Source organism: Pseudovibrio axinellae (genome assembly GCF_900110875.1).
GTDB lineage: Bacteria > Pseudomonadota > Alphaproteobacteria > Rhizobiales > Stappiaceae > Pseudovibrio > Pseudovibrio axinellae.
On the sequence record NZ_FOFM01000004.1, the window covers coordinates 285160 to 342830 of the forward strand.

Annotated in this window: 52 protein-coding genes (2 of these 52 only partly in view); 40 read left to right on the top strand and 12 right to left on the bottom strand. The window is 51.3% G+C overall.

Annotated features, from left to right (window positions below):
* The 22 genes from BMZ51_RS11695 to dnaE form a co-directional block, all read left to right on the top strand.
* Positions 1 to 543, top strand: partial view of a NuoB/complex I 20 kDa subunit family protein gene (locus BMZ51_RS11695; protein ID WP_068001038.1) — the 3' portion only. 42 nt of this gene lie to the left of the window's left edge; 543 of the gene's 585 nt are visible here — the last part of the coding sequence; the start codon falls outside the window, past its left edge; it ends in the stop codon at positions 541 to 543.
* A gap of 99 nt (positions 544 to 642) precedes the next feature.
* A complete protein-coding gene (locus BMZ51_RS11700; protein ID WP_068001040.1) occupies positions 643 to 1245 on the top strand; it encodes an NADH-quinone oxidoreductase subunit C in 603 nt (200 codons plus the stop codon).
* Between the two features lie 14 nt (positions 1246 to 1259).
* Positions 1260 to 2444 carry an NADH-quinone oxidoreductase subunit D gene (locus BMZ51_RS11705; protein ID WP_068001042.1) on the top strand — a complete coding sequence of 395 codons (1185 nt, stop codon included), beginning with the start codon at positions 1260 to 1262 and terminating at the stop codon, positions 2442 to 2444.
* On the top strand, positions 2444 to 3244 hold the full coding sequence (gene nuoE, locus BMZ51_RS11710) for an NADH-quinone oxidoreductase subunit NuoE (protein ID WP_068001045.1): 801 nt from the start codon (positions 2444 to 2446) through the stop codon (positions 3242 to 3244). The genes BMZ51_RS11705 and nuoE overlap by 1 nt, the downstream gene beginning before the upstream one ends.
* Before the next feature lie 3 nt (positions 3245 to 3247).
* Positions 3248 to 4549, top strand: a complete 1302-nt coding sequence (gene nuoF / locus BMZ51_RS11715; protein WP_068001047.1) for an NADH-quinone oxidoreductase subunit NuoF — start codon at positions 3248 to 3250, stop codon at positions 4547 to 4549.
* Positions 4550 to 4678: 129 nt separating this feature from the next.
* Positions 4679 to 6775 carry an NADH-quinone oxidoreductase subunit NuoG gene (gene nuoG, locus BMZ51_RS11720; protein WP_068001050.1) on the top strand — a complete coding sequence of 699 codons (2097 nt, stop codon included), beginning with the start codon at positions 4679 to 4681 and terminating at the stop codon, positions 6773 to 6775.
* A gap of 13 nt (positions 6776 to 6788) precedes the next feature.
* Complete coding sequence (gene nuoH, locus BMZ51_RS11725; protein ID WP_068001053.1) at positions 6789 to 7862, top strand: NADH-quinone oxidoreductase subunit NuoH; 1074 nt, start codon at positions 6789 to 6791, stop codon at positions 7860 to 7862.
* A complete protein-coding gene (locus BMZ51_RS11730) occupies positions 7859 to 8095 on the top strand; it encodes a hypothetical protein (RefSeq protein ID WP_068001056.1) in 237 nt (78 codons plus the stop codon). The genes nuoH and BMZ51_RS11730 overlap by 4 nt, the downstream gene beginning before the upstream one ends.
* Positions 8096 to 8217: 122 nt before the next feature.
* Positions 8218 to 8706 (top strand): NADH-quinone oxidoreductase subunit NuoI, encoded by a 489-nt coding sequence (nuoI, locus tag BMZ51_RS11735; RefSeq protein ID WP_068001058.1) that lies wholly within the window; start codon positions 8218 to 8220, stop codon positions 8704 to 8706.
* A 78-nt stretch (positions 8707 to 8784) separates the two neighbouring features.
* Entirely contained in the window at positions 8785 to 9399 is a 615-nt protein-coding gene (locus tag BMZ51_RS11740; RefSeq protein ID WP_068001061.1) for an NADH-quinone oxidoreductase subunit J, read from the top strand.
* Positions 9400 to 9511: 112 nt separating this feature from the next.
* The gene (nuoK, locus tag BMZ51_RS11745) at positions 9512 to 9820 is read left to right on the top strand and encodes an NADH-quinone oxidoreductase subunit NuoK (protein ID WP_057465603.1); all 309 of its coding nucleotides are present in this window, start codon (positions 9512 to 9514) and stop codon (positions 9818 to 9820) included.
* Positions 9821 to 9827: 7 nt separating this feature from the next.
* Positions 9828 to 11807, top strand: a complete 1980-nt coding sequence (gene nuoL, locus BMZ51_RS11750; RefSeq protein WP_068001063.1) for an NADH-quinone oxidoreductase subunit L — start codon at positions 9828 to 9830, stop codon at positions 11805 to 11807.
* Entirely contained in the window at positions 11807 to 13336 is a 1530-nt protein-coding gene (locus tag BMZ51_RS11755) for an NADH-quinone oxidoreductase subunit M (protein ID WP_068001066.1), read from the top strand. The genes nuoL and BMZ51_RS11755 overlap by 1 nt, the downstream gene beginning before the upstream one ends.
* 18 nt (positions 13337 to 13354) lie before the next feature.
* A complete protein-coding gene (locus BMZ51_RS11760) occupies positions 13355 to 14848 on the top strand; it encodes an NADH-quinone oxidoreductase subunit N (RefSeq protein WP_068001070.1) in 1494 nt (497 codons plus the stop codon).
* A 10-nt stretch (positions 14849 to 14858) separates the two neighbouring features.
* On the top strand, positions 14859 to 15629 hold the full coding sequence (locus BMZ51_RS11765) for a biotin--[acetyl-CoA-carboxylase] ligase (protein ID WP_068001073.1): 771 nt from the start codon (positions 14859 to 14861) through the stop codon (positions 15627 to 15629).
* A gap of 77 nt (positions 15630 to 15706) precedes the next feature.
* Positions 15707 to 17374 (top strand): ribonuclease J, encoded by a 1668-nt coding sequence (locus tag BMZ51_RS11770; protein WP_068001076.1) that lies wholly within the window; start codon positions 15707 to 15709, stop codon positions 17372 to 17374.
* Between the two features lie 142 nt (positions 17375 to 17516).
* Positions 17517 to 17921, top strand: a complete 405-nt coding sequence (gene mce / locus BMZ51_RS11775; protein ID WP_068001079.1) for a methylmalonyl-CoA epimerase — start codon at positions 17517 to 17519, stop codon at positions 17919 to 17921.
* A 142-nt stretch (positions 17922 to 18063) separates the two neighbouring features.
* A complete protein-coding gene (locus tag BMZ51_RS11780; RefSeq protein WP_068001083.1) occupies positions 18064 to 18342 on the top strand; it encodes a DUF1467 family protein in 279 nt (92 codons plus the stop codon).
* Between the two features lie 718 nt (positions 18343 to 19060).
* A complete protein-coding gene (gene proS / locus BMZ51_RS11785; RefSeq protein WP_068001085.1) occupies positions 19061 to 20386 on the top strand; it encodes a proline--tRNA ligase in 1326 nt (441 codons plus the stop codon).
* A 226-nt stretch (positions 20387 to 20612) separates the two neighbouring features.
* The gene (locus BMZ51_RS11790) at positions 20613 to 21836 is read left to right on the top strand and encodes a lipoprotein-releasing ABC transporter permease subunit (RefSeq protein WP_068001204.1); all 1224 of its coding nucleotides are present in this window, start codon (positions 20613 to 20615) and stop codon (positions 21834 to 21836) included.
* Positions 21833 to 22567 carry an ABC transporter ATP-binding protein gene (locus BMZ51_RS11795; RefSeq protein WP_068001089.1) on the top strand — a complete coding sequence of 245 codons (735 nt, stop codon included), beginning with the start codon at positions 21833 to 21835 and terminating at the stop codon, positions 22565 to 22567. The genes BMZ51_RS11790 and BMZ51_RS11795 overlap by 4 nt, the downstream gene beginning before the upstream one ends.
* 576 nt (positions 22568 to 23143) lie before the next feature.
* Positions 23144 to 26578 (top strand): DNA polymerase III subunit alpha, encoded by a 3435-nt coding sequence (dnaE, locus tag BMZ51_RS11800; protein WP_068001093.1) that lies wholly within the window; start codon positions 23144 to 23146, stop codon positions 26576 to 26578.
* 105 nt (positions 26579 to 26683) lie between these two features.
* Here the strand turns inward: dnaE and BMZ51_RS11805 are convergent, their stop codons facing one another.
* Positions 26684 to 27370: a hypothetical protein gene (locus tag BMZ51_RS11805; protein ID WP_068001096.1), complete on the bottom strand. Its 687-nt coding sequence runs from the start codon at positions 27368 to 27370 to the stop codon at positions 26684 to 26686.
* Positions 27371 to 27534: 164 nt separating this feature from the next.
* Between BMZ51_RS11805 and BMZ51_RS24620 the strand changes: the two genes are divergently transcribed.
* The 16 genes from BMZ51_RS24620 (at position 27535) to lpxB (ending at position 43489) form a co-directional block, all read left to right on the top strand.
* Positions 27535 to 27660, top strand: coding sequence for a hypothetical protein (locus BMZ51_RS24620; RefSeq protein WP_275078190.1), 126 nt, complete (start codon positions 27535 to 27537; stop codon positions 27658 to 27660).
* Between the two features lie 349 nt (positions 27661 to 28009).
* The gene (locus tag BMZ51_RS11810; protein ID WP_068001100.1) at positions 28010 to 28288 is read left to right on the top strand and encodes a hypothetical protein; all 279 of its coding nucleotides are present in this window, start codon (positions 28010 to 28012) and stop codon (positions 28286 to 28288) included.
* Positions 28289 to 28887: 599 nt separating this feature from the next.
* The gene (rpsB, locus tag BMZ51_RS11815) at positions 28888 to 29688 is read left to right on the top strand and encodes a 30S ribosomal protein S2 (RefSeq protein ID WP_068001208.1); all 801 of its coding nucleotides are present in this window, start codon (positions 28888 to 28890) and stop codon (positions 29686 to 29688) included.
* 168 nt (positions 29689 to 29856) lie between these two features.
* Entirely contained in the window at positions 29857 to 30780 is a 924-nt protein-coding gene (tsf, locus tag BMZ51_RS11820) for a translation elongation factor Ts (protein WP_068001102.1), read from the top strand.
* 65 nt (positions 30781 to 30845) lie between these two features.
* A complete protein-coding gene (gene pyrH / locus BMZ51_RS11825) occupies positions 30846 to 31565 on the top strand; it encodes a UMP kinase (protein ID WP_068001105.1) in 720 nt (239 codons plus the stop codon).
* 98 nt (positions 31566 to 31663) lie between these two features.
* Positions 31664 to 32221: a ribosome recycling factor gene (gene frr / locus BMZ51_RS11830; RefSeq protein WP_074882057.1), complete on the top strand. Its 558-nt coding sequence runs from the start codon at positions 31664 to 31666 to the stop codon at positions 32219 to 32221.
* A 23-nt stretch (positions 32222 to 32244) separates the two neighbouring features.
* Positions 32245 to 33018, top strand: coding sequence for an isoprenyl transferase (locus BMZ51_RS11835; RefSeq protein ID WP_068001108.1), 774 nt, complete (start codon positions 32245 to 32247; stop codon positions 33016 to 33018).
* On the top strand, positions 33018 to 33908 hold the full coding sequence (locus BMZ51_RS11840) for a phosphatidate cytidylyltransferase (protein ID WP_068001114.1): 891 nt from the start codon (positions 33018 to 33020) through the stop codon (positions 33906 to 33908). The genes BMZ51_RS11835 and BMZ51_RS11840 overlap by 1 nt, the downstream gene beginning before the upstream one ends.
* 55 nt (positions 33909 to 33963) lie before the next feature.
* Positions 33964 to 35136, top strand: coding sequence for a 1-deoxy-D-xylulose-5-phosphate reductoisomerase (gene dxr, locus BMZ51_RS11845; protein WP_068001117.1), 1173 nt, complete (start codon positions 33964 to 33966; stop codon positions 35134 to 35136).
* A gap of 37 nt (positions 35137 to 35173) precedes the next feature.
* Complete coding sequence (rseP, locus tag BMZ51_RS11850; RefSeq protein WP_068001120.1) at positions 35174 to 36310, top strand: RIP metalloprotease RseP; 1137 nt, start codon at positions 35174 to 35176, stop codon at positions 36308 to 36310.
* A gap of 200 nt (positions 36311 to 36510) precedes the next feature.
* Positions 36511 to 38868 carry an outer membrane protein assembly factor BamA gene (gene bamA, locus BMZ51_RS11855; protein WP_068001214.1) on the top strand — a complete coding sequence of 786 codons (2358 nt, stop codon included), beginning with the start codon at positions 36511 to 36513 and terminating at the stop codon, positions 38866 to 38868.
* 67 nt (positions 38869 to 38935) lie between these two features.
* Positions 38936 to 40009 carry a UDP-3-O-(3-hydroxymyristoyl)glucosamine N-acyltransferase gene (lpxD, locus tag BMZ51_RS11860; protein WP_068001123.1) on the top strand — a complete coding sequence of 358 codons (1074 nt, stop codon included), beginning with the start codon at positions 38936 to 38938 and terminating at the stop codon, positions 40007 to 40009.
* A gap of 107 nt (positions 40010 to 40116) precedes the next feature.
* Positions 40117 to 40593 carry a 3-hydroxyacyl-ACP dehydratase FabZ gene (fabZ, locus tag BMZ51_RS11865; protein WP_068001126.1) on the top strand — a complete coding sequence of 159 codons (477 nt, stop codon included), beginning with the start codon at positions 40117 to 40119 and terminating at the stop codon, positions 40591 to 40593.
* Positions 40594 to 40601: 8 nt separating this feature from the next.
* Positions 40602 to 41402: an acyl-ACP--UDP-N-acetylglucosamine O-acyltransferase gene (gene lpxA, locus BMZ51_RS11870; protein ID WP_068001129.1), complete on the top strand. Its 801-nt coding sequence runs from the start codon at positions 40602 to 40604 to the stop codon at positions 41400 to 41402.
* A 17-nt stretch (positions 41403 to 41419) separates the two neighbouring features.
* Positions 41420 to 42289, top strand: coding sequence for an LpxI family protein (locus tag BMZ51_RS11875; protein ID WP_068001132.1), 870 nt, complete (start codon positions 41420 to 41422; stop codon positions 42287 to 42289).
* A 3-nt stretch (positions 42290 to 42292) separates the two neighbouring features.
* Positions 42293 to 43489 carry a lipid-A-disaccharide synthase gene (lpxB, locus tag BMZ51_RS11880; protein ID WP_068001134.1) on the top strand — a complete coding sequence of 399 codons (1197 nt, stop codon included), beginning with the start codon at positions 42293 to 42295 and terminating at the stop codon, positions 43487 to 43489.
* 185 nt (positions 43490 to 43674) lie between these two features.
* Here lpxB and BMZ51_RS11885 read toward each other — a convergent pair whose 3' ends face one another.
* On the bottom strand, positions 43675 to 44127 hold the full coding sequence (locus tag BMZ51_RS11885) for a hypothetical protein (RefSeq protein WP_068001137.1): 453 nt from the start codon (positions 44125 to 44127) through the stop codon (positions 43675 to 43677).
* 275 nt (positions 44128 to 44402) lie between these two features.
* Here BMZ51_RS11885 and BMZ51_RS11890 point away from each other — a divergent pair, with 275 nt between their 5' ends.
* Positions 44403 to 44864, top strand: coding sequence for a GNAT family N-acetyltransferase (locus BMZ51_RS11890; protein WP_068001140.1), 462 nt, complete (start codon positions 44403 to 44405; stop codon positions 44862 to 44864).
* 33 nt (positions 44865 to 44897) lie between these two features.
* On the opposite strand, the gene BMZ51_RS11895 is transcribed toward BMZ51_RS11890, so the two are convergent.
* The 4 genes from BMZ51_RS11895 to gltX all read right to left on the bottom strand — a co-directional run bounded on the left by BMZ51_RS11895 (position 44898) and on the right by gltX (position 49194).
* On the bottom strand, positions 44898 to 45395 hold the full coding sequence (locus tag BMZ51_RS11895; protein WP_208979439.1) for a hypothetical protein: 498 nt from the start codon (positions 45393 to 45395) through the stop codon (positions 44898 to 44900).
* A gap of 213 nt (positions 45396 to 45608) precedes the next feature.
* Entirely contained in the window at positions 45609 to 46103 is a 495-nt protein-coding gene (locus tag BMZ51_RS11900; RefSeq protein WP_068001221.1) for a hypothetical protein, read from the bottom strand.
* Positions 46104 to 46244: 141 nt separating this feature from the next.
* Positions 46245 to 47537 carry a citrate synthase gene (gene gltA, locus BMZ51_RS11905; RefSeq protein ID WP_068001142.1) on the bottom strand — a complete coding sequence of 431 codons (1293 nt, stop codon included), beginning with the start codon at positions 47535 to 47537 and terminating at the stop codon, positions 46245 to 46247.
* A gap of 232 nt (positions 47538 to 47769) precedes the next feature.
* Positions 47770 to 49194: a glutamate--tRNA ligase gene (gltX, locus tag BMZ51_RS11910; protein WP_068001146.1), complete on the bottom strand. Its 1425-nt coding sequence runs from the start codon at positions 49192 to 49194 to the stop codon at positions 47770 to 47772.
* A gap of 126 nt (positions 49195 to 49320) precedes the next feature.
* Between gltX and BMZ51_RS11915 the strand changes: the two genes are divergently transcribed.
* Positions 49321 to 51897, top strand: coding sequence for a ComEC/Rec2 family competence protein (locus BMZ51_RS11915; RefSeq protein ID WP_068001149.1), 2577 nt, complete (start codon positions 49321 to 49323; stop codon positions 51895 to 51897).
* On the opposite strand, the gene lexA is transcribed toward BMZ51_RS11915, so the two are convergent.
* From lexA to BMZ51_RS11945, 6 genes are all read right to left on the bottom strand, one after another.
* Complete coding sequence (lexA, locus tag BMZ51_RS11920; protein WP_068001152.1) at positions 51793 to 52509, bottom strand: transcriptional repressor LexA; 717 nt, start codon at positions 52507 to 52509, stop codon at positions 51793 to 51795. The two genes, BMZ51_RS11915 and lexA, sit on opposite strands and share 105 nt — an antisense overlap.
* Positions 52510 to 52758: 249 nt before the next feature.
* Positions 52759 to 53973: a molybdopterin molybdotransferase MoeA gene (locus tag BMZ51_RS11925; protein ID WP_068001155.1), complete on the bottom strand. Its 1215-nt coding sequence runs from the start codon at positions 53971 to 53973 to the stop codon at positions 52759 to 52761.
* Positions 53970 to 54473 (bottom strand): cyclic pyranopterin monophosphate synthase MoaC, encoded by a 504-nt coding sequence (gene moaC, locus BMZ51_RS11930; protein WP_068001157.1) that lies wholly within the window; start codon positions 54471 to 54473, stop codon positions 53970 to 53972. The genes BMZ51_RS11925 and moaC overlap by 4 nt, the downstream gene beginning before the upstream one ends.
* 55 nt (positions 54474 to 54528) lie before the next feature.
* Entirely contained in the window at positions 54529 to 55320 is a 792-nt protein-coding gene (trpC, locus tag BMZ51_RS11935) for an indole-3-glycerol phosphate synthase TrpC (RefSeq protein WP_068001159.1), read from the bottom strand.
* A gap of 13 nt (positions 55321 to 55333) precedes the next feature.
* Positions 55334 to 56371: an anthranilate phosphoribosyltransferase gene (trpD, locus tag BMZ51_RS11940; RefSeq protein WP_068001162.1), complete on the bottom strand. Its 1038-nt coding sequence runs from the start codon at positions 56369 to 56371 to the stop codon at positions 55334 to 55336.
* 250 nt (positions 56372 to 56621) lie between these two features.
* Positions 56622 to 57671, bottom strand: partial view of a SurA N-terminal domain-containing protein gene (locus BMZ51_RS11945; RefSeq protein WP_068001164.1) — the 3' portion only. 834 nt of this gene lie beyond the right edge of the window; only the last 1050 of its 1884 coding nucleotides appear in the window; the start codon falls outside the window, past its right edge; the stop codon is at positions 56622 to 56624.

Consider the following 57671-nt stretch of genomic DNA (forward strand, 5'->3'; position numbering starts at 1 on the left):
GCGCCAAAGGGGGTCATTGATCCCAATACAGGTCGTCCTGTAGGCGAGAATGATCCATTTTTCATGAATGTGAACAATGAGCTTTCTGATAAGGGGTTTCTGGTTACGTCTAGTGAAAGCCTTATTCATTGGGCTCGTACCGGTTCGCTTATGTGGATGACATTCGGCCTTGCATGTTGCGCTGTTGAAATGATGCAGATGTCCATGCCGCGTTATGACGCTGAGCGCTTTGGTTTTGCGCCGCGTGGTTCCCCGCGTCAGTCTGATGTGATGATCGTTGCTGGCACCTTGACCAACAAGATGGCTCCTGCGCTTCGCAAGGTTTATGATCAGATGCCTGAGCCTCGCTATGTGATCTCAATGGGATCCTGTGCGAATGGCGGTGGCTATTATCACTATTCCTACTCTGTTGTGCGCGGGTGTGATCGGGTTGTGCCGGTTGACATTTATGTGCCGGGTTGCCCTCCAACTGCTGAAGCGCTGCTTTACGGTGTGCTGCTGCTGCAGAAGAAGATCCGCCGCACTGGTACGATTGAGAGATAATTTACAGGCCGTGTGCTTTCTGGCGCACGGCCTTTCCGACATTGCTGGCAGGGGTCACCCTGTCATGTTTGAGATGTCCAACCTATAGGAAACAAGGTAATGGACGAGACACTTAGCGAACTCGGCGAATTTATCGAGCTCACGCTTGGAGATAAAATTGAGGGCTGGTCGGTTGCTTTTGGCGATCTCACTCTTAATGTGTCCCATGAACAGATTATCAGTGTTTTACGTTTCCTGCGCGATGACGCGCGGTGCCGTTTTGTAGCGCTGGTTGATCTTTGCGGTGTAGACTATCCGGCTCGGGAAAAACGTTTCGACGTTGTGTACCACCTGCTGTCTCCCGTTCAGAACCTTCGTGTGCGCGTGAAGGTTCAGGCAGATGAAACCACTCCCGTTCCTTCTGTTATTCCCATCTTTAGGGGTGCTGAATGGTTTGAACGTGAAGCCTACGACATGTACGGCATCCTGTTCTCCGGCAACCCAGATCTGCGGCGCTTGCTTACCGATTACGGTTTTGACGGCTTCCCGCTTCGTAAGGACTTTCCTTTGACGGGCTATGTTGAGGTTCGCTACGACGACACTAAGAAGCGTGTTGTTTATGAGCCTGTTCAGCTCACTCAGGAATTCCGTAGTTTTGATTTCCTCTCTCCATGGGAAGGTGCTGATTATGCGCTCCCTGGTGATGAAAAAGCATCGAACTGAGGCACGGGTAGAGAATGGCTGAGGCTCAGGTACGAAATTTTAATATTAACTTTGGTCCGCAGCACCCTGCGGCGCACGGTGTGCTTCGTCTGGTTCTTGAACTGGACGGTGAGGTGGTTACACGCGTTGACCCGCACATCGGCTTGCTGCACCGGGGTACTGAAAAGCTGATCGAGCACAAGACCTATCTTCAGGCTGTGCCTTACTTTGATCGGTTGGACTATGTTGCACCAATGAACCAGGAGCATGCGTATGCTCTTGCTGTAGAGCGCTTGCTTGGTATTGAAGTGCCAAAGCGTGGCTCTCTCATTCGTGTGCTTTACTCCGAAATTGGTCGTCTGCTTTCACATTTGTTGAATGTCACAACGCAGGCTATGGACGTTGGTGCGTTGACGCCGCCGCTGTGGGGCTTTGAGCCACGTGAAGAGCTAATGGGCTTTTACGAACGCGGGTGTGGTGCACGAATGCACGCCGCTTACGTGCGTCCAGGCGGTGTGCATCAGGACCTGCCGCAAGCTTTGCTCGACGATATGTGGAACTGGTGTGATCCGTTCCTGAAGACACTCGATGACATCGAAGGTCTTTTGACCGACAACCGTATCTTTAAGCAGCGTAACGTTGATATTGGCGTTGTTGATCTTGATGAAGCCTGGGCAATGGGCTTTTCCGGTGTGATGGTTCGTGGTTCTGGCGCGAAGTGGGATCTGCGTAAATCGCAGCCGTACGAGTGCTATGATGAAATGGACTTCGAGATTGCAATCGGCAAAAACGGCGATTGTTATGACCGTTACCTGATCCGTATGTTTGAGATGCGCCAATCTGTGCGCATTATGAAGCAGTGTCTTGAGATGCTGGGTAAGGAAACAGGCCCTGTTTCTTCTGCCGATGGTAAGATTGTTCCTCCTAAGCGCAACGAGATGAAGCGCTCCATGGAAGCTTTGATCCACCACTTCAAGCTATACACCGAAGGCTATAAAGTCCCTGAGGGCGAGATTTATGCTGCCGTTGAAGCGCCTAAGGGCGAATTTGGCGTCTATCTCGTTTCCGATGGAACCAACAAGCCTTACCGCTGCAAGATCAAGGCTCCTGGCTTTGCGCATTTGCAGGCGTTGGATTACCTGTGCCGCGGCCATCTGTTGGCTGACGTTGCCGCTGTCATCGGTTCCATCGATATCGTATTTGGGGAGATTGACCGGTAATGTCAGTGCGTCGTCTTCATCACGAACAGCCAGAATCCTTTGAGTTCACACCAGAGAACCTGGCGTGGGCGAAAAAAGTTATTGAGCGCTACCCAGAGGGACGGCAGGCATCTGCTGTTGTTCCGGTTATGTGGCGTGCGCAGGAGCAGGTTGGTTGGGTGACCGAGCCAGCGATCCGTGTGATCTCTGAGTTGCTCGATATGCCTCGTATCCGCGTTTTGGAAGTGGCAACCTTTTACACCATGTTCCAGCTGCAGCCGGTCGGTAAGAAAGCCCACATTCAGGTGTGTGGCACGACCCCTTGCCAGCTGCGCGGCTCTGAAGAGCTTGTTAAGGTCTGTAAGAGCAAGATTTCTGAGACACCTCATACCCTTTCTGAGGATGGAAACTTCTCCTGGGAAGAGGTTGAGTGCCTTGGTGCTTGCGTGAACGCGCCGATGGTGCAGATCTTCAAAGATTTCTATGAGGATCTGGACGTTGAGAAGTTTGAAAAGCTTCTTGATGACATTGCAGGCGGCAAGCCTGTTCTGCCAGGCCCACAAGGCGTTGATCGTATCTTTGCAGCTCCAGAAGGTGGCCCAACCACATTGCTGAGTATTGAGGACACCACTAAGGGTGCGCCTCAAGAAGCAGTTGTTGTTGAGGGCTCTGACGCGGCATCACGCCATCATGCAGGTGATGCTTTGAACACTGGCGGTGCTGGTTATACAGGTATTCCACGCCCTGCTGAGGCAGGATTTGCGGAGTTCATTGAACGTCACCGCAAGGCTGAGGAAGCCAAAGCGAAAGGTGAGGGATAAGCGATGCTGAACGATTCTGATCGTATCTTCACCAACCTTTATGGTTTGCATGACTGGGGGCTCGAAGGAGCCCGTCAGCGCGGATCATGGTCAGGTACCAAAGAGATTATCGAAAAAGGTCGTGACTGGATCATCGACGAAATGAAGTCCTCTGGCCTTCGTGGTCGCGGTGGTGCGGGTTTCCCGACTGGCCTGAAATGGTCCTTCATGCCGAAGGTAAGTGATGGTCGTCCGTCCTACCTTGTGGTCAATGCAGATGAGTCCGAGCCGGGCACCTGTAAAGACCGTGAAATCATGCGTCATGATCCTCACCATCTGGTTGAAGGGTGTCTGGTTGCTGGTTTTGCGATGGGTGCTATTGCAGCTTACATCTACGTGCGCGGCGAGTTTATTCGCGAACGTGAACGCCTGCAGGCTGCCATTGATCAGGCCTATGATGCTGGCCTGATCGGCAAAAGCAACAAGAACGGTTACGACTTTGATATCTACGTGCACCACGGTGCAGGGGCTTACATTTGTGGTGAAGAAACCGCATTGCTTGAAAGCCTTGAAGGTAAAAAAGGTCAGCCGCGTCTGAAGCCTCCGTTCCCTGCGAACATGGGTATTTATGGTTGCCCGACAACCGTGAATAACGTGGAATCCATTGCTGTTGCGCCGAGCATTTTGAAGCGCGGCGGTGCCTGGTTCTCTGGAATTGGCCGTGAAAACAACGCCGGTACAAAACTATTTTGTATTTCCGGGCATGTTGAGCGTCCTTGTACCGTTGAAGAAGCGATGGGCGTTTCCTTCAAGGATCTGATTGAAAAGCACTGTGGTGGTATCCGTGGTGGCTGGGACAATCTGCTGGCAGTTATTCCGGGTGGTTCTTCTGTTCCTTGTGTCAAGGGCGAAGATATCCGTGATGCCAAGATGGACTTTGATGGTCTGCGTGATGTTGGTTCCTCGCTGGGAACCGCTGCCGTGATCGTGATGGATAAGTCAACGGACATCATCAAGGCGATCGCTCGACTATCGTACTTCTACAAGCACGAAAGCTGCGGACAGTGCACACCTTGCCGTGAAGGCACGGGCTGGATGTGGCGCGTGATGGAACGGATGGTGAAGGGCGAGAGCTCTTATGAAGAGATCGACATGTTGCTCAAGGTTACCAAGCAGGTAGAAGGTCATACGATCTGTGCGCTTGGTGATGCAGCTGCATGGCCTATTCAAGGTTTGATCAAGAACTTCCGCCCTGTGATTGAAGACCGGATCGACCAGTTCGTTGCCACGCAGCGTATGCCGACCGATAAGATCGCAGCAGAGTAAGACTTGTGCTTTTAGAGCTGGCGCGCGACATGCGCTGCCGGTTTCTAAAGCAAAGCCGAATGGATTTTAAGTGACTGAGCTTCTTGAAGCCTCTCTTGGCGAAGAAGCAAAGGGTGAGGACGCCAACGCATGACCAAGATTGTCGTCGACGGCAAAGAGATTGAAGTTCCTGCGGATTATACCGTTATGCAGGCCTGTGAAGAGGCCGGCGCGGAAATCCCAAGGTTCTGTTATCATGACCGGCTCTCTGTGGCTGGTAACTGCCGCATGTGCCTTGTGGAAGTAAAAGGTGGACCGCCAAAGCCGGTTGCCTCTTGTGCAATGGGTGTTAAGGACTTGCGTCCGGGGCCGGAAGGGCAGCCGCCACAGGTCTTTACGAAGTCTCCTATGGTGAAGAAAGCGCGTGAAGGTGTGATGGAGTTTCTCCTGATCAACCACCCGCTGGATTGCCCTATCTGTGACCAAGGCGGTGAGTGTGATCTTCAAGATCAGGCCATGGCTTACGGTGTAGATAGTTCCCGTTACGTGGAAAACAAGCGCGCGGTTGAAAATAAATACATTGGCCCGCTCGTGAAAACGATCATGACGCGCTGCATTCACTGCACCCGTTGTGTTCGCTTTACGACCGAGGTTGCCGGTGTTTCTGAGCTGGGGCTGATTGGCCGTGGTGAAGACGCTGAAATTACCACGTATCTTGAAGAAGCGCTTTCCTCTGAACTACAGGGCAATGTGATTGACCTTTGTCCGGTTGGTGCTCTGACTTCCCGCCCATACGAGTTTAATGCTCGTCCTTGGGAGCTGGTGAAGACAGAGAGCGTTGACGTGATGGACGCCCTTGGCTCTGCTATCCGTGTTGATACACGCGGTAAAGAAGTTATGCGCATCATGCCTCGCCTCAATGAAGAGGTGAATGAGGAATGGATTTCTGACAAGACCCGTTTCATCTGGGATGGTTTGAAGACACAGCGTCTGGATCGCCCATATGTAAAGCAGAACGGAAAGCTGGCTGCGGCGAGCTGGAGTGATGCGCTGAAGGTCGTTGCTGAAAAAGTCAAAGCTGCTGGTGGTTCAAAAACTGCTGCGATTGCTGGTGACCTTGCTTCTGTTGAAGACATGTTTGCTCTGAAGGCTCTTATGGAGTCCATCGGGTCTGCAAACATGGACTGTCGTCAGGACGGCGCTCAGCTTGACCCATCACTTGGCCGCACGACTTATCTGTTTAACTCTTCGGTAGAAGGTATTGAAGATGCTGATGCAATTCTTCTCGTGGGTGCTAATCCACGTGTCGAAGCGCCGGTTCTCAATGCTCGTATTCGCAAGGCATGGCGTCACGGCGCGGTGAAGGTTGGCATGATTGGCCAGCCTGCAGACCTGACCTATGACGTGGACTACCTGGGTGCTGGTGCAGATACACTTGCTGACATCGTTTCTGGCAAGCATGCTTTTGCTGAGGTTTTGAAGACTGCGTCGCGGCCAATGATCATTGTTGGTGAAGGTGCTATTGCCCGTGAAGACGGGGCGGCTATTCTTTCAAACGCGGCCAAGCTTGCTGAAAGCGTTGGCGCTGTGAGTGATGAGTGGAACGGCTTTAACGTTCTGCACACTGCTGCAAGCCGTGTTGGTGGTCTTGATATCGGGCTCGTTCCGGGTGAGGGCGGTCTGAATACCGGTGGTATTCAAGATGCAGCTGCCAAAGGTGACGTCGATGTTGTGTTCCTGCTTGGTGCAGATGAACTGGACATGGCCTCCTTCGGTGATGCATTCGTCGTTTACATTGGTACCCATGGCGATCGCGGTGCACACCGCGCTGATGCTATTCTTCCAGCTGCAGCTTACACGGAAAAGCCAGGCACTTACGTGAATCTGGAAGGCCGTGTTCAGCTTGCAAATCGCGCTGCATTCCCACCAGGTGATGCTCGTGAAGACTGGGCGATTATTCGTGCGCTGTCTGGCGCACTTGGTCAGCCTCTGGCCTTTAACAGCTTTGCGCAGCTTCGCAGTGCTCTCACAACAGCTGTGCCACACATGGCAAATAGCGGTTGTATCGCAACTGGCGTGGCTTCGGATGTATCCAAGCTTTCCGCTGTTGGTGGCACCATGAGCGGCTCTGGCTTTGCGCAGGCATTCAGTGATTTTTATCTAACCAACCCGATTGCCCGAGCTTCAGCGGTGATGGCGGAGTGTTCAGCACTCGCCATGCAGCGTCGAGCTGAGGCGGCGGAATAAGGGGACGGTGAGTATGGAAAGTTTTTTCTGGGATTATGGTTGGCCGCTGATCGTCATGCTCTTACAGAGCGTGTTGTTGATGGTCGTGCTGCTGCTGATCGTTGCCTACATCCTTTACGCTGACCGTAAGATCTGGGCTGCTGTCCAGATCCGTCGTGGTCCTAACGTGGTTGGCCCCTGGGGCTTGCTGCAAAGTTTTGCTGACCTTTTGAAATTCGTTTTGAAAGAGCCAGTGATCCCATCGGGGTCTGACAAGTTCCTGTTTTTGTTTGCACCGCTGGTCACAGTGGTTCTCTCGCTTGCTGCATGGGTTGTTATTCCAGTTGCAGACGGGTGGGTGATTGCCAACATCAACGTGGGTATTTTGTACGTGTTCGCGATCAGCTCTCTTGGAGTTTATGGCGTGATCATCGGGGGTTGGGCGTCCAACTCCAAATACCCGTTCCTGTCAGCGCTTCGTTCGGCAGCGCAGATGGTTTCTTACGAAGTTTCTATCGGCTTTGTGATTGTGACCGTGCTGCTTTGCGTGGGGTCTTTGAACCTGACCGAGATCGTTTATGCGCAGCAGGCTCGCGGGCTTGCTCATATGCTGGGCGTTCCTTGGCTGTCTATCTTGAACTGGTATTGGTTGCCGCTGTTCCCGATGTTCGTGGTGTTCTTTGTTTCCGCTCTTGCTGAAACAAACCGTCCGCCATTCGATCTGGCGGAAGCGGAATCTGAACTGGTTGCTGGCTTCATGGTTGAGTACGGTTCAACCCCATACATGATGTTCATGCTGGGTGAATATGTTGCCATCTCGCTGATGTGTGCGCTGATGACCATCCTGTTCATGGGTGGCTGGTTGCCTCCGGTTGATATTGCTCCATTCACTTGGGTTCCGGGAATTGTCTGGTTCTTGCTTAAGTGCCTGTTGGTGTTCTTCTTCATCTCCATGGCAAAAGCAATGGTCCCTCGGTACCGCTATGACCAGCTGATGCGTCTGGGCTGGAAAGTCTTCCTGCCGCTTTCACTTGGTATGGTGTTCGTCGTTGCCTTTGTACTGATGTTCATGGGCTGGACACCACCGGTTGGTGGGTTCGGAGCATGATGTCCATCGCTGGGTTAATCGGCGGTGTCATGGGAATTTATCTTGGGTGGTTGAACTACCGGCTCCTACTGGGGTTTGTGGAAGCGGCCATCAACAAAGGAAGAGAGCGCAACCCAACTGAGAAAAGTTGGGTTGAGCTGGCGGAACCGACGATCCGCAAACTCATTTTTACCCTGACGATTATCGGTATTCCGATCATCGGATATCTCGCCGGAGCTAGCATTGCTCCTTAAATCGAGAGGAAAGGGTAACGAGAACCTAGTATGACTTCTTAGAAGTACTTTCTGGTTCTCTTGGATTGTAATCGATCATTCATGCTGGTGGCATGTTCGATCAAGAAAGGGCTGTAAAGGCTATGGGACTGGGACAGGCCGCAAAGTCGTTGCTGTTAAAGGAGTTCGTTTCGGCGTTTTTTCTCGCCATGCGTTACTTCTTTAAGCCAAAGCCGACGATCAACTATCCCTTTGAGAAGGGTGCTGTAAGTCCGCGTTTTCGCGGTGAACACGCCTTGCGCCGGTATCCGAACGGAGAAGAGCGCTGCATTGCTTGTAAGCTGTGTGAAGCGATCTGTCCTGCGCAGGCCATTACGATTGAAGCAGGACCGCGCCGTAACGATGGTACGCGCCGGACCACACGCTACGACATTGACATGACCAAATGTATCTACTGCGGTTTTTGTCAGGAAGCGTGTCCAGTGGACGCGATCGTAGAAGGCCCGAATTTTGAATTTGCGACCGAGACGCGTGAGGAGCTGTTCTATGACAAGGACAAGCTTCTTGTGAACGGCGATCGCTGGGAGCGTGAAATCGCTCGTAATATCGAGTTGGATGCTCCTTACCGTTAACGGTGAGGAGTGAGATTTGTCTGGTGATGGCCTTCGGGTCTAGCGGGACGAGACAATAGGACAAAGGCAACCTTAAAAATGGTTTTGCAGGCCCTGTTTTTTTATCTGTTTGCCGCGCTTGCGGTGGCCTCTGCCTTCATGGTGGTTGCATCACGCAATCCGGTTCATTCAGTACTGTTCCTCATCCTGTGCTTCTTTAATGCGGCCGGGTTGTTTGTACTGATTGGCGCTGAGTATCTGGCGATGCTTCTGGTTGTTGTCTACGTGGGGGCGGTCATGGTGCTGTTCCTGTTCGTTGTCATGATGCTGGATGTAGATTTTGCTGAGATGCGTCAAGGCTTTCTGCAGTATCTGCCAATCGGTGCTTTGATTGGTGTCATTCTGCTGGCCGAATTGCTGATGGTTATCAGCGGTTGGGTTATTGCGCCAGGTATGCTGGGCGAGGGGGCTGCTCCTACGCCTCCAGTTGAGCAAACACAGAATATCGCCGCTATCGGTGAATTGCTTTACACCCGCTACATATACTGGTTCCAGCTTTCTGGTCTGGTACTGCTGGTTGCAATGATCGGTGCGATTGTATTGACCCTTCGCCACAAGCCCGGTGTTCGCCGTCAGAATATTTCTGAACAGGTGGCCCGTCGCCCTGAGACCTCTATTGAAGTGGTCAAAGTGGAAAGTGGCAAGGGACTATAAGGCGCGCATGTCGCGTGTCTTAAACCTTAATCCGTACCGAAGAGACGACCTTTTTGAAAAAGGTTCTTTCTTCGGAGTTTGAATAGAACACGGGGAGCACTGAGAGGCGCCCATGGAAATTGGCATAGCGCACTATCTCGGGGTCGCAGCGATCCTATTCACCATCGGGATCTTTGGCATCTTTCTTAACAGAAAGAACGTCATCGTGATCCTGATGTCTATCGAGCTTCTTTTGCTCGCAGTTAATATCAACCTGGTGGCGTTCTCCTACTTTATGCAGGATATGGTTGGTCAGATCTTTGCGCTCCTGGTTCTCACCGTTGCAGCTGCAGAGGCGGCCATTGGCCTAGCTATTCTGGTTGTTTACTTCCGTAACCGCGGCTCTATTGCCGTGGAAGACATCAATATGATGAAAGGCTGAGGGGCGGATGTTTTCAGCAATCGTTTTTCTGCCGTTGCTTGGCTTCCTGATTGTCGGGTTATTCGGCAATCGGCTTGGGGTCAAAGCCAGCGAGTACATCACCAGCGGCTTTATGATCGTCGCAGCCCTGCTTTCCTGGGTGGTGTTTTTTCAATACGGCCTTGGGTCGGAGAGCACGCAGATTGTGACAATTTTCCGCTGGATCACCTCTGGAGATCTTGCGGTTAACTGGACGATCCGTGTGGATACGCTCACCGCAGTGATGCTGGTGGTTGTGAACTCGGTTTCATGTCTGGTTCACATCTACTCCATCGGGTACATGCACCACGATCCGCATCGTCCGAGGTTCTTTGCCTACCTGTCCTTCTTTACCTTCTCAATGTTGGCACTGGTCACAGCTGATGACCTGCTGCAAATGTTCTTTGGTTGGGAAGGCGTTGGCCTGGCATCCTACCTGTTGATCGGGTTCTGGTACAAAAAACCTTCTGCCAATGCGGCTGCGATGAAAGCGTTCATCGTCAACCGTGTGGGTGACTTTGGTTTTGCTCTGGGTATCTTCGGTGTCTTCTACCTATATGGATCCATCGACTTCACAACGATTTTCAGCAGCGGTCCTTCTCTTCTTGAGAATAAAGAGCCTGTCCTGAACTTCCTTGGCTATGAGTTGATGCCTGAAGCGGCACTGACAGTTGTTTGTCTGTTGCTCTTCATGGGTGCCATGGGTAAATCAGCTCAGTTCCTGCTTCACACCTGGTTGCCAGATGCGATGGAAGGGCCAACGCCTGTTTCCGCGCTGATCCACGCAGCGACCATGGTGACGGCTGGTGTGTTCATGGTTGCGCGTCTTGCGCCAATCTTTGAACTTGCACCAACGGCGCTGACTGTTGTGACCTTCTTTGGTGCAACGACTGCCTTCTTTGCAGCGACCATTGGCTGCGTGCAAAACGACATAAAGCGCGTGATTGCATACTCTACCTGTTCGCAGCTGGGTTACATGTTCGTGGCGCTGGGTGTTGGTGCGTTCGGTGTTGGTATCTTCCACCTGTTCACACACGCATTCTTTAAAGCACTGCTGTTCTTATGTGCTGGCTCCGTCATTCACTCTGTGTCTGACGAGCAGGACATGCGTAAGATGGGTGGTCTGCGTAAGCACATTCCATGGACCTACTGGACCATGATGATTGGTACGTTGGCACTGACTGGTTTCGGTATTCCGTTCACCTATATCGGTACAGCTGGCTTCATCTCCAAAGATGCGATCATTGAAGCTGCTTATGTTGGTCACAACATGTTTGCCACTTATGCCTTCTGGGCAACTGTGCTTGCAGCGGCATTGACCAGTTTTTACAGCTGGCGTTTGGTGTTCATGACCTTCCACGGTAAAACCCGTGCTTCTGTTGATGTGATGAAACACATCCATGAAAGCCCATGGGTTATGCTTGTACCGCTGCTGTTGCTTGCACTTGGTGCAGCACTTGCTGGTATGGTGTTCAAGGAAGCGTTCATCGGTCACGACTACGTCCACTTCTGGAAGAACGTCTTTGGCGGTACGAGCAGTGAGCTTGCAGTCATTGAAGAAATGCATCACGTGCATTGGCTCGTGAAACTTTCACCATGGCTTGCGATGGCTGGCGGATTCATCATTGCCTACCTCTTCTATATCGCTAAACCAGACATGCCTAAAGCTTTGGCACAGCGTCATAAGCCTCTCTACCTGTTCCTTTTGAACAAGTGGTACTTTGATGAGCTTTATGACTTCCTGTTTGTGAGGCCTTCTATGGCACTTGGCCGCTTCCTGTGGAAGCGTGGTGACGGCACTGTGATTGATGGACTTGGTCCAGATGGTGTTGCAGCGCGCGTACAACAGGTAACTGGTTGGGTTGTTCGTCTGCAGTCTGGTTACATTTATCACTACGCATTCGCCATGTTGATCGGGGTTGCCTTCTTCGTGACCCTGGCCATGTTCTCCGGTGGGGGAGTTCATTAATGAACGACTGGTCCATCCTTTCCATCACGACGTTTCTCCCGCTGGTAGGTGTGTTCTTCATCCTGCTGGTGCGGGGGGACGACCCAGATGCGAAAACGAATATTCGGCGTGTTGCGCTGATTACGACGAGTTTCACATTCATCGTCTCTTTGTTCATCTGGGGCGGGTTCACCAACGAGAACCCTGGCTTCCAGATGGTGGAGAAATACAACTGGTTTGGTGAAACCTTCACCTACCACATGGGTGTCGACGGCATTTCAATGCTGTTTGTGATCCTGACGACTTTCCTGATGCCACTTTGTATTTTGGCAAGCTGGGAGAGCATTCAGGACCGCGTGAAAGAATACATGATCGCCTTCCTCGTTCTGGAAACACTGATGATCGGTGTGTTCTGTTCGCTGGATCTGGTGCTGTTTTACGTATTCTTTGAAGCTGGCCTTATCCCGATGTTCCTTATCATCGGTGTTTGGGGTGGCCCGCGCCGCGTTTATGCAAGCTACAAGTTCTTCCTGTACACGCTGCTTGGCTCCGTGCTGATGCTGGCGGCTATTATGGCTATGTACTGGCAGGCTGGTACGCTGGATATTCCAACTCTTCTCAATGAGAGTGAATTCCCAGCAGCGATGCAGACGTGGTTGTGGCTGGCCTTCTTTGCAAGCTTTGCTGTTAAGATGCCAATGTGGCCGGTTCACACCTGGTTGCCAGATGCTCACGTGGAAGCGCCAACGGCTGGTTCTGTTGTTCTGGCTGCGATCCTGCTGAAGATGGGTGGTTATGGGTTCATTCGGTTTTCACTGCCAATGTTCCCAATCGCCAGCGATATGTTCGCACCATTCATCTTCACGCTGTCTGTTGTGGCGATCATCTACACCTCGCTGGTGGCACTTGCTCAGGAAGACATCAAGAAGCTGATTGCGTATTCGTCTGTAGCTCACATGGGCTTTGTGACCATGGGCATCTTCTCTGCCAATGCGCAGGGTATTGAAGGCGCGATCTTCATGATGCTTGCACACGGCCTGATCTCCGGCGCACTGTTCTTGTGTGTTGGTGTGATTTATGATCGGATGCATACCCGCCAGATTTCGGCTTATGGTGGCCTTGTAAACAACATGCCGCGCTATGCAGTTGCGTTTATGATCTTCACCATGGCGAATGTGGGTCTGCCAGGTACTGCTGGTTTTGTTGGTGAATTTCTGACAATGGTTGGTGTGTTCCAGGTGAACACCTGGGTCGCATTCTTTGCTGCTACCGGTGTGATCTTGTCAGCTGCTTATGCGTTGTTCCTTTATCGCCGCGTTGTCTTTGGCGCGCTGGAAAAGGAAAGCCTCAAGTCCATGTTGGACTTGAATGGGCGTGAAAAGCTGATTTTGGCACCGCTTATCATTTTGACCATCTTCTTCGGGTTCTACCCAGCAGCAGTGCTGGATGTGACGTCCGCGTCCGTTGATGCCCTTATCACAAACTACAATGCAGCGCTTGATGCAGGTGGCCTTGGTGCCCATGCAGCCGCTGCAGTGTCTAGCCATTAACAGGGGAGCTGCGCACTCATGACTGCTGAGCTTCTAGCAATGCCTGATCTAATGCCAGCCTTGCCCGAGATCCTTTTGGTTCTCGGTGCATTGGCGCTGCTGATGGTTGGGGCTTTTGGTGGAGAGAAATCTACTCCACTGGTAACGGGTATCTGCGTTGCGCTGCTTACTGTTGCAGGTTTGATCCTGCTGGTTAGCCCGCATTACGGCACGACCTTCAACGGTGCTTTCGTACAGGATGCATTTTCCCAGTACATGAAGGTGCTGGTGTTGATTGGTTCTGGCTTTGCAATTGCAATGTCGGTTGCCTACGCACGTTCTCAAAACTTTGACCGCTTTGAATACCCGATCCTGATCGTGCTCGCGACGGTTGGTATGATGCTGATGCTATCTGCCAACGATCTGATCTCGATGTACCTGGGTGTTGAACTGCAGTCTCTTGCTTTGTACGTGGTTGCATCGATCAACCGTGACTCTGTGCGTTCAACAGAAGCGGGCCTGAAGTACTTTGTCCTTGGGGCGTTGTCTTCAGGTATGCTGCTTTACGGCATGTCCTTCATCTACGGATTTACGGGCCATACTGACTTTGTTGGTATCGCAAGTGCGTTGACTGACGAGCAGGCATCGCGTGGTCTTGTGTTTGGTATCGCAGGTCCGTTGATTGACGAACGGGCATCGCTTGGTGTTGTGTTTGGTATCGTGTTCATGCTGGCAGGTATTGCCTTCAAGATCTCTGCGGTTCCGTTCCACATGTGGACCCCGGATGTTTATGAGGGTGCACCAACGCCGGTAACTGCATTCTTTGCAGCTGCGCCCAAGATTGCCGCATTCGGTATGCTGGTGCGTGTGCTGATTGAAGCTCTGGGTGATGTGACCACTGACTGGCAGCAGATCGTTGTGTTCATCTCGATCGCATCGATGGGTCTTGGTGCCTTTGCTGCTATCGGTCAAAAGAACATCAAGCGTCTGATGGCTTATTCCTCTATCGGTAATATGGGCTATGCGCTTGTCGGCCTGGCTGCGGGTACACAAGCTGGTGTTCACGGCCTGATCGTGTTCATGACTGCTTACCTTGCCATGACACTGGGTGCGTTTGCTTGCATCTTGTCCATGCGTCGTAAAGAAGGCATGGTTGAAGAGATTTCTGATCTGGCTGGTCTTTCCAAGACCAACTTGCCAATGGCGATGCTGCTGGCTGTGATTATGTTCTCTTTGACAGGTCTGCCACCGCTTATCGGCTTCTTCGGTAAGTTCTACGTCTTTATTGCTGCTATGGAAGCTGGCCTTGTGCCACTGGTGGTGATTGGTCTGGTGGCCAGCGTTGTTGCAGCCTATTACTATCTGCGTGTTATCAAAGTGATGTTCTTTGATGAGCCAACTGGTGAATTCTTGCCAATGTCCGGCGAGATGAAAATTGTACTGGGTCTTTCCAGTGCGGTTGTTGGCCTGTTCTTCATCATGCCGGAACCGATCATGAATGCTGCTGCGAATGCAGCAAGCGTTCTGTTCTAGTTCCTGACCCATGACAGGTATTTTAAAAGATCAAGGCCCGGTGCGTTCAGCGCCGGGCTTTTATTTTGAGCACTATGACCAACTTGGCTCGACCAACACCCATGGCTTACAAAAGGCGCGGAACGGACATCCTGGAAATCTCTGGGTTCGCTCTGATGTACAGCTTTGTGGTCGCGGCCGGCGTGGTCGTGAGTGGACGTCTGAGTCCGGTAATCTGTTTGCCTCCGTTTTGCTGCGCGTTGGCATGAAGGACGACAAGATCGTTCAGCTGCCTTTTGTTGCAGCTCTTGCACTTGGAGAAGCGGTTGAACGGGCGACAGGCACGATTGGTTTGGCTGAACTGAAGTGGCCGAATGATGTGCTCATTGATGGACAAAAGGTCTCTGGCATATTGCTTGAGAGCGAAAGTGGGCCTAATGGTGAGCTGTGCCTTGTGTGTGGATTTGGTGTGAATGTGTCACATCATCCTGACCTTGGTGATTATGCGGTCACGGATTTGCGCAGTATGGGCTATAGATGTGAGCCCTCTCAGGTGTTTGACGCGCTTGCGCAAAGTTTCTCCCGATGGCTTGAGACGTGGAAAGCAGCCAGTGGATTTGATGAGATACGATCTGCATGGTTGCGGCGTGCCGTTGGCCGGGGGAAACCCATTCGCGTCCGCTTAAGTAACGAAGAATTTTCCGGTGTCTTTATAGATATCGATCAAATGGGCCGTCTGATCGTCAAGCTCGATCAAGGCGGAGAACGGCTGGTGACAGCCGGAGATGTATTTTTTTCCTAAAGACGTGCATCAGGCGCGCCACTGGTATTTTCCAATGAGCGAAGCCGCAGGTCCCATAGGATTTCAAGGAGAATATAATGTCGAGCACACAAGAGCTCGTATTCCTGCCTTTGGGCGGTGTTGGCGAAATTGGTATGAACCTTGGCCTTTATGGATATGGGCCGGAGGATGACCGACGCTGGTTGATTGTTGATTTTGGAATTTCGTTTGCCGGGCCGGAGTTGCCGGGTGTGGATCTCGTTCTTCCTGATATTCGTTTTCTGGAAGAGGAACGCTCGCGTATTGACGGGATTGTTATTACGCATGCCCATGAAGATCACTATGGTGCGCTGACCTATCTGTGGAAGCGTTTGGAACTGCCGGTCTTTGCTACAGAGTTTACTGCGCGCTTGCTGGAAGCCAAGCTGGCTGGCGATGGGGCGGACTACGAGATCCCTGTAACCGTTGTCAATCAGGGCGACCGTTTTCAAACTGGTCCGTTTGATGTTGAGATGGTGACCATGACCCACTCGATCCCTGAGCCGTGTGCTCTGGCGATCCGTGTTGGTGGGCAGCTTGTATTGCATTCCGGTGACTGGAAAATCGATCTCACTCCGGGTGTTGGTAAAGCAATTGATCTTCAACGCTTGCGTGAACTGGGCGATGAAGGCGTTGATGTTTTCGTTTGCGACAGTACCAACGCGGTGCGTGATGGTGTCAGCCCGAGTGAAGCGGATGTAAAAGAAGAGCTGACCAAGCTCATTCAAGCCGCGCCTCATCGTGTTGCTGTAACGACTTTTGCTTCTAACGTGGCGCGTATGCGTGCGGTGGCAGAAGCGGCGATGGCTGCTGAGCGCGAGATTGTTGTCATTGGCCGTAGCATGCAGCGTACTGTGGAAATTGCCCGCGACCTTGGCTATCTGGATGGGCTTGCACCGTTTCGCGATGAAGAAACCTACGGCTCTTTGCCCCGCGATAAAGTTGTTGCGCTGTGCACCGGGTCTCAAGGTGAAGCCCGTGCTGCGATGGCACGGATCGCTGGCGACCAGCACCGTCAGGTCGCGTTGTCAGCCGGTGATACTGTAATCTTTTCCAGCCGGACGATTCCAGGCAATGAAAAGGCCGTGTCCGGGATAATCAACCAATTGATCGAGCAGGGCCTGCGCGTGATTACAGATCGTGATGCGCTTGTGCACGTATCTGGCCATCCGCGTCGTGGTGAACTGGATCAGGTTTATAACCTGGTGCGTCCTAAGAAGGTTCTTCCTGTGCACGGCGAACCGTTGCATTTGAAGTGCCATGAAAGCTTTGCGCGCGGCAAAGGTGTCAAGGATGTCAAAATCATCCGCGATGGTGACATGGTTCGTCTGCACCCAGGTGGCTTGAAGGTTATTGACGAAGCGCCCGCTGGTATTATTGTTCGCGATGGCCACTTGATGGCTCCTCCGGAAGAGACCGGGGTTCAGGAACGTCGTAAGCTCTCCTACGGAGGGTGTGTGACCGTTTCTTTGATCGTTGATGGCCGCGGAGAGCTGCTCGGCGATATTGATGTGGTTTTGTTTGGTATGCCGGATGAAACAGAAAATGGAACTCCGTTTGAAGATGCAGTTCGCGATGCGGTGTATGGAGCGGTGATCTCCATTCCCAAAAGCCGTCGCCGTGATGTGGAGCTGGTGCGTGAGGCTGCGCGGCGGGCCGGTCGCTATGCTGTTGTTGAGCACTGGGGCAAAAAGCCATTGTGCAAGGCATTGGTTCAGCGTGTTTAGCGCCAACTGACTTTTCACAGTGAATGATGTTTACAAAGGCCGTGGGCGAGGGGATCGTCTGCGGCCTTTGACTTTTGGGCAAATAGACATTGTGCTGTAAATCTGTTCCTTAGCTACTCATGTTTTTAGGGAAGGATACGTCATGATTGGACGTTTGAACCACGTAGCGATTGCAGTCCTGGATATGGACGAGGGCCTTAAAGTCTATCGTGATGCTCTGGGCGGCATTGCTTCTGAAAAAGTTGCTCAGCCGGACCACGGCGTTTCGACGGTCTTCATTGACTTGCCCAACACCAAGATTGAGTTGTTGGAGCCTCTCGGCGAAAACTCCCCAATTTCCAAATTTCTGGAGCGCAATACACAAGGTGGTATCCACCACATTTGTTATGAAGTCGATGATATCATCGCCGCGCGTGATCAGCTGGTTGCCAATGGTGCCCGGATTTTGGGAGATGGTGAGCCTAAAATTGGCGCACATGGTAAGTTGGTGCTGTTCCTGCATCCCAAAGACTTCCTAGGAACGCTGACCGAGCTGGAACAAGCCTGATCGCCTTGATCTGGCAAAAACTCGTTAAGTCCTTGTCTTTGGCAGGGCAGGCTAGGTAATAACCTGTATTTTGTTGGTTTCTTTGTGTTAAAAGAGCGAAGCTAGAAACTTCGTATAAAAAGAAACCTCAGGAGCTGCACGTATGGCCACCCCTCTTTTAGTTGCCGTCTATTTTATGATGTGGTGGATCTTGTTTCTCGCCATCTTGCCGTTTGGTATACGAACCCAGATTGAAGAGGGTGAGGTTGTTCCTGGAACAGCTGAAAGCGCTCCCAAACATCCTCAGATGTTGAAGAAGGTGATTATCAATACGGTGGTGACGACCATTGTGTTCGTGGCGTTCTATTTCTTTATGGAATCCGGCCTTGGAGCAAAGCTGTTCCCACTGGTTGACCGGATTATGGGTAATGCTCCGTCTTAAGAGTGTTGAATTTGTTATATATAACAATCTCTTGCGATCACAATCTAGTGTACTACATGATTAGTTAAGTGGCGTGCGGTGATGTGAACTTTCAAAAAGCGGTTCGTTGGAATCGCTTTTTTGCGTTTTACGTGCGCTATCGTTTTGGGCGCTGGCCTTTCCAATTGGGATTGAAGACTGCAGTAGTTAGGGTATGCGGTTGGAATGAGGGCAGTAGGCTCGATTTCGCTTAGTTTGAGTGCGCAAGTATGGCGGGATTTTGCAAAAAAAAAGCAAGGCCGAGGCCTTGCTATAAATACGAGTTCCGCGTCTAAATGTTCTCTTTGCACTTGCGTAGAGTGCCGGCTGCAACCAAACGGGCGCCCGAGAACGTTCCTCCCAAGACTAAAGATCGCGATACTTAGCAACACCGCTTAAAGGTGTTGTTTTTGTTGTTGGAGGCGACACTAGCCTAATGATTTGGGTTTGTCACTATTTTGTATCACTTCGCCGCAATTTTTTGCTTGCCTAATTTTTCGGCGACATAATTGAGAATTTCTGCGGTCTGAAACGATAATAAGCATACCAAACCCGCAGGCATGGGGAAATGTCTCATAGAAAATTGGCATATAGCCATGTTGGCAGTTACAACAGGCGTTCTGGTTGCTAAGAAGGCATAGAAAAGAAGTTCGGCGGTAATGCTGAGCTTACTAGCCTTAAAAACTGAAGAGTTGAGCTAATGCGTTTGTCCCGATATTTCCTGCCTATTTTGAAGGAAACACCGAAAGAAGCCGAGATCGTTTCGCACCGCCTGATGCTGCGTGCGGGTATGATCCGTCAACAGTCAGCCGGGATTTATGCATGGCTGCCTCTGGGCCATCGTGTGCTGAACAAGATCCAGCGTATTGTTGAAGAGGAGCAGAATCGCTCCGGCGCTGTCCAGTTGCTCATGCCTACAATCCAGTCTGCTGATTTGTGGCGTGAAAGCGGGCGTTATGATGCCTACGGCAAGGAAATGCTGCGCATTGAGGATCGTCATGGGCGCGACATGCTGTTTGGTCCGACCAACGAGGAGATGGTTACCGACATCTTCCGCAGTTATGTACGCTCTTACAAAGACCTGCCGTTGAACCTGTACCATATCCAGTGGAAGTTCCGTGATGAGGTGCGCCCTCGCTTTGGGATCATGCGTGGCCGTGAATTCCTGATGAAAGACGCATACTCCTTCGACCTGGACAAAGAACGCGCAACTGAATCCTACCAACGCATGTTTGTCGCTTACTTGCGTACATTCTCGCGTATGGGGCTGACCGCAATTCCGATGAAGGCTGATACTGGACCAATCGGCGGCGACCTTTCACATGAGTTTATTGTGTTGGCGTCTACCGGTGAGAGTGAAGTGTTCCTTGATAAGGACATTCTTGAACTGCCGATTCCTGAGGAAAATATCGACTTTAATAGCGATCTATCCGGCATTATCGATCAGTGGACCACGCCTTATGCGGCAACTGATGAAATGCATGATGAAGCAGCGTTTGAAGCTGTTGCAGAAGACAAAAAGGTCTCGGCACGCGGCATTGAAGTTGGCCATATCTTCTACTTCGGCACGAAATACTCTGAGCCTATGGGCGCCAAGGTTATGACGGCTGAAGGCAAGGAAACGCCCGTTCACATGGGCTCTTACGGCATCGGCGTCTCTCGTCTTTTGGGTGCTATCATTGAAGCCTGTCACGATGACAATGGTATCGTTTGGCCAAAAGAAGTTGCTCCTTTCCATGTTGGTTTGATCAACATGAAAGTGGGATCTGAGTGTGATGAGGTTTGTGAGAGCCTTTATGGTGAGCTCGAAAAAGCCGGTGTCGAAGTGCTGTTTGATGACCGCAAAACCAGTGCAGGCGCAAAGTTTGCGAGTATGGATCTGATCGGATTGCCTTACCAGTTGGTGGTTGGTCCGCGCGGATTGAAGAGCGGTGAAGTTGAAGTGAAAGACCGCGCAACAGGGGAACGCGAAATGATGACCCCAGAAGCAGCTGTGAACAAACTGATTTCTGCCTTAAAGGGCTGATATCAGTGCGCGTTAGGGGTATCCTCTAAATTCGTGGGTAGAGACAGGATTCGGCGACTGTGCGGTTGCCGGGTCTTTAGCCAGCACATATGGCGCACTCCGCCTTACCTCCTCTATGCAGGGGGATTTTGAGCGGACGGGCGGAAACGGAGACTTGTGGAGTATGACGGCAGAGTTTCAGGCGGCTCATCCCGGCAGGACACGGTGGTTTGCACCCTTTGAGTGGATGCTGGCAGGGCGGTATTTACGTTCAAGACGCAAAGAAACATTCATTTCTATTATTGCCGGCCTTTCTTTCCTTGGGATCACGCTTGGTGTTGCGACCTTGATCATCGTCATGGCGGTCATGAATGGGTTTCGCACTGAGTTGCTGACGAAAATTCTGGGTATCAACGGTCACGTTCTGGTGCAGCCCATTGATAGTCCGCTCAATGACTTTGATGAAACCACTCTTAAACTGACCGGTATTGATGGCGTTGACTTTGCTATGCCTTTTGTTGAAGGGCAGGCAATGATTTCGGGCCCCGGTGCTGACCTTGGGGCATTGTTTCGCGGTGTACGCAAGTCTGACCTTGATAAGTTGAGCCTTGTTTCCGACAATGTGTTGCTGGGAACGCTTGATGGGTTTGATGAAGGTGATGGCATCGCAATCGGGTCGCGTCTTGCTCGCCAGCTTGGCGTGAGCATTGGCGACAGCGTGCGTGTGATTACACCGCGCGGCAGTATAACCCCAATGGGTATGACGCCGCGTGTGAAGGCCTATCCCGTCTCTGCGATTTTCCAGATCGGCATGAGCGAGTATGATGGTACGATCGCTTTCATGCCATTCAACGAAGCGCAGCTTTATTTCAATAAGGAGGGCCTGGCTACGGGTATTGAGGTTTATGCCGATGACCCAGATGCCGTTGGCCCATTGCGCCCGCTCATTGAAGAGGCCGCAGAACGACCTGTCTTTGTTTCTGACTGGCGTCAACGCAATATGACGTTCTTCTCTGCGCTTGAAGTTGAGCGCAACGTTATGTTCCTGATTTTGACACTGATTGTGCTTGTGGCTGCTTTGAATATCATTTCAGGCATGACTATGCTGGTGAAAGATAAGGGCCGCGATATCGCAGTGTTACGCACGATGGGTGCGACCCGTGGCGCTGTCATGCGGATTTTTATCATCACTGGTGCAAGTATTGGAACCATCGGAACATTTGCCGGATTTTTGCTGGGGACGCTGGTGTGCTGGAATATTGAAAGCATTCGTCAGGCAATTTCCTGGATGACGTCAACAGAGCTGTTTTCGCCTGAACTTTATTTCTTGTCGAAGTTGCCAGCTGAGATGGATACCGGTGAAACGGCGAGTGTTGTTCTCATGGCTCTCGTTTTGAGCTTGCTGGCTACGATATACCCTGCCTGGCGTGCAGCCCGGCTCGATCCTGTTGAGGCTTTGCGCTACGAATGATGAATAAACCAACAAAACCGGTGGAAGGCGTGTCTCTGAACGGCGAGGAGCGTGTTCCTGTATTGAGTCTGCAAGGCGTTTCCAGAAGTTTTGATGAGGGTGCGAGTAAACTTGAAATCTTAAAGGGCGCAGACCTGAACCTTTATGAAGGGGAGATGGTTGCCCTTGTTGCGCCTTCTGGTGCCGGAAAATCAACACTGATGCACCTTGCTGGCCTGCTTGAAAAACCGCAGAGTGGCGAAATCATGATTGGTGGGCGGGAATGTTCCAAGCTCAACGATGAAGCGCGCACTGCTATTCGGCGCACAGATATTGGATTTGTTTATCAGTTTCATCAGCTCCTTCCTGAATTTACTGCTTTGGAAAATATTGCGTTGCCGCAGATGATTTGCGGGTTGAAGCGCAAGGATGCAGAAGAGCGGGCGCGGCAGTTGCTCTCATATATGCGGTTGACGGATCGCGAGACACATCGCCCGGCAGAGCTGTCTGGTGGTGAACAGCAGCGTGTCGCGATTGCTCGCGCAGTTGCAAATGCCCCTCGTGTTCTGCTTGCCGATGAGCCAACCGGCAATTTGGACCCCAAAACATCGCAGTATGTGTTTGAGGCGCTTACTGCGTTGGTGCGTGCCTCAGGAGTTGCTGCACTGCTTGCGACGCATAACCTTGATATCGCCAAGCAAATGGACCGGCGAATAACGCTCAAAGACGGCAAGGTTGTCGAGCTTCCATAATGTTTCAAGTGCCAGCGATGTCCTCGCTGGCATTTTTGTATTTTGACAATGTTCTCCCATATTTCTCCTCGCCATTGACCAATGTAAAGCGCATTCGCTATGGGCTGCCGCGCGTAATTCCCCAGAAGTATTAACGCAAATGAATCAGTTAACTGTTTGACTTGAAAGGCTGAAATTCTCGGCCATTAGTGGTTGGCGTTTGCCTGTCTTGCTTACATAAACAGATCATTAACCAACCGGACAACTGGGCTATTTTGGGGGTTGTGTGAAATAGAACATTTGTGGAACATAGCATGTACAAATAGTGTTCAAATTAGTGGGTGTTCATTATGGCATATATTCTGCGCGAAGCTGCTGCATTCGGTTCTGTTGTCCTTTTTGGTAGCAGTTGTTTGATCTGGGGAGAGGCTTTGACGCGTATCTTGCCCTAGGCTTTATACTGCGCGTTAAAGGGGAGAACCTTTGGGAAACTCGGGATAACCGACCTTCCATTTTTTTCCAGAATTGCATTTTGCTTTAGGCTCCTCCAAATGAGGTGTTACTGTCGCTCATATTCAGCGAACTAAAAGGTTCAAGATGTCATCTCCAGGCTTTGTCCATCTTCGCGTTCATTCTGCATTTTCTTTGCTGGAAGGGGCTTTGCCCATAGGCAAGCTGATTGATCTTGCGTCCAAGGATGAGCAACCTGCTCTTGCAATTACCGATAGCGGGAACCTTTTTGGGGCTCTGGAGTTTTCGGAAAAAGCGTTTGGCTCTGGGCTGCAGCCCATTGTCGGGTGTCAGGTTTGCGTTAATTTTGGTGACCAGCCTGACGCTGTTGGGGATGAAGCTGTCAGTGACTTGGTGCTTCTGGCAGTCAACGAACAAGGCTACGAAAACCTGATGGACCTTGTGTCCCGCGCATTTTTGGACACCGAGCCGGGTCTTAAGGCGAGTGTGCCTCTTGCCCGCGTGCTGGATAAATCCGCGGGTGTGATTGCGTTGACAGGTGCTAGCGAAGGGCCCATCAACTCACTGTTGCTTGAAGGTGAAGGCGCGCTCGCAAAGTCCCGTTTGGAAGTTTTGAAGGGTGTGTTTGGGGATCGCCTTTATGTGGAGCTGCAGCGCCACAATATGAAAGGTGAGGAAGATGTTGAGGCCGAGCTCCTTAACCTTGCCTATGCTTTAAGTATCCCCATTGTTGCGACCAATGAATCATTTTTTCCCAATCCTGATGATTATGAGGCACATGATGCTCTCATTGCGATCTCAGAAGGGCGTGTGATTGTTGAGACTGATCGACGGCAGTTGACGCCGGACCATTGCTTTAAAACACGCCAGCAAATGATGGAGCTGTTTTCTGACCTACCGGAAGCGTTGGAGAATTCGGTCAATATTGCACGCCGGTGTCATTATCGGCCACTGAAACGAGCACCTATTTTGCCCCGATTTGCAGGTGCTGATGCAGATGGCGAGGAGGCTGAGCGCGCTGAATCAGATGAGTTGACCCGTCAGGCGAAAGAGGGGCTGCGTGCACGTTTAGACCTGCACGGACTTGCGCCTGACCTTGAAGAAAAAGATTACTGGGACCGGTTGGATTACGAGCTGGGCATCATCATTCGGATGAAATTCCCAGGTTACTTCCTGATCGTTGCTGACTTTATTAAGTGGGCAAAAGGGCAGGATATCCCGGTGGGCCCTGGTCGTGGCTCTGGTGCTGGTTCGCTTGTTGCCTGGTCTTTGACCATTACCGACCTGGATCCGATGCGGTTCTCATTGCTGTTTGAACGTTTTCTGAATCCAGACCGCGTTTCCATGCCGGATTTTGATATCGATTTTTGCCAGAATAGGCGAGAAGAGGTGATCCGTTATGTTCAGCGCAAGTATGGCCGCGAGCAGGTTGCGCAGATCATTACCTTTGGAACGTTGCAGGCCAAGGCTGTGCTGCGCGATGTGGGGCGTGTCTTGCAGATGCCCTATGGCCAGGTGGATCGTCTTAGTAAGCTTGTTCCAGGCAACCCCGCTAACCCTGTGACTTTGAGCGAGGCGCTTGAACAAGAGCCGCGATTGCGCGAAGCGACAAAGCAGGAGGAGGTGGTTGATCGCCTCTTGAAGATGGCGCAAAAGCTGGAAGGGCTTTATCGTCACGCTTCAACCCACGCGGCAGGTGTTGTTATCGGGGACCGCCCGTTAGAACAGCTTGTCCCACTGTACCGCGATCCGCGTTCCGACATGCCTGTCGCGCAGTTCAATATGAAGTGGGTGGAGGCTGCCGGTCTTGTTAAGTTTGACTTTCTTGGCCTGAAAACACTTACGGTTATTGATACAGCTGTGGCGCATATCAAAAAGCGTGGTATCAACGTAAAGATTGAAGAAATCCCGATTGATGACCCTGCAACTTATAAGCTGCTTGCCGCCAGTGAGACCGTTGGCGTGTTCCAGCTGGAAAGTCAGGGCATGCGGCGGGCGATTGCTGGGATGCGGCCTGACAGGTTTGAGGATATTATTGCGTTGGTGGCGCTGTACCGGCCCGGCCCAATGGATAATATTCCAATCTACAACGCTGTTAAACATGGAGAGCAAGAGCCGGACTACCTTCACCCGCTTCTTGAACCTATCCTGACTGAAACGAACGGCATTATCGTTTATCAGGAACAGGTGATGCAGATCGCCCAGGTGTTGTCTGGCTACTCCCTTGGTGAAGCGGATTTGCTGCGCCGTGCGATGGGTAAAAAGATTGCCGCTGAAATGGAAATTCAGAGGGCGCGGTTTGTGGAAGGGGCCGTTGCGCAAGAGGTCAATAAAGATCAGGCCGGAATGATCTACGACCTTGTTGCTAAGTTTGCAAACTACGGCTTCAACAAATCTCACGCGGCAGCCTATGCGCTGGTGGCCTATCAAACAGCTTGGTTAAAGGCGAACTATCCGGTTGAGTTTCTCGCTGGCATCATGACGCTCGACCTTGGAAATACAGATAAGCTCAGTGATTTTCGCCAGGAAGCTCTGCGTATGGGCATTGAGGTTGTGCCCCCTTCAGTCAATAAATCTGGTGTGCATTTTGATGTTCTAGATGGAAAGATTGTCTACGCCATGGGGGCGATTAAGGGTGTCGGTGAGCAAGCGGTTGAGCATATCGTAGAGGTGCGCGGGGACAAGCCTTTTGCTGACATGGCTGACTTTGCAACGCGCATCAGTCCTAAGGTTCTTAATAAGCGTACTATCGAAAACCTTATTGCTGCAGGCGCTTTTGATGAAATGAACGCCAACCGTGCACAGTTGCTGGATGGTCTGGAGCGCATTGTTGGTATGGCGCAGCGTACGGAGGAGAATAAAACCTCTGGGCAAAATGACTTTTTTGGCGGAGATAGTGCGCCTGAGCCGCTCATTCTCAACCCTACTGATCCGTGGCTTCCATCTGAGCGTTTGCAAAAAGAGTATGCTGCGGTTGGGTTTTATATTTCTGCCCATCCGCTTGATGAATATCACAACTTGTTCACCAAGTTGCGCGTGCAGCTTTGGAAGGACTTTGAGCGATCAGTCAAAGCAGGCTCTTCTGCCGGGCGTTTGGCTGGGACTGTAACTGCAAAACAAGAGCGCAAGACCCGTACCGGGAACCAAATGGGTATTGTGCGAATTTCAGATCCGACAGGGCAATACGAAGCAGTTCTTTTTTCTGAGACGCTTAATCAGTGTCGTGATTTGCTTGAGCCGGGGCAATCTGTTGTGCTGCTCGTTCAAGCTGACATGCGCGATGATGAAGTGAGTGTGCGTATTTCTCAGGTGGAACCATTGGAGAAGGTGGCTGGCAGGGTGCATCGGACCTTGCGGGTCTTCCTTAATTCAGATGAGCCGATACAAAGTCTGAAGCGCCAGTTGCGCCGGGGGGGCGATGGCGAGGTGAGCTGCGTTGTACTGTTGGATAACGGTCAGCGCGAAGTGGAGGTCAAACTTCCGGGCAACTATCAGCTCTCGCCACAACTTTCTGGCGCGTTGAAGACACTGCCAGGTGTGATGGACGTTCAGATGTCTTAGTCTGCTTCGGGATATGCAAAAAAGAACCCCGCTGAAGATGTTCGGCGGGGTTTGCTATTTTAGGGCATGTTGCGTTTATTGGTGTTCATGCTAACTGCACCGACACTAAAAGATCTTCTGGATGACCTGTTCAGCGCAGGCGTAGCCAAGGTTTCTGGCGAAGCGGTCTACGCGCCTTTGTCCTTGCTCAGCCAGATCAGTTAAATCGGCATGATCAATAACGTTGCAGGTTGAGGCAGCGAGGATTTTGCCATCCTTGGCGGAAACCAGGAGTGCGCGTCCGCGGTAACGGTAAGAGAGATTTGCGAACCAGCCTGCGCCCTGCATTTCTGACTGATAGATGACTGTTGATACATCCAAGTAATAACCAGAGTAACCGGTTTCTCTGGCGAGCTTTGTAAGAGCTTTTGCGCGTTTTTCCTCGCTGATGGTCGGTTTGCTATATGGGCCCTTGATCGTGCCCTTAAAGCGGAACTTGTGGGTGCTCTGCAGATATTTGGTCAACCGGTCGCGCATGGCGGTTTGAGGATCGTGTTTGGCTGCGGGAATGGAGGCCATCTCGCCATAGGCGCCAGAGGCTGCATTCATGGCTGTGGTTACAACAATACCCAGCAGGCCATGCTGGACGCCATGGGTGTTGAAGTGGTCTTCTCTCACATGTCGGTTTTTGACGGGCTTCACAGAGGATTTGGAGATCGTCTTTGCATCAATGTCCGAAAGCTTGACGGTTTTGGCGCAGCCGCCCAATGTCAAAGTCACAAGCGCTGCTACTATCAGTTTGTTTAGTGCCATTTTAAAATATGCCCGAATTGAGTCTTTTTGTTGTTAATTTGTTAATCATGGTTTTTTCAAAAAATATAATGTGTAATGCGCATACCCACAGTTTGATTTAGCAGCTGGTTGCTGCGGTTAAAGCGGTAAAATTCTAAGTTGCGTAAACAGAGCCGAATGGCGAGATGAGTTGCGTTGTGCTGTTGGATAACGGTCAGCGCGAAGTAGAGGTCAAATTTCCAGGCAATTATCAGCTCTCACCACAACTTTCTGGCGCGTTGAAGACACTGCCAGGTGTGATGGACGTGTAGATGTCTTAGGCTTTGGTTTGTGCAAGTTATTAAACAACCCCGCTGAATATATGCAGTGGGTTTTACTAGGTCCGCTGACAGGTACTTTCCATAGCAACGATCATGCTGAAAGACGGATTTTTCTCCTTGATAACGTACTCGCGGGTATTGTTGGCCAGTCGCCGCTCGTTCTGACACAACAGATAATGAGTATCGGCAAATAACCGCCTCGTTCCCCATAAAATACCATGCAACCACCTTTATAAGTTGCGCGTGTATTGATAGCTCTACCATTGAGGGTGCTAATCTTGGTTTTCACATTGACTGTTAGCTGACGGGAGCCTCTCACATCAACTGTGGGGAGATTGATATGCGCTATGTTGAAGATAGGCCAAATACTGTTGTTAGAATTTTTTATATTGTTGGCATGATTATTATTGCCATATCCCTAATATCATTTGCAGTCGGCTTCATAGCCGCGATGGGATCGTATAACTTTTGGGCCGCTGTTACAGCTTTATTCTTTACCGCCGGTACAGGGATGATTACAGGTTTGGGTTTTATTGCGGCTGCGCAGATTTTGTATTTTCTTCGCAAGAATTATGAAGAACTCGAAGAGCAAAACAGAATTCAAAGGCGGAAAGACTAAGTCTCGGTATCTACCAGAGCAGTATTGGAAGTTGCAATATCAGGATTGTTCGATGCTTGTTGAATGAATTTTGATTGCGTGTCGAATTTGAAATGTGAGGGTGCTGCGGGATATAGCTATTCAGGTGTGCTTGGTGGTTTGAGGGCGGAACTCTGCTAATGGACTTTCCTTCATTTCATCTTGTTAGATGGATGCGTTCATTACTATTTGGGCCTTGGCGCTAGGTAAGTCACGCTGAACACCATGAGTGTTAATGTTTTCTACCGAGATTTATCAGTTCCTGAGTGGAGTTGCTGAAGGTTTTGTGCTTGCGCTTGCGTCAGTCTCTAACAGTTTGGTTTCGCGTCTCGTTACTTCGGTCTAAGGAGTAAGCTTTCCGGTTGCATGACTGCGGGAAAGGGCGTCTGATTTGCTAATTCAAGCCTATATGTTGATCTTAAGTCTTGGGTGCTTGATCTTCTTGAAAAGGGGTTCTATAAGCCCACCATCCCGCACGCAGGGCGGGGTTTGCCTACATGGTGAACTCCATCCGGTTAGAGAGTTGCACGCAAGTGCTGCCCTGCGGAGGATTAAACCGGAAAACTATGGAGAATAACGGCATGGCATTGCCTGATTTTACTATGCGTCAGCTGCTTGAAGCTGGCGTCCATTTTGGTCACCAGAAGCACCGCTGGAATCCAAAGATGAACAACTACATCTTTGGCGTTCGCAATAACATTCACATCCTTGATCTTGGTCAGACAGTTCCACTTCTGCACCAGGCTCTTAAAGCTGTGTCTGATACTGTTGCTGCTGGTGGTCGCGTTCTTTTGGTTGGCACCAAGCGCCAGGCTCAAGAAGCTGTTGCAGAAGCTGCTCGCAACTCTGCTCAGTACTACGTGAACGCGCGTTGGCTCGGCGGCATGCTGACCAACTGGAAGACGATCTCTCAGTCCATTCAGCGTCTGCGTAAAGTTGAAGAACTGCTTGACGGTGGTGATGCAAACCGCATGACCAAGAAGGAGCGTTTGTTCCTTGACCGTGAGCGTCAGAAGCTTGAGCGTAACCTTGGCGGTATTAAAGACATGGGCGGTATTCCCGACCTGATCTTTGTTATCGACACCAACCGTGAAGCAAATGCTATTCAGGAAGCTCGTCGTCTGGGCATTCCGGTTGCTGCGATCCTGGATTCCAACTGTGATCCAGACGGCATCACTTACCCAGTTCCGGGTAACGATGATGCTGGTCGTGCAATTACCCTTTACACCGATCTGATCGCTCGCGCTGCTATTGACGGCATCGCACGCGCATCCGGTTCTATGGGTATCGATCTTGGCGAATCTGAAGAACTCCTTGAAGAGCCAGTTCTTGCTGAAGAAGCTGCTGTTGAAGCAGTTGTTGCTGACAAGAGCGAAGGCTAAGGCTTTCTTTTGGGAAGCGCATTTATGCGCTTCCCCTCCAGTTTATATGTGGCCTTTCTCGCGAGATTCGCAGGATTGCCGCTGTCGCTATGCGATCAATCGGATGGAGCCGTAGGGAAGTCGGTTTCCTCTGATTTTTTATGACACACTCCCGTCCATGAGGCTAACATGAGCATTACCGCTGCTATGGTAAAAGAGCTCCGCGAAACAAGCGGTGCTGGCATGATGGATTGTAAAGCTGCCCTGAAAGAAACAGGCGGTGATATGGAAGCAGCAGTTGACTGGCTGCGCACCAAAGGCCTTGCAAAGGCTGCTAAAAAGGCTGGCCGCGTTGCGGCTGAGGGTCTTGTTGCAGTTGTAGCTGAAGGTAACAAAGCTGTCGTTGTTGAGGTTAACTCCGAAACTGATTTTGTTGCGCGTAACGAAAACTTTCAGAAGCTGGTTCGCGACATTGCCGCAACTGCACTGAGCGTTGACGGTGACGTAGAAAAGCTTGCAGCCGCATCTTACCCAGGTTCTGACAAGAGCGTTGAAGGCGAACTGAAGGAAGCTGTTGGCACCATCGGTGAAAACATGACCCTTCGTCGTTCTGCTGGCTTGTCCGTGTCTGAAGGCGTTGTTGCTTCTTACATGCACAACGCTGCAGGCGAAGGCCTTGGCAAAATCGGTGTTCTTGTTGCTCTTGAATCTGCAGGCGATGCAGACAAGCTGGCAGCTCTTGGTAAGCAGATTGCAATGCACGTTGCAGCTACAAACCCAATGGCGCTGAGCACTGATGAGCTGGACGCAGACGCTGTTGAGCGTGAGCGCGCAGTTTACATGGAACAGGCTCGTGAGTCTGGTAAGCCTGAAAGCATCATCGAAAAGATGGTTGAAGGTCGCCTGCGTAAGTTCTATGAAGAAGTTACACTGGTTAAGCAGTCTTTCGTTATCAACCCTGATCTGACTGTAGAGAAGGCCGTTGAAGAAGCTGCTAAAGAAATTGGTTCTCCTATCAAACTCACGGGCTTTGTTCGCATTGCCCTTGGTGAAGGTATTGAAAAAGAAGAAACAGATTTCGCAGCTGAAGTTGCGGCTGCTGCTGGTAACTAATTTATTGAGGGCGTCGACTCTGTCGACGCCCTCTTTGTATCTGGATGCATAAGAAGAGGTTTACTATGTCTGAGGGTGTTCGCTGGAAACGGGTTCTTTTGAAGCTTTCAGGGGAAGCGCTGATGGGCGATCAGCAATTTGGTATCGACCCGAAGGTGGTTGAGCGGGTTGCTGAGGAAATATCTGAAGCTGTAAACCTGGGCGCACAATTTGGTATTGTTGTCGGTGGCGGTAACATCTTCCGTGGTGTTGCATTGTCTGCTAAGGGCGGCAATCGTGTTACTGGCGACCACATGGGTATGCTGGCAACCATTATGAATTCGCTCACGCTTGCCGATGCTTTGAATAAAAAAGGCATTCAGGCGCGTGTGCTGTCCGCAGTTCCGGTTCCTTCCATATGTGAGAGCTTTACTCAGCGCGGTGCAGAGCGTTACATGGAAGATGGTGACGTTATCTTGTTTGCCGGTGGTACGGGTAATCCGTTCTTTACAACTGATTCTGGTGCGGCTTTGCGTGCTGCTGAAATGCAGTGCAATGTGTTCCTGAAGGGGACGAGTGTGGACGGCGTTTATGATGCTGACCCTAAGCTAAAGCCGGATGCAAAGCGTTTTGACACGCTTACACCGGGGGAAGTTCTTGAAAAGAACCTCAAAGTCATGGATGCGGCTGCAATTGCACTTGCCCGAGACAACTCTATTCCTGTAGTTGTCTTTTCCATCAAGACGTCTGGCGCACTTGTGAATGTGCTGCGCGGACAGGGGCTGTTTACGGTCATTGAAGACTAATAGACGCTGATCTGGCGTTTGGCAGTTGGAATGATGACCAGGGTCGGTTTCTTTTTAAGGGAGGCCGATCCTTTAAAATATATGCGAAAGAGGAAATTATGGCTGAGCTTGACTATGGCGATATTGACCGCCGCATGAGTGGTGCTGTTGCAGCTTTGAAACATGAGTTTACTGGTCTTCGTACTGGTCGTGCTTCTGCAAGTATGCTGGATAAGATCACTGTTGATGCTTACGGTTCTCCAATGCCGATCAACCAGGTGGCTACTGTGAGCGTTCCTGAGTCTCGCATGATTTCTGTTCAGGTCTGGGATCGTTCTATGATGCAGGCAACTGAAAAGGCTATCCGTGAATCAAACCTCGGTTTGAATCCGGTTGTGGATGGAATGGTTCTGCGTTTGCCGATTCCTGAGCTCAATGAAGAGCGTCGTCATGAACTGGTCAAAGTTGCGCATAAATTTGCGGAACAAGCAAAGATCGCTGCACGTCATGTTCGCCGTGATGGAATGGATTCCATTAAAAAGCTCGAAAAAGCTGGTGACATGAGTGAAGACGATGCGCGTGTTGCTTCTGATAAGATTCAGAAGATGACTGACGACATCATTAGTGAGGTCGAAACCGTCCTTGCTAAGAAAGAACAGGAGATCAAGCAGGTTTAATCCTGTTTGAGAGCGGGGGCTATATGACGGCGAGCGTAGAATTTCAGGCCGTGGACGCAAATTCCGAGATCGGACTTTTGAATGTGCCTCGTCATGTCGCCATTATTATGGACGGCAATGGCCGTTGGGCTGTGCGTCGTGGTCTCCCGCGTACTGAAGGGCATCGTCGCGGTGTGAAAACACTGCGCGCTGCCGTCAAACACGCGCAAAAGCGCGGAATCTCCTATCTGACGCTTTTTAGTTTTTCCTCCGAGAACTGGTCGCGCCCACAGCAGGAAGTCTCTTTCCTGATTGGTTTGCTGCGACGGTTCGTGCACGACGATTTGGCTGAGCTTGTGCAGGCTAATGTTAAAGTTCGTGTGATCGGAAGTCGGGAAAACCTCGATAAATCCATGCAGGTCCTGTTGAATGATGCGGAGGAAAAGACCGCGCATTGTACAGGCCTGGTTTTGGTTATTGCTTTTAACTATGGTGCACGGGACGAATATGTTCGTGCGGTGCGCGTGCTGGCTGAGCGCGTGGAAGCTGGCGAGTTGAACGCTGCTGACATCGTGGAGGATGATGTCAGTGCCTGTCTGGATACCAAAGATATTCCAGATCCGGATCTCATTGTCCGCACGGGGGGGGAGCAAAGGCTTTCTAACTTCCTGTTGTGGCAGGCAGCCTATGCCGAATTCTATTTTGCTCCTGCGCCCTGGCCTGAGTTCGATTCAGATGCCTTTGATGATGCTTTGCTGGCGTTTTCTAACCGTGATCGACGGTATGGGGGTCTGAGCTGTGACGCGACTGGGACGTGATGCCTGATCAAAAAAATCAGAACAATTCTGAAAGTTCATCCGGGGGAATTGTTCGGCGTGTTTTGAATGCCAATCCGGATTTGCTTTTACGCGCACTTTCTGCCGTTATTCTTGCTCCTATCGCACTTGTTCTGACCTGGGCAGGTGGTTTCTGGTTTGCTGGCCTTGCGCTGTTGGGTATGCTGATCGTTTACTGGGAATGGCACCGGATTATCCTGCAAAATACACTCAGACCCATTGCTTTACTGGGTTATGTATTACTTCTTTTTATTGGATACGCTTACTATCTGGCCGAGCCGATATGGATCGCAGCTGGGTTGGTTGTCGGAGCGTTGGTCCTTTATGGCGCCGGTGGTTTTGATCGGTCCGCGCGCTGGCTGAGCCACGGCTATCTTTACGCTGGTCTTTCTCTTGTCGCTTTACTGAGCCTGCGGCAGGGGGATGAGGGGCTTTTCTTCATCATTTACCTCTTCCTCGTTGTTTGGGGAACGGATATTGGCGCCTATGTCTGCGGGCGTAGCTTTGGTGGTCCTAAACTTTGGCCTGCTGTTTCGCCGAATAAGACCTGGAGCGGCGCTCTGGGCGGCATTGCCTTTTCGTCGCTGTTAGGAATGGGCTTTGTTGCGTTTGCTGGCGGTACGCAGTTGCTGTGGGCCTTCGCGTTAGCTGTGGTGCTTTCTGCTGTGTCGCAGCTTGGGGATCTCTTTGAAAGCTCACTGAAGCGCCGCTTTAAAGTTAAGGACTCCAGCCGCCTTATCCCTGGTCACGGTGGTTTGCTCGACCGGGTTGATGGTCTTGTCGCCGCTGCGGTGTTCTCCTATGTGATTGGTGTTATGCTGGGTGGGCAGCTGTTCGATCCAAACGCAGGCTTGATGCTGTTTGCCTCGTGATGCGGGCAATTTTCAGGTCCACCTGCGATTTTGTTGATTTGCAAGGGTTGTTTAAATGACAAAGACACTGTCTGTCCTGGGAGCGACCGGATCGGTTGGTACCAGTACGCTCAAAGTTATCGCACACAGCCCTGAGCGCTATGAGGTTGATGCCCTTGTTGCTGGTAGCAACGTGGCTGGACTTGCCCAAGCTTGCCGGGAAACTGGCGCAAAACGGGCCGTCATTGGAGATTCAACAAAATTTGAGGCGTTGAAAGATGCGCTATCTGACACTGATGTTGAGGTGAGTGCTGGCCGTGAGGCTGTGCTTGAGGTTGCGCGCCGCAAGGTCGATGTGCTGGTCTCCGCTATGGTCGGAGCAACAGGGCTTGAGCCGACTGTTGCGGGTATTAAAGCAGGCAGTAACATTGCGCTTGCTAACAAGGAGACCATGGTTTGTGCTGGCTCTCTTGTATGTGCGCTGGCGGAGAAGCATGGCTCAAAGTTGTTGCCGATGGATTCAGAGCACAACGCCATCTTTCAGGTGTTTGAGCAAGATGAACCCAAAGCCGTTGATAAAGTCATTTTAACTGCGTCTGGCGGCCCATTTCGAACATCGACACTCGATGAGATGCGCGTTGCGACGCCGGAGAGGGCGCTTAAGCACCCTAACTGGTCCATGGGACAGCGCATTACCATCGACAGTGCCTCTATGGTCAATAAGGGGCTGGAGCTGATCGAGGCCTATCATCTGTTCCCAGTTGAGCCTGATCAGTTGGATGTTTTGGTCCATCCACAATCTATTGTCCATGGGATGGTTAGATATTGTGACGGGTCACTATTGGCCCATATGTCAGTTCCGGATATGTGCGGTCCAATTGCGCATTGCTTGTCTTACCCCACCCGTAAGAGTGCGCCTGTTGCAGAGCTTGATCTGGGGATGATTGGTCGTCTGGACTTTGAAAAGCCCGATTTAAGCCGTTTTCCTGCGCTTTCTCTTGCCCGCCATGTGATGGCACTTGGTGACGGCGCTGGGACAGTTTTTAATGCTGCTGATGAAGTGGCGGTCGATGCATTTCTTCGCGGTCATATCGGCTTTTTGCAGATTCCTGAACTTCTTGAGGATGTTCTGAATCGGCTTCAAGCGGAAAATAGGCTAGATTGTTCAGATCAGCTGGAGGAGATTCTTCAGTTGGATCAGATGGCACGTCGAGTTGCAAACGAAGTTATAGGGAAGATGGCCGCTTAGTTCGGTTCCCTTTTGAGAATAAGGTAAGGCTGTTCGCATGGACGTTCTGAGTTCAGTTCTGGGTGGTTCGCTTGGAGTCATCATCCCATTTTTGGCTGTGCTTACCGTGGTCGTGTTTTTTCATGAGCTTGGACATTTTTTGGTTGCGCGCTGGTGCGGGGTAAAAGTCCTTGCGTTTTCAGTCGGGTTTGGACCTGAACTGCTTGGGCGCAATGATAAGCACGGAACGCGCTGGAAAGTATGCGCAATACCGCTTGGCGGCTATGTGAAGTTCTCAGGTGATGAGAATGCTGCAAGCTTGCCTGATCGTGACGGTCAATCCCAAATGGATGAGGACACACGTAAAAGTGCGTTCTTTGCAAAGAATCCGTGGCAGCGGTCGGCTGTCGTAGCTGCCGGACCTATCGCAAACTTCATTCTTGCGATTGTCATTTTTGCAGGAATGTTTGCTTTCCTTGGAAAGTACGAGACGTTGCCGCGCGTGGATCAGGTAAGCCCTGACAGTGCTGCGCAGGTGGCTGGCTTGCAGCCGGGAGACCTTATCGTCGCCATTGATGGCACGCCCGTCGAGAGCTTCAATGACGTTCAGCGCATTGTGACTGCAAGCGCGGGTATTCCGATTGAAATTGATGTTGAGCGTGGAAATGCGATTGAGCGTTTGACTGCGACACCGGAACTTAAAGAAATTAGTGATGGGTTCGGGAATACGCAGAAGGTCGGAATACTCGGTATTCAACGGAACACATCTGAACAAGATATCATAGTTAAGCGTTTTGGCCCCGTGGAAGCCCTGGGTGAAGGGGTGAAGGAGACCTGGTATATTCTTGATAGGACATTGGGCTATATTGGCGGCCTGTTCCTAGGGAAAGAAGACCCGGATCAACTCGGGGGGCCGATTCGTGTGGCGCAAATCTCCGGGCAAGTTGCGACCCATGGTATTTTACCACTAATTAACCTCACCGCAGTTTTGTCTATATCTATCGGTTTACTTAACCTTATGCCCGTTCCCATGCTGGATGGGGGGCACTTGCTGTACTACATCATAGAGATTGTAAGGGGGAAGCCGTTGAGCGAGAAACTGCAGGATTTCGGGTTCCGTATTGGAATCACACTGGTTCTACTACTAATGGTATTTGCAACATGGAATGATCTGCGATCGATAATCGGCTCTTAGGTAAGTTGCATGATTAAATTTAGGCAAAGGATTGGGCAAATTGCATTAAATCCAGTTGAAGTGCCTTGCTTTACTCTGAAAACCTTGTACAAAGTTCCTAGGTGTTTCAGATTCTATCCATTACCCTGAAACGCATTAGTGATCAAAGGATCAGGGGACTAATGCAACTTCAGACTGAAAATAAAAGGCATAGCAATTCTATGCAGTCATTTAAGAACCTGTCACGTGTGTCTCTTTTGGCAATCGCCGTTGCAGCAACTAGTACAGTTGCTCCAGTGGGAACTCCGCTCATCGGAGCGGGAGTTGCTCGGGCCGCAGTGGTTAACAAAATTGTTGTCAACGGTGCGACGCGTGTCGAAGACGAGACAGTTCGTGACTACCTGACTATTCGTCCGGGGAAATCGTTTTCTGCCATTGATATCGATGAGAGCCTGACAACGCTTTACGCGACTGGTTTGTTTGCTGATGTATCTATCGGTCAACGCGGCAGCACGCTTATTGTTGATGTGAAAGAAAATCCGGTTATCGGTCGGATTTCCTTTGAGGGTAACAAGCGACTGGCAGATGATGCTTTGAAGTCTGTTGTTCGTTCGTCCGAACGCTCCATGCTTACACGGGCGCGTGTTCAGTCTGATGCTCAAAACCTTCTTGAAGCTTACCGTCGCTCTGGTCGTTACCGTGCGTCTGTGGAGCCAAAGATTATTGAGCGCGCGAATAATCGTGTCGACTTGGTGTTTGAGATCGAAGAAGGTGACAAGACTGGCGTTGCCCGTATTTCCTTCATCGGTAACAAAGCGTTCTCAGATGGTTACCTGCGTGAGCAGATTCAGACGCGCGAAAGTGGATTCCTTGGCTGGTTGCGTACAACCGATGTGTATGACCCTGACCGTCTCAATGTAGACGAAGAGTCTTTGCGTCAGTTCTACTACCAGAAGGGCTATGCAGACTTCCGTATCGTTTCGGCCGTTGCTGACCTGGACCGTGAGCAGAACATTTTTTATGTGACGTTCACTGTTGATGAGGGTGAGCGCTACGAATTCGGTGATATCGGCGTTGATACGTCTTTGTCAGCAATTGATCCTGAAGCAATGCGTCAATACGTACGCACTCAGTCCGGTGATACTTACAACTCTTTGGAAGTTGAGAAGACACTTGAGGCTTTGACGCTGGAAGTTTCCAAAGCAGGTTACGCATTTGCGCAGGTTCGTCCTCGCGGCGAGCGTGATTACGAGAACAAGACTGTTTCGATCACTTACCTGATCGAAGAAGGTCCTCGGGTTTACGTTGAACGTATTAACGTGCGCGGTAACGACCGTACTCGTGAATATGTGATCCGTCGTGAATTCGATCTGGCAGAAGGGGATGCTTATAACCGCATCCTGCTGGATAAAGCTGAACGTCGTCTGCAAAATACACAATATTTCCAAAGCGTTCGCATTACGCGCCAGCAGGGCAGTGCCCCTGACCGTGTGATCATTAACGTGGATGTTGAAGAGCAGCCAACCGGTGAAGTTTCATTCGGCGTTGGTTACTCCACTTCTGACGGTGTGATTGGTGATATCTCTATCACTGAGCGCAACTTCCTTGGTCGTGGTCAGTACGTTAAAGCTGCTGTTGGTGGTGGTACCGACAACCAAAAGTACGAGTTCAAGTTCGTTGAACCATTCTTCATGGGTCGCCGTATCTCTGCTGGTCTGGATGTGTATCGTCGCGTTTACGACCAAAACAGCACACGTGCTTATGAAGAGCAGACAACTGGTGGTGCTGTGAACTTCGGTCTTCCGCTTCGTGAAGACGAGTTGACGCTCAACCTGTTCTACAAGCTTTACCAGCGCGATCTTTCTCGTAGCGACTCCACAGACATTAATGACTGTGCTGAGGATGTGTCTCTTGGTGTGTGTGACTCTTTGGGTCAGTACACAACTTCTCTGGCAGGTTTCTCCTTCGTCTACAATACACTGGATAACAACCTGTCTCCTCGCGATGGTGTGGTCGTTTCCTATGAGCAGGAAGTTGCGGGACTTGGTGGTATATCTCAGTATGCTCGTGGTCAGCTTAAGGGTAGTGCGTTCCAAGAACTTTATCCTGAATGGGGTCTCCTCGGCTTCGTGAAGGGTTCTGCTGGCTATATCGAATCTATCGGTAATCGTCTGCGTGTGACTGATCAGTTCCAAGGCTCACCGGAGGTTATCCGTGGCTTTGAGAGCAATGGTTACGGCCCGCGTGATTCCGTTGGCGGCGATGCGCTTGGTGGTAAGTACTTCGTAGCTGGTACCGTTGAAGGTCAGTTCCCATTCCCAGTCTTCCCAGAAGAGCTTGGTTTGTCAGGTGCGGTCTTTGCTGATGCTGGTTCCCTTTGGGGCATTGATAGCGATCTTTCTAATGTGATCGGGAATACCGTTCAGTCTGAAGACTTCTATCTGCGTGCCTCAGTTGGCTTCGGTGTGTTGTGGCAGTCCCCGTTTGGACCGCTGCGTGCTGATTTTGCTTGGCCTGTCCTCAAAAACGATGTTGATGAAACGCAGGTATTCAAGCTCAGTGGTGGTACACGCTTCTGATCTAGCCAAAATTTGATTATAATCGGTCGCCGACACCCTCGGCGGCCGTTTTTTTGTGTAGGATCCTATGACCGAACCATCCAATCAACCTGAAGTTAGCCCAGTTTTCTTCCCTGAAGCTCAGAAGATAACGATTAAACAAATTGCTGAGTGGGCTGGGGCGGAGATTGTTCGTGGTGATGGCGATTTGACCATTTCCGGTGTTGTGCCGCTTGATGCGGGTGTCGCCGGGACTCTGGTGTTTATTGACAACCCCAAATATCTTGACCAACTTACCGAGACGCACGCAACCGCGTGTTTGGTGAGTAAGAAGCATCTGGAGAAAGTGCCTGAGGGCGTGATCCCGCTGCTTGCCAAGGAGCCTTATCGTTCGCTTTCGAAGGTCTTGGCAAAGCTTTACCCTTCTGCGATGCGTCCACTTCCTGCTACATCTGAGCGGGGAGTGAGTGCAGCTGCGTTTGTGGAAGACAGCGCTGTGCTGGGCGAAGGGGTTATCGTAGAGGCTGGAGCGGTGATTGGCGCAGGTGTTGTCATCGGGGCGGGCTCTGTTGTTGGTCCCAATGCCGTGATTGCCTCCAATTGTCAGTTGGGTGAGCTGTGCTCCATTGGTGCAAATTCCAGTGTGCAGCATAGTGTTTTGGGTGACCGCGTTATCATTCATCCCAATGTAAGTTTGGGACAGGATGGGTTTGGTTTTGCGATGGGCGCAGGCGGACACATAAAGGTTCCGCAGGTTGGCCGTGTCGTGATTGGCAATGATGTTGAAATTGGTGCCGGTTCCTGTGTTGATCGTGGCGCAAATCGTGACACAATCGTGGATGATGGAACCAAGATTGATAATCAGGTTCAGATTGGGCATAACGCCAACATTGGCAAACACTGTGTAATTGTATCCCAAGTGGGAATCTCAGGTAGTGCTACGCTTGAGGATTATGTGGTAATGGGAGGAAAGTCAGGTGTATCCGGCCACGTTCGCGTGGGCATGGGTGCGCAGATTGCCGGCGTTAGTGCTGTGCACGAAGACCTGGCCCCTGGTGGGCGCTATGGCGGTGTGCCAGCGCGACCGATACGGGAGTGGTTTAAAGAAATAACCATGATCCGCCGACTTGCTGCGCAGGGCAGCAAGAAAAAAGAGAATTAGAGCCGGGATTATATCTCGAAAGCTGACTGGTGAGAGAGGCGAGGAAGCCCTCCTGTTCCTTGAGAGGGAGCGGGCCCAGTCTAAACCGATATTATTGAGGCATTATGATGAGTGATGTAGAGACCCAAATACTGGACAGCGCCGATATCATGCGCGTGATGGAGCTGTTGCCGCACCGCTACCCGTTTTTGATGATCGACCGGATTGTTGATATTGATGGCGATAATTCTGCTGTTGGTATCAAGAATGTAACCATCAACGAACCGCACTTCCAGGGTCACTTCCCAGGTAAGCCTGTTATGCCGGGCGTGCTTCTTATTGAAGCCCTGGCACAAACTGCAGGTGCTATTTGCGTGCATGCACGTAACAACACAGATGCACCTTCACTGGTTTACTTCATGACCATTGATAAGTGTAAGTTCCGCAAGCCAGTCGTTCCTGGTGACCAAGTTCGCTTTCATGTGAAGAAAATCCGTAATCGTGCCACAATTTGGAAGTTTGAAGGTGTTGCGATGGTTGACGGACAGAAAGTCGCTGAAGCAGAAATTAGCGCAATGCTTGTCGACTCAGATCAGGCGAATTGAGGTCGTTAATGCAACAGATACATCCCACCGCGATTGTCGAGGATGGGGCCGTACTTGGAGAGAATGTCAAGATCGGTCCCTACTGCATGGTGGGCCCCAAGGTTACTCTTGGCGATGATGTAGAACTTGTTTCTCATGCTGTTATTGCCGGGCGTACGACCATTGGAGCACGCAGCAAGATTTTTCCATTTGCTAGCATAGGGCATCAGCCGCAGGATTTGAAATACGCGGGTGAAGATACGCTTTTGGAGATTGGTGAAGATAACCAGATCCGTGAGCACACGACCATGAACCCTGGCACTGCTGGTGGCGGTGGTGTTACGCGTGTTGGAAATGGCTGCTTGTTTATGATGGGCACTCATGTTGGTCATGATTGTCTGGTGGGCAATGGTGTTATCATGGCAAATAACGCGACGCTTGCAGGTCATGTTGAAGTTGAAGACCATGTCATTTTTGGTGGCTTGTCGGCTGTGCGTCAGTGGTGCCGGGTTGGAGCGCATTCGATCATTGGTGGTTTGACCGGTGTTGAGTTTGACGTCATTCCTTACGGCTCAGTAATTGGTGACCGAGCGCGTCTTGCTGGCCTGAACCTGATTGGTTTAAAGCGGCGCAACTTTTCTCGTGAAGAGATCCATGCCCTTCGAGGTGCTTACAAGGAGATCTTTAACGGTGAAGAGGGAACCTTGCGTTCGCGTGCTGATGCGGCCCGCACCAATTATGCAGGTTTTGACGGCGTGCAGACGATGACCAAGTTTATGCTGGATGACGAAAAGCGTAGCTTTTGTACACCACGCAAGTCCGGCGAATAAGGGTCTGTTTTGAATTCATGACGAAGCAGGCTCCTATTGCTGTGATCGCCGGTGGCGGCGATTTGCCCGGGCTAGTCATTCGCTCAGCTTTGGCGCAAGGTCGTGATGTGGTTACTATCGCAATCAAAGGGGAGGCAGATGCCTCCCTTTCTGCGTTTAACCCTGTTGAGCTTGGTTGGGGGCAGATTGGCAAGTTGTTCTCAACACTGAAATCGCGAGGCGTGCGAGATGTCGTCCTGATTGGCGCAGTGCAGAGACGGCCGGACTTTACATCCATTCTTGGTGATTTTGGTACAATGTGGCGGTTGCCGCGTATTATCGCTGCTGTTGTGGGTGGTGATGATCATTTGCTGGTGAAGGTTGCCGGTATATTTGAACGAGAGGGGTTGCACGTGGTTGGTGCTCATGAAGTTGCTCCGGGACTGGTTGCAAATCCTGGCCATGTGGCTGGACCAAAGCCAGATGCCAAAGCTTTAAGTGATATGGAGCTTGCAATTCAGGCCGTGGACGCTGTGGGCCGGCTGGATATCGGGCAGGGTGCGATTGCAGTGGGTGCGCGCGTGGTGGCTGTTGAAGGGGCTGAGGGCACAGATGCCATGCTGGAGCGTATTACTGCGCTGCGTGCCAATGGGCGTGTGCGTTCCAAAGGGGCGGCTGGTGTGCTTGTAAAGTGCTCTAAGCCGCAACAGGACCTGCGCCTTGATATGCCGACCATTGGGCCGCAAACCATACAAAAAGCCTCTGATGCTCAGTTGAAGGGCGTTTGTGTTGAAGCTGGGCGAGTCTTGGTGGTGCACCGCGATGAAGTGGAGCGACTGTGTAATGAGCTTGGCGTTTTTCTTTACGGCTGTACGCGCAATGAAGACTTTGAAGGGCATGAGGGTTAAGGCATGAGTGATATTGTGCGCGCAAAGCCGTTTAAGGTGTTCTTCGTGGTTGGTGAAGAGTCTGGTGACCAGCTTGGTGCTGAAGTGATTAAATCACTACGGGCTCTAATTGGTGAGCGTCTTCAGGTGTGCGGCATTGGCGGCGAGCGCATGGCGATCCAAGGTGTTTCCTCTCTGTTTCCGCTTGATGATATCGCAGTTATGGGCATCACAGCGGTGTTGGAACGATTGCCTACGATTATCAAACGCGTGCACCAGAGCGTGGATGCGGTGATTGCTGAGCAGCCAGATTTGCTGCTGATTATCGACTCTCCTGATTTCACTCACAATGTTGCTAAACGGGTTCGCAAGAAAGCGCCTCATATTCCGGTCGTTGATTATGTCAGTCCTTCTGTTTGGGCGTGGCGTCCGGGTCGAGCGAAGAGGATGGCTGTTTATGTGGATCGGCTGCTTGCTCTTTTGCCGTTTGAGCCTGAGACGCATCAGCGCCTTGGCGGGCCGCCTTGCACCTATGTGGGGCATCCCTTGATTGAACGCCTTGCTGACCTGCGCCCGGGACCTGGCGAGCGCCAACCGTTGGGCGCTGGCAAGAAGCAGCTGATCGTCCTGCCAGGCTCTCGCGGCAGTGAGGTCACTCGTTTGCTGGAGCCCTTTGGAAAGGCAGTTGAGCTGATATGTGCCCAGGAGCCAGATGTGGTTGTCACGATCCCGGCTGTGCCTCATCAAGAAGCGCGCATTCGTGAAGGGGTTCAATCCTGGGCGGTGAAGCCTTATATTGTGTGCGGAGAGGCGGAGAAGTTTGCAGCAATGCGGAAAGCAAATGCAGCGCTTGCCGCCAGTGGTACGGTGACATTGGAGCTTGCTATTGCTGGCGTGCCTATGACTGTCGCCTATAAGCTGGACTGGTTTTTCCGTCGGCTCAAGCAAATGAATCGCTATGTTAAGATTATCGGGGCGAACACAATGGTGTTGCCCAATCTGGTGTTGGGAGATAATTCCATACCGGAATTTCTAGAGGACGAAGCCACGCCGGAAGCCATGAGCGCCTCTGTTTTGAGGTTGCTGCACGATAGCCCTGAGCGTCAGGCTCAACTTGACGCGTTTACGCGTATTGATGAGCGCATGAAGCTGCCAGCAGGTGACAGCCAGGCTGGTAAGGCTGCTCGAGCTATTTTGGAAACCGCTGGAGTTTTGGTTTAGCTACCTCTTAAAATGGTTTAATAATGTTATTTATCTCACTGAATTATATGAGTTTATCTATTTATATAAAGTGATTCTTTAATGCGATGATAGATTGCATAAGGTGGGTTTGCGGGGCCTGTGTGAACAGGAATGCCGCGAGAGACTGTGTTGCGCTCTTGTTGCCGCTTTGTGCAAATGGCTGGCTATTGAGTTGAATGGATCGTGACTTTGCCGCGGCATGTGCCGTCTGAAAAGACGCCCGAGGCTGAGCCGCTTCCAATCAGTGCGGTTGCAAAGACCTTCATTTCTACGGGCTCAGTGTTCTTTTCATTTGGAAAGATAAGCTCGTATTCGTTCTCCATTGAGAGAATGCCATCCCCAATCGTGCCGCCGGTGGATGATATAATGACTCTAGGCTCTTGCCCTGAGGTCTTCTTATCTGGCTCTCTTGGGGTGCCTGACAGTTCTGCTGTTGTGAACCCGGATTTATAGCGTTTTTCGCAGATGCCATCATCCGGTCTTCCGTCTGCCAAGGTTAGCTCAGAGAATGTGACAACCTCATCGTCATGATCAGCTTTCTGATTGTCAGCTGCATCTGCGGTGCCGATGGTAAGCAGGAGACCAAGGCTTACAGCTGCGCTTAGGCGTTTTATCATAAAGGCTCTCACTTCTGGCTGTTGTCGCCTGACGCGGAGAGAGACTAGACCTGCTGTGTTAATGCATGCCCTCAGTTTTGCATAAACCTTGGTCAGGATGAAGGTTTGGTTTGAAGAGCCGGGCTGGTTTGAAGCAGTTTTTAAATGATCGCACCAGGTTGTGGTGCATTGTGCAGGACTTGGCCGGGTTGCAGCTTTTGTGCTGTGCGATGCGCTTGTGCATCCTTATAGTGCCTATGAGGGTGTGCGGAACCAATACAGTTTGAGGAGTATCTATGAAGGTCAGGAATGCGGTTTTAGCAGATGCTGCGCAGATCAGCGGTTTTTTACAGGAACTTGCTGCACTTGGAAAGCGCAGCCGACCAAGTGATGAGGGCTTTGTGTGCTCCAACTACATTGAGCATGAGGATAATATTCAGTGTGCTGTGGTGGAAGATGCTGATGGGTCACTCCTGGGGCTGCAGGTACTGAAAAAGGCGTGTGAGCATAACGCTTATGATGTGACGCCGGGCTGGGGCATAATTGGCACTCATGTGCGCGCAAGTGCAGGACGTCGTGGTGTTGGGCGTGCGCTGTTTGCTTCAACGCTGGTAGCGGCAAAGAGAGCAGGGTTGCAAAAGATTGACGCAACGATTGGCGCATCTAACCCGGAAGGCCTTGGGTATTATGAGGCCGTTGGTTTTCGCAGCTATAAAACCACTGAGACTTCTGTGAGCAAATGCTTTGAGCTGGATTAGCAGCTCACTTTAGCGAGACCTTATAATTTCTTGTTATTTGGCGTCCACAACCGTGAATTTTCCAGAACAAGAGCCATCTGAAAAGACGCCGCTGTAGATTTTGGAGTCTATGAAACCAGTGACGTATTGTGTGACTTCGAACTGCTTATCCGGGTCGCCGGGAAAGGTTGTCAGTAACTGTGAATGTTCTGCGTAGATGTGGTCTTCGCGCACTTCACTGCGGGCGTAGAGAAAGAATTTATGCCCCATGTCGGTGACAAACTGCCCCTGTTGGCCGTTGGGGTCAGGGTAAACTTTATATCCGGTGCCATATCGTTTGGTGCAAAAATCGCCTTCAATAGCATCATTGAGTGCTCGTAGGCTATCTATAGCGATTGTGCGTATGGTGGACAGGCGCTTGTTGTCTGCAAAGGGATTTGAAAGGTTGTCACGATTAATGAACTGACTGTTTGCTGGGCTTAGCATTGTGAGGGAGAGCGCTAAGGCTATGCCAAAACACATTTGTTTTTCAAGACTTATGTACTTTTCCATCTGAACCCCCGATGTTCTGTGCCTCTCATGTGTGAGGATTGGATTGCACTTGGATGCGGATGCATGATCCTTTTGAAGTTGAGAGGAAGTTTAGGCTGCGTCACTTAATACATCTGTATTGAGCCTGCATTTGTTTGAAGCAAATACTCATCGAATTTAGCCGGTATGGTCCTGACGTAGAGCGTGGTTTTTTTGGTGCAGCCAGAATTACGGCTAATGCAAGCTCCATGGACCGACTGTGACTTTGCCGGTGCATGTGCCATCGGTGAAGACACCGCTATAGGATTCCCCCCCTGCAAACCCAGTTACGAACTGCGTGACTTCAATCTCCTCATCTTGTTCTTTGGGAAAGGTCATCATGAAACGGTCGTGTTCTGCAAAAATGCCCTGTCCCATGATCTCACTTCTATCGACAAGCGTGATTGTATGGCCTTTGTCGCTGACGTAGGAGCGCTTGGGCGCATCCTTTGAGGGTGAGATCGTGTAGCCGTTTCCATAACGCTCAAGGCAGATAGAGTTATCTGAGGAGCCATCTTGCATGGTTAGCTCAGAGAAGGCGACGTTTCTCGTATCTTGAATGTTGGCAAAGGCGGAGGGCGAGGTGAGCAGGCAGCTGGCAAGAAGGCAAAAGGCAGTGGAAACGGGAACACAGTACTGGCGCATAAACACGTCCTTCTTCCTGATGGGCTTGCTTCGCCCAGCTGCCATTGAAATCACCAAGATATGAATGTGTTTGGGCATGAGTATGGCAAAGTGTTGCCATAGTTTGCGAAGTTTATTGCAGATGGTCTGGGTTCAAATAAAAAAGGAGGCAAGTTGCCTCCTTTTTCTTCGATAAGTTTTATGAGTTTAACGACGCTGGTCGATTGGCTGATAGTCACGCTCAGCGTACCCAGTGTACAGCTGACGCGGGCGACCGATGCGTTGGGAAGGATCTTCAATCATTTCCTTCCACTGTGCAATCCAACCGACTGTGCGCGCCAGTGCAAAGAGCACTGTGAACATGGTGGTTGGGAAGCCGAGTGCACGCAGGGTGATGCCGGAGTAGAAGTCAATGTTCGGGTAGAGCTTCTTGTCGACGAAGTATGGATCGGTCAATGCAACTTTTTCCAGTTCCATTGCAACTTCGAGGAGCGGATCATCCTGGTGGCCCAGCTCTGCAAGCACTTCATGACAGGTTTTCTGCATGATGCGTGCGCGTGGGTCGTAGTTTTTGTAGACGCGGTGACCGAAGCCCATGAGGCGGAACGGGTCATTTTTGTCTTTTGCACGTGCTACATACTCAGGAATACGGTCAACAGAGCCGATTTCGGAGAGCATGTTCAAAGCTGCCTCATTCGCACCGCCATGAGACGGGCCCCACAGACATGCGATACCAGCTGCAATACATGCAAATGGGTTAGCACCTGAAGAACCTGCCAAACGAACGGTGGAGGTTGAAGCGTTCTGCTCGTGGTCTGCGTGAAGGATGAAGATGCGGTCCATAGCGCGTGCCAGAACCGGGTTCACCTTGTAATCTTCACATGGAACAGCAAAGCACATGTGCAGGAAGTTGGATGCGTAGTCCAGATCGTTTCTTGGGTAAACGAACGGCTGACCAACGTGGTATTTGTATGCCATGGCAGCGATGGTCGGCATCTTCGCAATCATACGCAGGGAAGCAACCATGCGCAGATGTGGATCGGAGATGTCGGTGCTGTCATGATAGAAGGAGGAGAGAGCTCCAACGGTGCCGGTCATGACTGCCATCGGGTGGGCGTCACGACGGTAACCCTTGAAGAAAGAGCTCATCTGATCGTGGATCATTGTGTGGTAAGTCACACGATGTACGAAATCATCCTTTTCTGCGCGTGTTGGCAGCTCGCCGTACAGCAGCAGGTAGCAGGATTCCAAAAAGTCGCCATGTTCGGCGAGCTGTTCAATCGGATAGCCACGGTACAAAAGCGTACCTTGGTCACCATCGATGTAAGTGATCTTGGATTCACATGAGGCAGTAGACGTAAAGCCCGGGTCTAGAGTAAACCGGCCAGTCTGTTTGTAAAGCGATGCGATGTCCATGACATCAGGGCCTATGGACCCGGAACTGATATTAAAATCCCAGCTCTGGTCTCCGATAGTCAGTTTCGCTGTTTTGTCGCTCATATCAGGCAACCCCCATTTTGTATCTCCTCATGCGACTGCGTATAATTTGTGTACAATTGAATACACTGCATGAACTGACGTTTCCGCCCGGAGGAGAGTGTTGTCGTGAAACTGCCTATATCATTTGCCGCGATGGGGCAAGCGCTCGCAACCAATGCTTTCAGTGATAAGTGTAACTACCGCTACGAATGACTAGTACTTGCAGCGGTAGTTTCTTTTTTAATTCAATACATTACGCAGCGTGATCGCGGATGCGTGCGCAAGATTCGTCTTTTCCGAGGACGACGAGCACGTCAAAGATGCCTGGGGATGTACCACGACCTGTGAGTGCAGCACGTAACGGTTGGGCAACTTTTCCAAGCTTGAGTTCGGCCTCTTCTGCAACTGCTTTGACAGTTTCTTCGGTGCTTTCCACTGTCCATGCGTCCAAAGCTTCCAGGGCAGGCAGAACTTTACCAAGTACTGTGCGGGCTTCTTCGGAGAGAATCTTTTCAGCTTTTGCGTCCAGATCCAGCGGGCGCTGAACCCAAAGGTACCTTGCAGATTCTTGAAGCTCGATCAGGGTCTTTGCACGCTCTTTAAGACCTGGCAGAGCTGCAAGCAGCTTGTCCTGATTGCCGTCACCTGCAATCCACGCCATGACGTCGGCACCGCCTTCTATCTCTGTCAGGTAGGTGAGGAAGTGTCCCAGTAGCTCTTCATCGCTTTCTGAGCGCATGTAATGAGCGTTCAGGTTTTCCAGCTTTTTGAAGTCGAAGCGGGATGGGGATTTGCCGATAGCATCGAAACCAAACCACTCGATCATTTGCTCGGTAGAGAAGATTTCATCATCACCATGGGACCAGCCCAGGCGCGCAAGGTAGTTGCGCATTGCAGAGGGCAGGTACCCCATTGCGCGGTAGGCTTCAGCACCGATTGCGCCGTGACGTTTGGAAAGCTTTGCGCCGTCTGGTCCGTAAATCAGCGGAATATGCGCCATGACTGGCACGTCCCAGTTCAGTGCTTTGTAAATGAGCGTCTGGCGTGCTGCGTTGGTCAGGTGGTCATCACCGCGCACAATATGGGTGACGTTCATGTCGTGATCATCCACCACAACGGCAAGCATGTAAGTTGGGTTACCGTCAGAGCGCAGCAGGACAAGGTCGTCCATCTCTTTGTTTGCAAACTTAACAGTGCCCTGAACTTCGTCCTGCACAATTGTATCGCCTTCCAGCGGTGCTTTCAAACGAATTGCAGGGGAGACACCTTCTGGAGCCTGGGAGGCATCACGATCACGCCAGGTGCCATCGTAGCGCGGCGGACGGCCTTCAGCGCGGGCCTTTTCGCGCATCGCGTTGACTTCTTCTGCTGTGCTGTAACAGTAGTAAGCCGTGCCGTCTTTGACCATCTGCTGTGCCACTTCGCGGTGACGCTCAGCATTGGCGTGCTGAGAAATCGGCTCGCCGTCCCAGTCCATACCCAGCCAGGACAGGCCATCCATCAGCGCTTCCACGGCTTCATCAGTGGAGCGGGAACGGTCAGTGTCTTCAATACGCAAAAGCATTTTGCCACCATGGCGCTTTGCGTAGAGCCAGTTGAACAGAGCTGTGCGAGCGCCACCAATATGAAGGTAGCCGGTCGGGGATGGCGCGAAGCGCGTAACGACGTTTTTGGTCATAGGCCTACTTGGAATTCTCAAAGGTTACATCGATAAATTCGGGGTAATTACGGCGGGGCGCCGTATCTGTGTGGGCTGTGTAACATAGCACGGGGCTTCTCCCAAGGGGCAGAAAGGGGCTTAGGGGTGCGAGAGGGGCAATCATCCTCAGGCAAGTCGCAATCTGGTGTTGTAGGTACCAGAGTAAGCGCACTGTGCGTGGAGGGGGATAAGTTTTCTGCCAGTGGGGTTGCGCAGCGCACGAGGGAACATGAGGCGCATACAAAGCCACGGCCAAAAACGCAAAATCGCGCAGATGTTTTACATAGCAACGCAAACAGTGAATTTCCGTCCATAGTTCAGCGGGTTGGCGTTCTTGATCGTTGTAAACAGGCTTGGGTGGGTCTTTGGCTTGCCGTTCATGGTTGGGGCAGGGTTATGCTCAAGCCAGACCAGATGCATTTGCTCAGTTATGCCCGGTCGGTCCTGCAGCAGGATTGGAGCCGAGGGCAAGGCATCGTTTGGTATGCCCTGAGCCATATGGCGGGCACATTGGTCTACTTCTCTCTTCCTGCCGAGCCCTACGGTGTTTTAAGTGCAATGCCGGTTATCTTACTGGGGGGACTCGCGTTTTTCCGGTGGAGGCGCGGGCATGCTACGGCAACACAGGTTGCCTTGTTGTTCTTCTTTGGTGGTTTCTTTCTTGCGGACTTGCGCGTTGAATTTGCAAGGGGGGACCCTCTGGATCGACCGATTACGCGCAAAGTGGAAGGAACCATTCGTAGCGTTAAGCAATCGGGGCAGTCAGCTTACTCTATCGTTCTGGCTGATGTGGTCTCCGTGACCAAGGAGGGAACAACTCCCTTTCCCTATTTCATACGCCTTAGCATCAAAGGGATGAAGCAGACCCCGCTTGTGGGGGAGAATATGCAGATTAAAGCGCGGCTGGTCCCCCCTGGCGGGGTTGTGAGGCCGGGCGGCTATGACTTTGCAAGAACTGCATTTTTTAGTGGTATTGGGGCAGTTGGCTATGGGCTTTCGCGCCCTGTTCTTTCACCAGGCTCAGCGGGACTAAGTTTTTTGCCGCTGGTGGGCAGGGGGCGCGAAGCAATTGCTGAACGGATACGGCGGGTGTTGGATTATAGCCCTGAAAGTGCCTTTGCTGTCGCCTTGTTGGTGGGAAAACGTGACCATCTTGTGGACTCCGATAAGGAGGCCTTAAGAAATGCCGGGCTTGCTCATGTGCTTGCAATTTCCGGTATGCATATGGGGCTTGTAACCTCCCTTGTGTTCTTTGCCGTTCGCTGGATCTTGTCGCTCAGCCCTTCGCTTGCTTTAAAAGGCCATATCCATGTTTATGCCAGCGTGGCGGCGTTGATTGCAGCAAGTGTTTATCTTGGTTTGTCAGGTGCTTCTGTTGCAACTCAACGGGCCTATTTGATGTCTGTCCTGATACTATGCGCTGCACTCATTGGCAGGCGGGCCTTCAGCCTTCGTGGGCTGGCGATTGCTTGCCTTGTGTTGTTGAGCGTAAGGCCCGAAGAGGTTTTAGCACCCGGTTTCCAAATGTCGTTTTGCGCCGTGCTGGCATTGCTGACCTCTTATTCCATTGGCAAAAACTGGCTAGTTGGTTCGGGCAAGGCTGCTCGCAGGCAAGACCTGTCCTCGTTTGAACGGGGAATGAGGACAGCGTTTAAATGGTTGCTTGCATGTGCGTTGACCTCGCTGATTGCTGGTGCTGCAACAGCTCCCATTGCGGCAATGCATTTTGAGCAGGTCGCCCCTTATGGCGTGCTTGGTAATGTTCTTGCTATGCCTCTTGTCACCTTCGTGGTTATGCCCCTTGGTTTGTTAAGCCTGCTGAGCATCCCAGTTGGGGCTGACGCGCTTTTCCTTTCGGGCATGGCAGCGGGCTTGCAGCTGGTTTTAAAGGCAGCTTACTGGGTCAGTTCACTCAGCGATGGCCTGACCAGCCTTGGGGTTGCTAGCGTGGCTGGATACTTGATGCTGATCACTAGCGTTGTTGTGCTGTGTGTGATGCCATCGCGCCTGAAATGGTTTGCAGCACCTATACTTGGCGGAGCAGTGGTGGTTTTTGCCGCGGACAGGCCCCCAGACCTCATGGTCGCTGACACAGGAAAGCACATTGCTTTTTATGACGAGGATGGGGGGCTTCGTTTGACGTCTTCTCGTATGTCATTTGCAGCAGATAGTTTGTTGCGAGCGGGGGGACTGTCTGGTGCATCCTTTAAGGCTCATAAGGCAAGGGCTTTAGACCGCACCTGCGATAAACAAGGCTGTGTTTTGAAGATATACCCGCGGGAGGTCAAAAAAGGCGGGCGGTACGGGATCAGCCCGGTCGCGCTTGCGCAGTCTAAATCTCCAGATTTGCTGGAGGCTGATTGTCGCCTGGCGGCCATTGTCGTGACACAAGCGCAGGCCCCAGAAGCTTGCAGGGCTGAGTTGGTGATTGACCAGCAGATGTTTGGGAAACGTGGTGCTGTTTATATTTGGCTTACTGGCGGGAGTGAGCGCGGGGGGCAGATAGAAAAAGTGCGCTGGGCATATCATGCTCAGCGCAGGCCTTGGAACCCCAAACTACCTAGTATAACCAGCGAGTTAATAGCGGCGGAAGAGCGCAGTCATCTTGCCTTGAATGCGGACACGCCCCGGGCCGAAGATGCGAGTTTCGTAGGCGGTGTTGGCCGCTTCAAGCGCGACTGAGGCGCCTTTTTTGCGTAAACGCTTCAGTGTTGCTTCTTCATCATCAATCAAAGCCACAACGATCTCGCCATTTTCTGCAGTGTCGCCACGCTTAATCAGCACTGTATCGCCGTCATAGATCCCGGCATCGATCATGGAGTCACCTTTGACTTCCAAGGCATAATGCTCACCACGCCCCATCAGGTCGGCCGGCATTGCTATGGAATGGCTCTGGGTTTGAATGGCCTCAATCGGGACACCGGCTGCGATGCGGCCCATAACCGGAATTTCCAGTGTCGGCACTTCATCTGGCGAAGTGGGGCGTTGGGGAGGTGCCACCTTCTTGCTTAAAGAGCCCTCTATGACCTCTGGTGCAAAGCCTTTGTCCTTTGCAGCAGGTTTTAAAGCAGGGGATGCAGATTCTGGAAGTTTAAGAATTTCCAGTGCGCGGGCGCGATTTGGCAGGCGACGAATGAAGCCGCGTTCTTCCAGTGCCGTAATCAGGCGGTGGATACCGGATTTGGAGCGGAGATCCAGAGCGTCCTTCATCTCGTCGAAGGAGGGCGGAATGCCAGCTTCCTTCAAGCGTTGATGGATGAACATCAAAAGCTCATGCTGCTTCTGTGTAAGCATCTTTTATCCCCATTGGCTCCTAAGGCGCAGATTGAAATAATGTGATCAAGTCAGTCTGTAGGCGAATTCGCTCTTCCAAGGCGATAAAGAAGTTCAACTTCTACGATTGGAAGGACAAAACACGAACGTACTCTACCTGTTCTCATTGTGTTCTGCAATGGGTTTGTTCAGGTTAAGTCCTGCAAGAACTGGGGGATTCAGTCTTTGATGGGTGAGTGGACAGGGGTTGTCCACTCCGGGCTTGTCCAATTAGCGTAGCTTGAGAAGGTCCACTTTTTCACCCGCCTTTGCAGCTGGTGCGTGTGGCGGACGGACGATCAAGGTATCTGCTTTTGTCAGGAGAGCGAGCATGGATGAGTCTTGTTTGCTGAAGGGCTCAGCAATCAGGTTGCCCTGTTCATCGGTGCTCAGGCTTGCGCGCACGTAGTCTTGCCGCAGATCGTTTGCAGGCAGGTCTTTTGCGAGCGTTGCCTTGGTAACCTCTTGACTTTCCTGGCTCTGTGAGCGCGCCAGCATTTCGTCCAGTAGCGGGCCAAGGAACAAAAGCGCACATACTAGGCTGGAGACCGGGTTGCCTGGCAGGCCAAGTACCTTCATGGGCCCCAGTGCACCTGCCATGAGCGGCTTGCCTGGGCGCATTGCGATGCGCCAGAAATCCAGCTCCATGCCTTGTGCGCCAAGAACGCCTTGAATGAGATCATGGTCACCCACTGATGCGCCGCCGAGCGTGACGAGTATGTCAGCTTCTGCGTGGATTGCCTGCTTGACGCGCGCTGCAATCGCCTCAGGTTGATCCGGTGCAATACCCAGCATCATTGGTGTTGCACCACAGTTTTTGACGAACTCAGCGATGCCAACCTGATTGGAGGCGATGATCTGATTCGGGCCGGGAGTCTGACCTGGCTCGACCAGTTCATCGCCATTGGCCAAAATTGCCACAACAGGCTTTTTGCGCACCGGCAATGTTGCATGGTTCATTGCCCCTGCCAGCGAGAGTTCACGAAACCCAAGCAGCGTGCCTTTGGTGAGGAGCACCTGGCCTTCGTGAAAGTCTAGGCCGGCGGGGCGAATGAACTTATCAACGCTCACGCTTTCAAGACAAAACAGGTTATCCCCGTCACGGCGGGCATTTTCCTGCATCAAAATAGCGTCCGCTCCCCCAGGAACCGGAGCCCCAGTAAAAATCCGAAGCGCTTCTCCAGCTTTTAATGTCCCTTCAAAGCTGTGGCCAGCAGCAACTTCTCCGATAACTTTCAATGGGTTATCTTGGTTTGTTGTATCTGAAGCTTTAACAGCATACCCGTCCATAGCAGAGGCTGAGAACGGAGGCTGCGTACGCGTTGCTTTCACATCTTCAGCAAGTACGCGACCACCTGTTTCCAAAAGCGGCAACTGTTCGCTTTGGATTGGAATAATGTCTTTCAAGAGGCGACTGAGAGCGTCTTCGATACTGATCAGACTCATTTGGAAATGTCCTCCTCGGCCAGATAGTGCCCTGACTTTCCACCCTTTTTCTCTAGTAACCGGATCTCGCCAATCTCCATTGAGCGATCAACCGCCTTTGCCATATCATAGATCGTAAGGCAAGCCACCGAAGCTGCTGTAAGAGCTTCCATCTCAATACCAGTTTGCCCTGAGACCTTGGCAAACACCTCAATCTCAATTCCCGGCAGGTCAGGGTTTGGAGTGAACTCCACCTGAACCTTAGAAAGAGCAAGAGGATGGCACAGCGGGATCAGCTCATGTGTTCTCTTCGCCGCCATGATCCCGGCAATTCTAGCCGTGGCAAGGACGTCGCCTTTCTTGGCGTTTCCAGAAAGGATCATGTCTAAAGTGTCAGCCTGCATTTTTACCTGACCACCAGCACGTGCAATGCGTGAGGTGACCTCTTTCTCCGAGATGTCGACCATATGTGCAGCACCGCTGTCATCAAGGTGGGTTAATTTTGGAGAAAGGTCTGACATTTTCTTGCCTCTGGGTACATGGTCTTCAGGTGCAGCTTGTTAAATAGCTGTATGTTCAGCGCTTAAGCAGATTTTTTGTTGCGGCTTCAACGTCATCCTGACGCATCAGACTCTCACCGATGAGGAAGGTTGAAATGCCGGATTTTTCCATTCGGGAAAGGTCTTGCGATGTGAATAGGCCGCTCTCACCAACGATAATCCGGTCCTGCGGAATAAGAGGTGCGAGGCGCTCGCTGGTTTCCAATGATGTTTCAAAGGTTTTTAAATTGCGGTTGTTAATGCCGACAAGCGGAGATGAAAGCTTTAGTGCTCGCTCCAGCTCAGCTTCGTCATGGACTTCGATCAATGCGTCCATGCCTAACTCAAACGCTGCATCTTCCAACTCTTTTGCTAGTGTATCATCAACTGCTGCCATGATGATCAAGATACAATCAGCGCCCCAGGCACGTGCTTCAAAGACCTGATAGGTATCATAAAGGAAGTCCTTGCGCAGAACGGGCAGCGAGACTTGGTCGCGACAAGCGATAAGGTACTCCGGCTTACCCTGGAAGGATGGAGTATCCGTCAGAACAGACAGGCATGCCGCGCCGCCGTTCTCATAGGCACTTGCCAGCGCTGGTGGGTTAAAGTCCGCACGGATCAGGCCTTTTGAGGGGCTGGCCTTTTTAACTTCAGCAATAAGCGCATATTCGCCGTTGGCATGCTTGGCCTTTAAAGCGTTTGCAAAGCCGCGTGTTGGTGTTGCAGCTTTGATTGCTTCGCCAAGCTCATTTAGTGGAACAAGCGCCTTCGCGGCGTTGATTTCGTCACGCTTATAAGCTTCGATTTTCTTTAGGATGTCTGACATGGGATATAGGATCTTAAAGTTTCATGTTGGCGGCGGTTGCAGCGTTTGAGGCTTCAACAAGTTTATCTAGTCGGGAGAGGGCCGCACCAGAGTCAATGGTGTTTGCGGCCATTTTAACACCGTCTGTGAGTGTTGAGACTTTATCTGCAACGATGAGGGATGCTGCTGAGTTGAAAAGAACGATGTCGCGATAGGCGTTTTTTGCACCCTGCAAGACTTCTCTCAAGGCCTGGGCATTTTGCTTAGGGTTGCCGCCTTTGAGGTCCTCTGCTTTTGCGAGCGGGAGGCCTGCGTCTTCTGGTGAGACGGTAAAGGTCGTGACCTTTGCGTCTTTCAGCTCGGCAACATAGGTTGGACCCGTGGTTGTGATTTCATCCATTCCGTCCGAACCGTTGACGATCCATGCCTTCTCTGTACCCAGCTCTTTCAAGGTGTTCGCAAGCGGCTCTACCCATTGTTGAGCGAATACGCCCGTCATTTGACGTTTTGCACTTGCTGGATTGGCGAGTGGACCAAGAATATTGAATATGGTTCTGGTGCCGAGCTCAATGCGTGCAGGGCCAACATGGCGCATTGCCTTGTGGTGATTGGGTGCAAACATGAAGCCAATGCCTGCATCCTGGATGCAGTGGCTAATTCCGTCTGCATTTAAGTCCAGGTTAACGCCTAATTCTACAAGCGCTTCTGCAGAGCCTGACTTTGAGGAGAGTGATCGGTTGCCGTGTTTTGCTATTGTGACGCCGCAGCCAGCAACAACGATCGCAGTACATGTTGAGATATTGTAGGACCCAGAGGAGTCACCACCGGTTCCAACAATGTCGATTGCATCCTCGGGTGCTTTGACCGGGATCATCTTGGAACGCATCGTTTCCACTGCGGCAGAAATTTCGTCGATGGTTTCGCCGCGCATGCGCAAAGCGATCAGAAAACCGCCAATTTGTGCAGGGGTGGCCGCGCCTGACATTATGATCTCGAAAGCTTCGCGAGCTTGAGCTCTGTTCAACGCGTTTCCGTCAGCGACTATTGCAATGAGACTTTTTAGATTGCTCACGGTAAACCCCCTCAATCTCTTAGATAATATCTTATAGCAGTTTGCGTTTGTGCTGGTTCGCTCAGGCTGCCTTAAGTTTTTGTTCTATCGCGTACTCTTGGCTGCAAAGCCGTGTTTGCTTATCCAGAGTACGCCGAAGTGTATTCAAAGATTTACTATTAGATAGCTTTCAGAGGGCTGTCTAGGAGATAAACAAAAGCCCGCCACACATAAAAGTGTGGCGGGCTTGTTTTCGACAAGGATTTGTCTTTTAGCGATTTAGGCCAGTCAACTGATTGAAGACTGACTGGTTTACTCGTACACCTTCAGTCTGCTCCAGTTGGGCGATGAACTGATTGAGCAGGGAACTTTCCAGAGCACCTGTCATCTGAGTATCGATGCGCTTTACATTCTCAGAGTCTGTCATGAAGGCCGGGGTTGTCGTGTCTGTGAGGACAAGAAGGATCCGATCTTCATTGTTGCCAGGTACCTGAGTTGCTGTACCTTTTGGTCCCGAAAATGCTGCACTTACTGCTGCGCCGGAAAGGTTTGCTGCACCGCCATTGCGGGTGAATGGCTCAGATGTGTTTGTTGTCAGGCCTTCTGCAGCCGCGATCTCAGAAAGAGATTTTCCAGCTTTAATTTCTGTAACCAGAGCTTTGGCTTTTTCTTCCAGTAGCTCGGCATTGCGTGCAGCCATCAGATCAGCAGTTACAGCTTCTTTCACTTCAGAGAGTTCTCTGTCGCGCGATGGTGTAACTTCTTTCACTTCGTACCAAAGGTGACCGGAGCGTCCAATTTCCAGAGGGTCGTTTTCGACGCCAATATCAGTTGAGAAGACAGCGGTGGTTAGCGCATTTGCCTCTGGGAGGTCCACTGTTTCACCTGCTTCGTTTTTGCCAGAAGCGTCGAAGGCGGGTGTGGTGGTGAGGTCTAGGTTGAAACGTTCAGCAATTTCCTCAAATGTACTTCCGCCTGCGCGCGCATCTTCAATTTCGTTGTAAAGGTCTTCAACTTCATCAGCGGCATTTTGTTGTGCAAGTGATGCGCGGATTTCATCTTTGACTTCATCAAGAGGTTGAACTGCGGCAGGTTTGATCTCTTTTGCAAAAAGGATTGCGTTGGTGAACTGACCTTCAACCACGTTGCTGGTCTGGTCTTCCTTCAAGGCAAAAGCAGCATCTGCAATTTTCTGGTCAAGGAAGCCGGCCTTGTTCATGAGGCCCAGGTCGACGTCTTTTTCAGTCAGACCCTGCTCGTTCATCAAGTCTTCAAATGTCTTACCAGACTCCATCTGAACAACTGCTGTTTCCGCTTCCTG

Excerpts from the sequence above, each read along its gene's own strand:
- BMZ51_RS11770 (WP_068001076.1), top strand. The coding sequence starts at position 15,707 with ATGTCGAGCACACAAGAGCTCGTATTCCTGCCTTTGGGCGGTGTTGGC.
- BMZ51_RS24620 (WP_275078190.1), top strand. The coding sequence starts at position 27,535 with ATGAGTTGCGTTGTGCTGTTGGATAACGGTCAGCGCGAAGTAGAGGTC.
- gltA (WP_068001142.1), bottom strand. The coding sequence starts at position 47,537 with ATGAGCGACAAAACAGCGAAACTGACTATCGGAGACCAGAGCTGGGAT.
- dnaE (WP_068001093.1), top strand. The coding sequence starts at position 23,144 with ATGTCATCTCCAGGCTTTGTCCATCTTCGCGTTCATTCTGCATTTTCT.
- BMZ51_RS11705 (WP_068001042.1), top strand. The coding sequence starts at position 1,260 with ATGGCTGAGGCTCAGGTACGAAATTTTAATATTAACTTTGGTCCGCAG.
- BMZ51_RS11805 (WP_068001096.1), bottom strand. The coding sequence starts at position 27,370 with ATGGCACTAAACAAACTGATAGTAGCAGCGCTTGTGACTTTGACATTG.
- BMZ51_RS11765 (WP_068001073.1), top strand. The coding sequence starts at position 14,859 with ATGACAGGTATTTTAAAAGATCAAGGCCCGGTGCGTTCAGCGCCGGGC.
- lexA (WP_068001152.1), bottom strand. The coding sequence starts at position 52,509 with ATGCTTACACAGAAGCAGCATGAGCTTTTGATGTTCATCCATCAACGC.
- BMZ51_RS11900 (WP_068001221.1), bottom strand. The coding sequence starts at position 46,103 with ATGGCAGCTGGGCGAAGCAAGCCCATCAGGAAGAAGGACGTGTTTATG.
- nuoL (WP_068001063.1), top strand. The coding sequence starts at position 9,828 with ATGTTTTCAGCAATCGTTTTTCTGCCGTTGCTTGGCTTCCTGATTGTC.
- nuoG (WP_068001050.1), top strand. The coding sequence starts at position 4,679 with ATGACCAAGATTGTCGTCGACGGCAAAGAGATTGAAGTTCCTGCGGAT.
- BMZ51_RS11795 (WP_068001089.1), top strand. The coding sequence starts at position 21,833 with ATGATGAATAAACCAACAAAACCGGTGGAAGGCGTGTCTCTGAACGGC.
- BMZ51_RS11925 (WP_068001155.1), bottom strand. The coding sequence starts at position 53,973 with ATGAGTCTGATCAGTATCGAAGACGCTCTCAGTCGCCTCTTGAAAGAC.
- frr (WP_074882057.1), top strand. The coding sequence starts at position 31,664 with ATGGCTGAGCTTGACTATGGCGATATTGACCGCCGCATGAGTGGTGCT.
- BMZ51_RS11790 (WP_068001204.1), top strand. The coding sequence starts at position 20,613 with ATGCTGGCAGGGCGGTATTTACGTTCAAGACGCAAAGAAACATTCATT.
- BMZ51_RS11760 (WP_068001070.1), top strand. The coding sequence starts at position 13,355 with ATGACTGCTGAGCTTCTAGCAATGCCTGATCTAATGCCAGCCTTGCCC.
- proS (WP_068001085.1), top strand. The coding sequence starts at position 19,061 with ATGCGTTTGTCCCGATATTTCCTGCCTATTTTGAAGGAAACACCGAAA.
- fabZ (WP_068001126.1), top strand. The coding sequence starts at position 40,117 with ATGAGTGATGTAGAGACCCAAATACTGGACAGCGCCGATATCATGCGC.
- rseP (WP_068001120.1), top strand. The coding sequence starts at position 35,174 with ATGGACGTTCTGAGTTCAGTTCTGGGTGGTTCGCTTGGAGTCATCATC.
- BMZ51_RS11730 (WP_068001056.1), top strand. The coding sequence starts at position 7,859 with ATGATGTCCATCGCTGGGTTAATCGGCGGTGTCATGGGAATTTATCTT.
- lpxD (WP_068001123.1), top strand. The coding sequence starts at position 38,936 with ATGACCGAACCATCCAATCAACCTGAAGTTAGCCCAGTTTTCTTCCCT.
- nuoI (WP_068001058.1), top strand. The coding sequence starts at position 8,218 with ATGGGACTGGGACAGGCCGCAAAGTCGTTGCTGTTAAAGGAGTTCGTT.
- pyrH (WP_068001105.1), top strand. The coding sequence starts at position 30,846 with ATGTCTGAGGGTGTTCGCTGGAAACGGGTTCTTTTGAAGCTTTCAGGG.
- nuoE (WP_068001045.1), top strand. The coding sequence starts at position 2,444 with ATGTCAGTGCGTCGTCTTCATCACGAACAGCCAGAATCCTTTGAGTTC.
- rpsB (WP_068001208.1), top strand. The coding sequence starts at position 28,888 with ATGGCATTGCCTGATTTTACTATGCGTCAGCTGCTTGAAGCTGGCGTC.
- nuoK (WP_057465603.1), top strand. The coding sequence starts at position 9,512 with ATGGAAATTGGCATAGCGCACTATCTCGGGGTCGCAGCGATCCTATTC.
- BMZ51_RS11895 (WP_208979439.1), bottom strand. The coding sequence starts at position 45,395 with ATGGAAAAGTACATAAGTCTTGAAAAACAAATGTGTTTTGGCATAGCC.
- bamA (WP_068001214.1), top strand. The coding sequence starts at position 36,511 with ATGCAGTCATTTAAGAACCTGTCACGTGTGTCTCTTTTGGCAATCGCC.
- nuoH (WP_068001053.1), top strand. The coding sequence starts at position 6,789 with ATGGAAAGTTTTTTCTGGGATTATGGTTGGCCGCTGATCGTCATGCTC.
- BMZ51_RS11700 (WP_068001040.1), top strand. The coding sequence starts at position 643 with ATGGACGAGACACTTAGCGAACTCGGCGAATTTATCGAGCTCACGCTT.
- moaC (WP_068001157.1), bottom strand. The coding sequence starts at position 54,473 with ATGTCAGACCTTTCTCCAAAATTAACCCACCTTGATGACAGCGGTGCT.
- dxr (WP_068001117.1), top strand. The coding sequence starts at position 33,964 with ATGACAAAGACACTGTCTGTCCTGGGAGCGACCGGATCGGTTGGTACC.
- BMZ51_RS11885 (WP_068001137.1), bottom strand. The coding sequence starts at position 44,127 with ATGATAAAACGCCTAAGCGCAGCTGTAAGCCTTGGTCTCCTGCTTACC.
- BMZ51_RS11780 (WP_068001083.1), top strand. The coding sequence starts at position 18,064 with ATGGCCACCCCTCTTTTAGTTGCCGTCTATTTTATGATGTGGTGGATC.
- BMZ51_RS11810 (WP_068001100.1), top strand. The coding sequence starts at position 28,010 with ATGCGCTATGTTGAAGATAGGCCAAATACTGTTGTTAGAATTTTTTAT.
- BMZ51_RS11840 (WP_068001114.1), top strand. The coding sequence starts at position 33,018 with ATGCCTGATCAAAAAAATCAGAACAATTCTGAAAGTTCATCCGGGGGA.
- BMZ51_RS11740 (WP_068001061.1), top strand. The coding sequence starts at position 8,785 with ATGGTTTTGCAGGCCCTGTTTTTTTATCTGTTTGCCGCGCTTGCGGTG.
- trpC (WP_068001159.1), bottom strand. The coding sequence starts at position 55,320 with ATGTCAGACATCCTAAAGAAAATCGAAGCTTATAAGCGTGACGAAATC.
- mce (WP_068001079.1), top strand. The coding sequence starts at position 17,517 with ATGATTGGACGTTTGAACCACGTAGCGATTGCAGTCCTGGATATGGAC.
- nuoF (WP_068001047.1), top strand. The coding sequence starts at position 3,248 with ATGCTGAACGATTCTGATCGTATCTTCACCAACCTTTATGGTTTGCAT.
- lpxA (WP_068001129.1), top strand. The coding sequence starts at position 40,602 with ATGCAACAGATACATCCCACCGCGATTGTCGAGGATGGGGCCGTACTT.
- BMZ51_RS11875 (WP_068001132.1), top strand. The coding sequence starts at position 41,420 with ATGACGAAGCAGGCTCCTATTGCTGTGATCGCCGGTGGCGGCGATTTG.
- BMZ51_RS11835 (WP_068001108.1), top strand. The coding sequence starts at position 32,245 with ATGACGGCGAGCGTAGAATTTCAGGCCGTGGACGCAAATTCCGAGATC.
- BMZ51_RS11890 (WP_068001140.1), top strand. The coding sequence starts at position 44,403 with ATGAAGGTCAGGAATGCGGTTTTAGCAGATGCTGCGCAGATCAGCGGT.
- BMZ51_RS11755 (WP_068001066.1), top strand. The coding sequence starts at position 11,807 with ATGAACGACTGGTCCATCCTTTCCATCACGACGTTTCTCCCGCTGGTA.
- tsf (WP_068001102.1), top strand. The coding sequence starts at position 29,857 with ATGAGCATTACCGCTGCTATGGTAAAAGAGCTCCGCGAAACAAGCGGT.
- lpxB (WP_068001134.1), top strand. The coding sequence starts at position 42,293 with ATGAGTGATATTGTGCGCGCAAAGCCGTTTAAGGTGTTCTTCGTGGTT.
- gltX (WP_068001146.1), bottom strand. The coding sequence starts at position 49,194 with ATGACCAAAAACGTCGTTACGCGCTTCGCGCCATCCCCGACCGGCTAC.